This window comes from Collinsella sp. 4_8_47FAA, from assembly GCF_000763055.1.
GTDB lineage: Bacteria > Actinomycetota > Coriobacteriia > Coriobacteriales > Coriobacteriaceae > Collinsella.
This window is the reverse complement of the sequence record NZ_KN214135.1, coordinates 417,946-465,136: the sequence shown is the minus strand read 5'-3', so window position 1 is coordinate 465,136 and position 47,191 is coordinate 417,946. Positions and strand designations below refer to the sequence as shown.

Annotated in this window: 37 protein-coding genes; 23 read left to right on the top strand and 14 right to left on the bottom strand. The window is 60.7% G+C overall.

Annotated features, from left to right (window positions below; all coding sequences use genetic code 11):
• A partial coding sequence (locus HMPREF9463_RS05410; RefSeq protein WP_035137638.1) for a helix-turn-helix domain-containing protein occupies positions 1-366 on the bottom strand: 366 nt, incomplete at its 3' end.
• A 334-nt stretch (positions 367-700) separates the two neighbouring features.
• On the opposite strand from HMPREF9463_RS05410, the gene HMPREF9463_RS05405 reads away from it, so the two are divergent.
• The 4 genes from HMPREF9463_RS05405 to yihA all read left to right on the top strand — a co-directional run bounded on the left by HMPREF9463_RS05405 (position 701) and on the right by yihA (position 4,041).
• Positions 701-1,555, top strand: coding sequence for a DegV family protein (locus tag HMPREF9463_RS05405; protein ID WP_035137636.1), 855 nt, complete (start codon positions 701-703; stop codon positions 1,553-1,555).
• A 174-nt stretch (positions 1,556-1,729) separates the two neighbouring features.
• Entirely contained in the window at positions 1,730-2,548 is an 819-nt protein-coding gene (gene pflA / locus HMPREF9463_RS05400) for a pyruvate formate-lyase-activating protein (protein ID WP_035137634.1), read from the top strand.
• A 122-nt stretch (positions 2,549-2,670) separates the two neighbouring features.
• Positions 2,671-3,411, top strand: a complete 741-nt coding sequence (gene mtnN / locus HMPREF9463_RS05395) for a 5'-methylthioadenosine/S-adenosylhomocysteine nucleosidase (protein WP_035137633.1) — start codon at positions 2,671-2,673, stop codon at positions 3,409-3,411.
• A 39-nt stretch (positions 3,412-3,450) separates the two neighbouring features.
• Entirely contained in the window at positions 3,451-4,041 is a 591-nt protein-coding gene (gene yihA, locus HMPREF9463_RS05390) for a ribosome biogenesis GTP-binding protein YihA/YsxC (protein WP_035137632.1), read from the top strand.
• A gap of 236 nt (positions 4,042-4,277) precedes the next feature.
• Here the strand turns inward: yihA and thrB are convergent, their stop codons facing one another.
• Both thrB and thrC read right to left on the bottom strand, forming a co-directional pair.
• Complete coding sequence (thrB, locus tag HMPREF9463_RS05385; RefSeq protein WP_035137631.1) at positions 4,278-5,159, bottom strand: homoserine kinase; 882 nt, start codon at positions 5,157-5,159, stop codon at positions 4,278-4,280.
• A 202-nt stretch (positions 5,160-5,361) separates the two neighbouring features.
• Positions 5,362-6,879, bottom strand: coding sequence for a threonine synthase (gene thrC / locus HMPREF9463_RS05380; RefSeq protein WP_035137630.1), 1,518 nt, complete (start codon positions 6,877-6,879; stop codon positions 5,362-5,364).
• A 104-nt stretch (positions 6,880-6,983) separates the two neighbouring features.
• Between thrC and HMPREF9463_RS05375 the strand changes: the two genes are divergently transcribed.
• The 7 genes from HMPREF9463_RS05375 (at position 6,984) to HMPREF9463_RS05340 (ending at position 16,387) form a co-directional block, all read left to right on the top strand.
• Positions 6,984-8,372: an aspartate kinase gene (locus HMPREF9463_RS05375; protein WP_035137628.1), complete on the top strand. Its 1,389-nt coding sequence runs from the start codon at positions 6,984-6,986 to the stop codon at positions 8,370-8,372.
• A 174-nt stretch (positions 8,373-8,546) separates the two neighbouring features.
• Positions 8,547-9,572, top strand: a complete 1,026-nt coding sequence (locus HMPREF9463_RS05370; RefSeq protein ID WP_035137626.1) for an aspartate-semialdehyde dehydrogenase — start codon at positions 8,547-8,549, stop codon at positions 9,570-9,572.
• A gap of 402 nt (positions 9,573-9,974) precedes the next feature.
• Positions 9,975-10,553, top strand: a complete 579-nt coding sequence (locus tag HMPREF9463_RS05360; RefSeq protein ID WP_232219759.1) for a methylated-DNA--[protein]-cysteine S-methyltransferase — start codon at positions 9,975-9,977, stop codon at positions 10,551-10,553.
• 228 nt (positions 10,554-10,781) lie between these two features.
• Entirely contained in the window at positions 10,782-11,465 is a 684-nt protein-coding gene (locus tag HMPREF9463_RS05355) for a response regulator transcription factor (protein ID WP_035137623.1), read from the top strand.
• Positions 11,466-11,467: 2 nt separating this feature from the next.
• A complete protein-coding gene (locus HMPREF9463_RS05350) occupies positions 11,468-12,829 on the top strand; it encodes a sensor histidine kinase (RefSeq protein WP_084591789.1) in 1,362 nt (453 codons plus the stop codon).
• An 85-nt stretch (positions 12,830-12,914) separates the two neighbouring features.
• On the top strand, positions 12,915-13,616 hold the full coding sequence (locus HMPREF9463_RS05345) for an ABC transporter ATP-binding protein (RefSeq protein WP_035137622.1): 702 nt from the start codon (positions 12,915-12,917) through the stop codon (positions 13,614-13,616).
• A gap of 5 nt (positions 13,617-13,621) precedes the next feature.
• Positions 13,622-16,387, top strand: a complete 2,766-nt coding sequence (locus HMPREF9463_RS05340) for an FtsX-like permease family protein (RefSeq protein ID WP_052044093.1) — start codon at positions 13,622-13,624, stop codon at positions 16,385-16,387.
• A gap of 541 nt (positions 16,388-16,928) precedes the next feature.
• Here the strand turns inward: HMPREF9463_RS05340 and HMPREF9463_RS05335 are convergent.
• Positions 16,929-18,008 carry a 6-phosphofructokinase gene (locus HMPREF9463_RS05335; protein ID WP_035137621.1) on the bottom strand — a complete coding sequence of 360 codons (1,080 nt, stop codon included), beginning with the start codon at positions 18,006-18,008 and terminating at the stop codon, positions 16,929-16,931.
• A 140-nt stretch (positions 18,009-18,148) separates the two neighbouring features.
• Complete coding sequence (locus HMPREF9463_RS05330) at positions 18,149-19,234, bottom strand: carcinine hydrolase/isopenicillin-N N-acyltransferase family protein (RefSeq protein ID WP_035137620.1); 1,086 nt, start codon at positions 19,232-19,234, stop codon at positions 18,149-18,151.
• Between the two features lie 161 nt (positions 19,235-19,395).
• Here HMPREF9463_RS05330 and HMPREF9463_RS05325 point away from each other — a divergent pair, with 161 nt between their 5' ends.
• A complete protein-coding gene (locus HMPREF9463_RS05325) occupies positions 19,396-20,781 on the top strand; it encodes a M18 family aminopeptidase (RefSeq protein ID WP_232219758.1) in 1,386 nt (461 codons plus the stop codon).
• 282 nt (positions 20,782-21,063) lie between these two features.
• On the opposite strand, the gene HMPREF9463_RS05320 is transcribed toward HMPREF9463_RS05325, so the two are convergent.
• The 3 genes from HMPREF9463_RS05320 to HMPREF9463_RS05310 form a co-directional block, all read right to left on the bottom strand.
• The gene (locus HMPREF9463_RS05320) at positions 21,064-21,999 is read right to left on the bottom strand and encodes a D-2-hydroxyacid dehydrogenase (protein ID WP_035137619.1); all 936 of its coding nucleotides are present in this window, start codon (positions 21,997-21,999) and stop codon (positions 21,064-21,066) included.
• 129 nt (positions 22,000-22,128) lie between these two features.
• Positions 22,129-23,016, bottom strand: a complete 888-nt coding sequence (map, locus tag HMPREF9463_RS05315) for a type I methionyl aminopeptidase (protein WP_035137617.1) — start codon at positions 23,014-23,016, stop codon at positions 22,129-22,131.
• Positions 23,017-23,176: 160 nt separating this feature from the next.
• Positions 23,177-23,953, bottom strand: a complete 777-nt coding sequence (locus HMPREF9463_RS05310; RefSeq protein ID WP_035137616.1) for a radical SAM protein — start codon at positions 23,951-23,953, stop codon at positions 23,177-23,179.
• Between the two features lie 225 nt (positions 23,954-24,178).
• Between HMPREF9463_RS05310 and HMPREF9463_RS10445 the strand changes: the two genes are divergently transcribed.
• The 3 genes from HMPREF9463_RS10445 to HMPREF9463_RS05295 all read left to right on the top strand — a co-directional run bounded on the left by HMPREF9463_RS10445 (position 24,179) and on the right by HMPREF9463_RS05295 (position 27,448).
• A complete protein-coding gene (locus HMPREF9463_RS10445) occupies positions 24,179-24,976 on the top strand; it encodes an alpha/beta fold hydrolase (RefSeq protein WP_052044092.1) in 798 nt (265 codons plus the stop codon).
• A gap of 211 nt (positions 24,977-25,187) precedes the next feature.
• Positions 25,188-27,068: a diguanylate cyclase gene (locus HMPREF9463_RS05300; RefSeq protein WP_052044091.1), complete on the top strand. Its 1,881-nt coding sequence runs from the start codon at positions 25,188-25,190 to the stop codon at positions 27,066-27,068.
• Positions 27,069-27,091: 23 nt separating this feature from the next.
• Positions 27,092-27,448 (top strand): Hpt domain-containing protein, encoded by a 357-nt coding sequence (locus HMPREF9463_RS05295; RefSeq protein WP_198019930.1) that lies wholly within the window; start codon positions 27,092-27,094, stop codon positions 27,446-27,448.
• Between the two features lie 105 nt (positions 27,449-27,553).
• On the opposite strand, the gene HMPREF9463_RS05290 is transcribed toward HMPREF9463_RS05295, so the two are convergent.
• The 6 genes from HMPREF9463_RS05290 to HMPREF9463_RS05265 all read right to left on the bottom strand — a co-directional run bounded on the left by HMPREF9463_RS05290 (position 27,554) and on the right by HMPREF9463_RS05265 (position 34,078).
• Entirely contained in the window at positions 27,554-28,363 is an 810-nt protein-coding gene (locus HMPREF9463_RS05290; RefSeq protein WP_035137614.1) for a gamma-glutamyl-gamma-aminobutyrate hydrolase family protein, read from the bottom strand.
• A 51-nt stretch (positions 28,364-28,414) separates the two neighbouring features.
• Positions 28,415-29,179 (bottom strand): amino acid ABC transporter ATP-binding protein, encoded by a 765-nt coding sequence (locus HMPREF9463_RS05285; protein WP_035137613.1) that lies wholly within the window; start codon positions 29,177-29,179, stop codon positions 28,415-28,417.
• A 36-nt stretch (positions 29,180-29,215) separates the two neighbouring features.
• A complete protein-coding gene (locus tag HMPREF9463_RS05280; RefSeq protein WP_035137612.1) occupies positions 29,216-30,049 on the bottom strand; it encodes an amino acid ABC transporter permease in 834 nt (277 codons plus the stop codon).
• Positions 30,046-30,705 carry an amino acid ABC transporter permease gene (locus tag HMPREF9463_RS05275; protein ID WP_035137611.1) on the bottom strand — a complete coding sequence of 220 codons (660 nt, stop codon included), beginning with the start codon at positions 30,703-30,705 and terminating at the stop codon, positions 30,046-30,048. Before HMPREF9463_RS05275 ends, HMPREF9463_RS05280 begins: the two co-directional genes overlap by 4 nt.
• Before the next feature lie 138 nt (positions 30,706-30,843).
• Positions 30,844-31,839, bottom strand: coding sequence for a glutamate ABC transporter substrate-binding protein (locus HMPREF9463_RS05270; protein WP_035137610.1), 996 nt, complete (start codon positions 31,837-31,839; stop codon positions 30,844-30,846).
• Positions 31,840-32,296: 457 nt separating this feature from the next.
• Complete coding sequence (locus HMPREF9463_RS05265) at positions 32,297-34,078, bottom strand: 1-deoxy-D-xylulose-5-phosphate synthase (RefSeq protein ID WP_035137609.1); 1,782 nt, start codon at positions 34,076-34,078, stop codon at positions 32,297-32,299.
• A 228-nt stretch (positions 34,079-34,306) separates the two neighbouring features.
• Between HMPREF9463_RS05265 and HMPREF9463_RS11575 the strand changes: the two genes are divergently transcribed.
• The 8 genes from HMPREF9463_RS11575 to HMPREF9463_RS05220 all read left to right on the top strand — a co-directional run bounded on the left by HMPREF9463_RS11575 (position 34,307) and on the right by HMPREF9463_RS05220 (position 46,528).
• A complete protein-coding gene (locus tag HMPREF9463_RS11575; RefSeq protein WP_369796791.1) occupies positions 34,307-35,866 on the top strand; it encodes a putative ABC transporter permease in 1,560 nt (519 codons plus the stop codon).
• Positions 35,867-36,064: 198 nt separating this feature from the next.
• Complete coding sequence (locus tag HMPREF9463_RS05250; protein ID WP_035137608.1) at positions 36,065-37,342, top strand: ammonium transporter; 1,278 nt, start codon at positions 36,065-36,067, stop codon at positions 37,340-37,342.
• Between the two features lie 150 nt (positions 37,343-37,492).
• Positions 37,493-37,831, top strand: coding sequence for a P-II family nitrogen regulator (locus tag HMPREF9463_RS05245; RefSeq protein ID WP_035137607.1), 339 nt, complete (start codon positions 37,493-37,495; stop codon positions 37,829-37,831).
• 74 nt (positions 37,832-37,905) lie between these two features.
• Positions 37,906-38,568: a TetR/AcrR family transcriptional regulator gene (locus HMPREF9463_RS05240; protein ID WP_035137606.1), complete on the top strand. Its 663-nt coding sequence runs from the start codon at positions 37,906-37,908 to the stop codon at positions 38,566-38,568.
• Between the two features lie 130 nt (positions 38,569-38,698).
• The gene (locus tag HMPREF9463_RS05235) at positions 38,699-39,931 is read left to right on the top strand and encodes an MFS transporter (protein ID WP_198019928.1); all 1,233 of its coding nucleotides are present in this window, start codon (positions 38,699-38,701) and stop codon (positions 39,929-39,931) included.
• Between the two features lie 113 nt (positions 39,932-40,044).
• A complete protein-coding gene (locus HMPREF9463_RS05230; RefSeq protein ID WP_035137603.1) occupies positions 40,045-40,902 on the top strand; it encodes an HAD-IIB family hydrolase in 858 nt (285 codons plus the stop codon).
• Positions 40,903-41,023: 121 nt separating this feature from the next.
• Positions 41,024-41,734, top strand: a complete 711-nt coding sequence (locus tag HMPREF9463_RS05225) for a TetR/AcrR family transcriptional regulator (RefSeq protein WP_035137602.1) — start codon at positions 41,024-41,026, stop codon at positions 41,732-41,734.
• A 12-nt stretch (positions 41,735-41,746) separates the two neighbouring features.
• Positions 41,747-46,528, top strand: a complete 4,782-nt coding sequence (locus HMPREF9463_RS05220; RefSeq protein ID WP_035137599.1) for a 2-hydroxyacyl-CoA dehydratase — start codon at positions 41,747-41,749, stop codon at positions 46,526-46,528.
• Positions 46,529-47,191 lie beyond the last annotated feature (663 nt).

Sequence of the window (47,191 nt, the reverse complement as noted above, 5' to 3'; positions counted from 1 at the left end):
GTCGGCGCACAGCTGCGCGGCCCGGGCCTCGTAGAAGACGTGGGGGCGGCGCTTGCAGCCGATCGCGCGGTACCGGCCGCAGCCGTTGCAGCATCGCGGCCACGCGGCCAGGCGCGGGCAGGCCGCCGACAGGTCGGCGGAGGCGTCCACGCGCTCGCCGCGCCTGGGCTTCGGCGCCGTCACGAACCTGTGCGACGCCACCTCGGCGCTCACCGTCGAGGGCGACCTGCCCAGCTCCCTCGCGATCTCCCTGCACGAGGCCCCGCGCTCCAGCATCCTCTGGACCGTGTCCCGCTCGTGCCTCGTGAGCCTTCCGTAGGCCCTCGGGACCGCCCTCGCGGAGCCCCTATTCTTCTTTCCGGACATGCCGTCCTCCGATCTCCCGGGGCCGGCCGGTCCGGCCCTCAGGGTATCGGGTTCCCACATTCATCCGCACATGTGCGGATGAATGTGGGAAGTGTTCGGATGAAGTTGATAATCAAGGACCGCTTACCGCATATAGTGACCGTTTGCGGAATAAGTAACACTCCTTAATAAACCGTGTAGAATCTCAGATAAGCACGGAGTTTTCCAGGGAGACGCTGTCCTTTGTTATGTGCAAAGGGCGGCGTCTCTTTGGCGCTTGGGGGTCGTTCTGTAGCAGGACGGCGGGCGTGTGTCACATATTAAAAAGCCAACGTCGAGATGGGTCGTGATAATAATGGGCAAGTACATAATCGTGGTTGAATCTGGTTCGGATGTGACGCCAGAGCTCTGCGAGCGCTACGGCATCGTGCGCGTGCCTATGCATGTCACGATTGGTGACGAGACCGTCGAGGACGGCTCGATCGATCCGCTCGAGATTTATTCGCGCTGCAACGAGTTTGGCGTGATGCCCAAGACCAGCGGCTGTGCGCCGGCAGATTTTGCGCATGTGTACGACCGCATCCATGCCGAGCAACCCGACGCGACCATTCTGCATCTTGCATATTCCGAGGCCACGACCTGCTCGCATCAATCATCGAAGATCGCCGCCAAGGGTCGCGACTACGTCTACTCCATGGACACGCGTTTTGTCTCGGTGGGCCAGTCGCTTGTTGTCGTCGAGACCGCCAAATACATCGAGGCTCACCCCGATGCCACCGTCGACGAGATCTTCGCCTTCGCGAACTCCGTCATGGACCGCGTGCTGCTGGGCTTTGTTCCTACGGACCTTGCCTTCCTTAAGGCGGGCGGTCGCTTGTCCAACGTCGCGTTCCTGGGCGCCCATCTGCTCAAGATTAAGCCCTGCATTGAGGTGACGGGCGGTAAGTTCGTGGCGACCAAGAAGTTCCGCGGTTCTATGCTCAAGTGCGCCCGCGCCTTCATTGACCACATGGTTGCGAAGGGCGAGATTGACTACTCGCACATTGGCCTGGCGTATTCGGTGGGCCTTTCCCAGGAGCTGCGCGATGACATGGAAGTCTATGCGCATGACCTGGGCTTTAAGGACGTTACCTGGACTCAAGTCGGCGGCGTCATCTCGAGCCATTGCGGCCCGACCGCCTTCGGTGCGGTGCTCACGCTTAAGGCGTAAAGGCCTCAGGCGAGCGTTCTTCAGCCTGACATCTCGACGTAGACCCCAACCATGGTGATGGGGAATAGATTAAAACGTGCCATTCTAGCCCGAGACGTTTAAACGCAAACGCATGGGCTAGAATGGCTCTGGCATTTTAATTGGTTACATCCAAGGAGAGGCAAGGTAGCGCGAATGGCAGAAATGACGCTTGAGGGTGTGGACGCTCGTCCCGAGGACTCTGCGTTTGCCCTTGGCCGCGTGCATTCGATCGAGACGATGGGAACGGTCGACGGACCCGGCATCCGCTTTGTGGTGTTTGTTCAGGGCTGTCCCATGCGCTGCGCGTATTGCCACAATCCCGATACCTGGTCGGTCAACGGCGGCACCATGGTGACCGTCGAACACCTGATGGATGAGTTCCAGAGTAACCATGAGTTTTACCGCAGCGGCGGCATTACCGTTTCGGGCGGCGAGCCGCTCCTGCAGCCCGAGTTTTTGGCCGACCTGTTCCGTGCAATGCACAACAACCCCGATGGCCGTGTACATACCTGCCTAGATAGCTGTGGCTATGTATTTGACCCCAACCACCCCGAGAAGTTCGATGCCGTGCTCAACGAGACCGACATGGTACTGCTCGATATTAAGCATGCCGACCCAGTCGAGCATAAAAAGCTGACCGGTTGCGATCCCGCACGCATTCTGGCGTTTGGTGATGAGCTCGCGCGTCGCAAGATTAAGGTCGTTATCCGCCACGTGGTGGTGCCGGGCATTACCGACACGGTGGAGGAGTGCGAGAAGCTCGGTCGCCTCATCGCTCCATGGCACAACGTGGTGGGCCTGGAAATGCTGCCGTATCACACGATGGGTGTCGTCAAGTACGAGCAACTGGGCATTCCCTATAAGCTCGAGGGCGTGCCCCAGATGGATACCGCGCGCATGCCCGAGTTGCGTAATGCCGTTATGACCGGCATGAAAAAGCGCCGCGCGGAGCTAAAAAACGCCATCGGCTAGCAAGTCTTTTGCTCCTCTACGATACCCGCGCTGCGGTGGTCTAGCGACTTCGTATTGCGCGGTTGAGTCAAAATGCTGGTACCATACCGTGGATAGCAGTTTTCACGGGTTTGGGGGATGGTATGCCTACCATCGCAATCATCGGTGCACTCGAAAAAGAGGTTGCGCAGATTAAAGAAGAACTGAACGGCGCTCGTGTGGCACAAGAGGCGGGCTTGACCGTTGTCAACGGCGAGCTCGACGGTTTGTCCGTTGTTGCTACGACCGCTGGCATGGGAACCGTAAACGCCGCGGCGGCAACGCAGCATCTCATCAGCAAATATGCCCCGCAGGCCGTTGTGTTTTCGGGCATTGCGGGTGGCCTAAACCCTAAGCTCCATATTAACGACGTGGTTATAGGCAAGTGCCTGCGCTATCTCGATACTGACACGGCGCTCATCGCCGAGTCGGCGCCGGGACTCGAGGAGTTTGTCTCGACGCCGGCGTTGGCTGATGTTGCCGCCGCCGTGCTTGCCGAGCATGGATTTGTGGATGCCTCGGCGGATGAGAATTCTGCGGAGAAGGACCCCAAGCAGTTCCTGTGTGGCACTATCGCCACGGGTGACCGCTTTGTTACGGGTGACGCCATGCGTAACGCTGCGATTGAGGCCACGCATGCCGATTGCGTCGAGATGGAGGGCGCGGCAATTGCGCACATCGCGGCCAAGAATGGTGTCGATTGCCTGGTGCTGCGCGCTATCAGCGATAATTGTGACGAGGCATATGACGCGTTTTGCGAGCGCGAGTTCGATCTGGATGAGTACGCTCGCACCGCGAGCGGCATCACGCTTGACATCGTTCGTCGTATCGCCGCCGCGCAATAGCACACCCGTTTTGTAAAAATCTACGACCAAGGAGTATCCATGGCCGATTCCATTAACTATCAGCTTGCCAAGTTTGTTGCCAGCTACGGCAAGGTTTCGCAGATCCCCGAGTCCACCTGTCCCGAGGTGAGCTTTGTGGGCCGCTCCAATGTGGGCAAGTCGTCTATCATGAACAAACTCTTCGGCCGCAAGAACCTGGTCAAGGTTTCGAGCACGCCGGGCAAGACGAGCAACATCAATTTCTTCGAGGCCGACGACGTGCACTTTGTGGACCTGCCGGGCTACGGTTTCGCCCGTCGTTCCAAGGCCGAGCGCGACCGCTGGGCCGAGCTTATCGGCGACTTCTTCGACTCAGAGCGCAGCTTTAACCTGGTTGTGCCGCTGGTGGACATTCGCCACGACCCCAGTAAACTCGACCATGACATGATCGACTACCTGCAGGGCAACGAGTTCAACTTTATCGTCTGCCTCACCAAAGCCGACAAGCTCAGCCGCACCCAGCAGGCCCGCCAGGCAGCAGCCATCAAAAAGCAGCTCAACGTCCCGGCCGAGAACGTAATCATTACGAGCTCCCAGACCGGCACTGGCATCGACGAACTCAAAAAGCGCATCGCCGAGGCTTGCCTCTAGTAAGGGCCCCTATCAATAAAATGCAGAACATCAGCCCGGCGACTTTCCAGAGTGTAGGTCCCTGTAGCCGCCGCCGGCGAAGTTAACATAGGGGAGGCCAGGGGCTTTGCCCCCAAATCTTTCCGCAGGACGGCAGGACCCCCGCCGCACGAAGTGCACAGCGGGGGTCCTGCCATGTCCGAGGACGATTTGGGGGCAAAGCCCCTGGCCTCCCCGGCGAGTATACGGGACGGCGACTACAGGTATTCGATCTGGGCGCCCTCGGTGTCGCACGTCAGAATGTGCGTGTCACACTTGGGGAACTGCTCGCGCAGCTTGACCTGCAGGAACTTCGCCACGATGGTGTCGTCAGTCACGGCCATGAGGGTCGAGCCGGAGCCACTGATCCAGATGGTCTTGGCGCCTCCGTTAAGGCAGGTGTCGCGCACGGCGTTGTAGTCGGGGATGAGGCGGCGGCGATAGGGCTCCTGGATGCGGTCGTCGTTGGCGGCGGCAATCAGGTCAAGGCCGCCGGTCTCCAGGCCGCGCGTCATGCCGGCGATGCGGCCCATTTGCCATACGGCGGTGGAGAGTGGAATCTCCTGCGGCACGACCTTGCGCGCCTCGCTCGTATGTACCTCGTAGGGCGGAATCACGGTAATAAAACGCAAGCGATCGCTCACCTCGTAGCGCAGACATTGGGGGAGCGAATTGGTCGGCGTAAAGGAGCAGACGGCGCCGCCAAGGATGGCGGGAGCGACGTTATCAGGATGCCCCTCGACTTCGGTGGCAATGCGAACAAGCTCGGCACGGTCGACGGTGTGGCCCGTCAGTGCGGCGGCTGCCATGATGCCGGCGACGACGCAGGTGGAGCTGGAGCCCAGGCCGCGGGCGACGGGCACGTCGGTTTGAATGTCGATGGCAACGGGGAAAGCTGTCTCGCCCCACGCGGCCAGAGCATCGACAAAGCTCACATAGACCAGGTTATTCTCGTTTTGGAACTCCTCGGGGCAGCCCGTGATGGTGAGCTTGTCGGCGCGCTCGAAGGTGAAGTGCGAGTAGAGGCTGACGGCCATGCCGAGGGTGTCGTAGCCGATGCCTAGGTTGGCGCTGGTTGCTGGGACGGTGATTTTGATCATGTGGGTCCTCCTGGGCGGGTCTGGCCGTTTAGTTCGCTGCTCGGGCAGTCCTGGCTCGCTCGGAAAGCACATTAAGTGCTTTCCGGCTCGTGCGGAACTCGCGACGAACTAAACGGCCAGACCCGCTCGCATGCTCGTCATTATCCCGAAAGCTAAATAAAAAGAAGGTGCGCCGGCTTTCGCCGGCGCCTTATAAGGGGTTTTAGTTGGTAGTCATCTTTTTTGCTGCAGACTCGACGTAGTTGGCCATGTCGGCTACGTCGCAGACGTCTTCGAAGCGGACGGGTTTGGATTCGAGTTCGGCGAGCTGGGCCGGTGCAACCGTGTTGGTCGCCTGCTCGAGCACGCGCATGGCCTCAAAGTCGTCCTCGGGAACGTCGAGCCCCAGGGCGTCGCAGCAAGCGCGCGGGAACTTGTAGGGGCTAGCGGTCGAAAGCAGCACGCGGGCCTTGGCGCCCTCGGCGGGGGCGACCTGCTCAAAGACGTGATAACCGCAAGCGGTGTGCGGGTCGATCACGTAGCCGTTCGCATCCCAGCAACTCTTGATGGCAGCGCGGACCTCGTCCTCGCTGGCCCAGCCGCAACCAAAGACGCTCTGGATCTTGGCCAGCAGCTCGGCGGGTACCTCGTAGCGACCGGTCTGTGCCAACTGCTCCATAAGGCCGGCAACGAGTTTGCAGTCGCCATCGGACAGGAAGTACAGCATGCGCTCCAGGTTAGAGCTGATGAGGATGTCCATCGACGGCGAGATGGTCGTGAAGAACGGGCGGTTACGGTCGTAAACGCCGGTGGTCAGGAAGTCAGCGAGCACGTTGTTCTTGTCGCTCGCGACGATGAGCTTGGCGACGGGCAGGCCCATGCGCTTGGCATAGTAGCCGGCCAGGATATCGCCAAAGTTGCCGGTCGGTACGCAGAACTCCACGGCGTCGCCGGCCTCGATGGCGCCGGCGCGCAGCAACTGCGCATAGGCGGCAAAGTAGTAGACGACCTGCGGTACCAGACGGCCGACATTGATGGAGTTGGCGCTCGAAAGCACCGTGCCGGCGGCCTCAAGACGCTCAGCTAGCTCCTTATCGGCAAAGATACGCTTGACGGCACTCTGGGCGTCGTCAAAGTTGCCGCGGATGCCGCAGACGGCGACGTTGCTGCCCTCCTGCGTGGACATCTGCAGGTTCTGGACGCGGCTGACCTTGCCCTCGGGATAAAAGACGGTGATGCCCGTGCCCGGAGCGTCGGCAAAACCGGCGAGCGCGGCCTTGCCGGTGTCGCCTGACGTGGCGGTGACGATCATGATGCGCTCGGCGCCGCCGTCCTTGGCGGAAGTGCGGGCCATCAGGCGGGGGAGCATCTGCAGGGCGACGTCCTTGAAGGCGCTTGTGGGGCCGCCAAAGAGCTCCATCACATAGGTCTGAGGGGCGTCAGCGCCCGGCGCTGCGTCGAGTTTGACGAGCGGCGTAACCTCTTCACTCGCGAACGTGCCGCGGTATGCCTCGTCGACACACGCCGAAATTTCTTCGGCCGTGTAATCATTCAGTAACATTCCCAACACATCTTGAGCGATTTCAAAGTACGATTTATCTGCAAGCGAGCTGATATCGACCTGCTGGGTGCCAAGCTCGTCCGAGACAAACAGACCCCCGTCGGGAGCGATGCCGGTACGGATTGCCACCTTACTTGAGCACGATAAAGTGCGTCCTCGTGTACTATGATAAGTTCCCATATAACACTGCTCCTCGGATGCCTTGGTCCCAATCGGTGAAACCATGGTATCAGAGCGCGCAAAACAGGTTCGCAGAGGCTTTTTAGAAAGGTAACCTCCAGCCCATGATTAAGATTGCCAAGTTTGGCGGCTCGTCGGTCGCCGACGCCGAACACTTCAAGAAGATCAAGGCCATCGTCGATGCCGACCCTGCCCGCCGTTTTGTGGTGGTTTCCGCCTGCGGTCGCCGCTTTAAAGGCGACACCAAGGTGACCGACCTGCTCTACCTGGTTAACGCGCACGTTAAGTATCACGTGTCGTGTGAGGAGCTGCTCGAGGACATTGGCCAGCGCTACTTTGATATTGCTGACGAGCTAGGACTTACCTATCCCATCCGCGAGGAGTTTGCGGCCTTTGCCGAGCGTGCCCGCTCGGGCGGCTACTCTACCGAGGAGCTCGTGAGCCGCGGCGAGTACTTCACCGCTCGCCTGATGGCCGAGTACCTGGACCTGCCGTTCCTGGACGCCGCGACGGTTGTGGCGTTCCATCACGACGGTACGCTCAGCATGAATCGCACCTCCGAGCTGGTGCAGGAGTACGGTCAGCAGGGCGGCTTTGTTATGCCCGGTTTCTACGGCGCGACGCGTGAGGGCCAGATTAAGCTGCTCGACCGTGGCGGCGGCGATATTTCCGGCTCGATTCTGGCCAAGTGCCTGGGTGCCGATCTGTACGAGAACTGGACCGACGTCTCGGGCTTCTATTCTGCTGATCCGCGTATTGTTCCCGAGGCTCAGCCCATTGCGCGCGTTACCTACGAGGAGCTGCGCGAGCTTTCGTACATGGGTGCGAGCGTCCTGCACGAGGAGGCCGTGTTCCCCGTGCGCGAGGCCGGCATTCCGCTGGTCATCAAGAACACCAATGCGCCGCAGGACCCCGGCACCATCATTAGCGAGACGGCTGATGAGGGCGAGGCGGAGCCCATCATTACCGGTGTGACCGGCAAGCGCGGTTTTGTCGCCATCAACGTTGCCCGCGACCGCACCAAACCCCGTGTCGGTTTTATGCGCCGCGCGCTTTCGGTCTTCGAGCGCTATGACGTTTCCGTCGAGCACATGCCCACCGGTGTCGACCGCTTTGGCGCCGTGGTGCAGGAGCAGGATGTGCACGACTCGCTGTACTCGCTCGTGGGCGACATTCAACAGGAGGTCGAGCCGCTCGAGATCGAGGTTGTCGAGGGCCTGGCACTTATCGCGACCGTCGGCCGTAACCTGCGCGGGCGCGCAGGTATCTCGGGTCACCTGTTTGGCATGCTTGGCCAGGCCGGCGTGAGCGTGCGTATGATTTCGCAGAGCTGTGACGAGATCAACATCATTATCGGTGTCGAGGAGAAGGACTTCGACCTAGCGATTCAGACCATCTACCGTGCCTTCTCCGACGAGAACGGCATTGTGAAGGTCTCCGATCTGGAGGCTCCCGCGCCGGTCGATCCCGCCCTGGCCACGCTCCACAAGTAGCTGCCATCCCGGTGAATTTTTGGGACAAGTGCCAGAAATCTACGGCGGGGCGTTTCGTTTCGGTTTCGTTTCGACGGGGCGGGTTTCGTGCCCGCCCCGTTCTTGTATACACTGGCAACAATAATCGGCCTGCTCGGCGTGCGGGCAAAAGCCACAACCTTTAAAGGGGGAAGCATGAAACAGTACACGGTTGCTATTTTGGGCGCGACGGGAGCCGTGGGCACCCAGATGCTCGAGTGCCTCAACGAGCAGGAGTTTCCGGTCGGTAAGCTCAAGCTGCTGGCGAGCGCGCGCTCTGCGGGCAAGACCGTTGAGTTCCGCGGCGAGCAGGTTGTGATTGAAGAGGCTTGCCCCGAGGCCTTTGAGGGCTGCGACATCGTGCTCGGCGCTGCCGGCGACGATATCGCCAAGGAGCTGCTGCCCGAGGCCGTCAAGCGCGGCGCCGTCGTGGTCGACAACAGCCACGCCTTCCGCATGGATCCCGAGGTGCCGCTGGTCGTGCCCGAGATCAATGCCGACGATATCAAATGGCATCACGGCCTTATCGCCAATCCCAACTGCGCGACCATCATCGGCCTGGTTCCCACGTGGCCGCTGCATCAGCTTGCCGGCGTGAAGCGCATGATCGTCTCGACGTATCAGGCGGCTTCTGGTGCCGGTGCTCCCGGTATGGCCGAGCTCGAAGCGCAGCTTGCCGCCCTGGGCCGTGGCGAGGAGATTCCCGAGCCGCGTGCTTTTGCCGCCCAGCTGGCGAGCAACCTGATTCCGCAGATTGGCGGCGTCAAGGAGGAGGGCTTTACCTCCGAGGAGATGAAGCTGCAAAACGAGGGCCGCAAGATTATGCACCTGCCCGAGCTGCGCGTGAACTGCACCTGCGTGCGCGTGCCCGTGCTGCGTTCGCACTCCGAGAGCATTACGCTCGAGTTTGAGCGCGATATTACGGTCGAGGAGGCCCGTGCTGCGCTGGCTGCCGCTCCCGGCGTCAAGCTGGTTGACGATATGGCTGCCGAGGATGCGCACGATCGCTTCCCCATGCCGATGGACACCTCCGACCAGGACCTGATTTGGGTCGGCCGCGTGCGTCGCGACATCTCGAACCCCGAGGCCGCGCGCGGTATCACCTTCTGGTGCTGCGGCGACCAAATCCGTAAGGGCGCGGCAACCAACGCCGTCCAGATCGCTAAGCTGCTCTGCGAGTAGTGTGGCCTGTCCGGCGGGGGCCGGGCTTAGTTTTCAGAACGTCCTCGACCATGTGTGGCGCCTTGTCCTGCTCCTTCGGAGCCGCGGACAAGGCGCCACACTGGTCTGCGGAGTGTTCTGAAAGCTAAGCCCGGCCCCCGCCTGCGGTGACGCTGCTGCGAGCGGCCTGCGATGGGGCCGTTGTTGGTTGAGGCCGCTGGGCTGATGTGGGGGCACGTGGCCGTTGCGGGCCCTGGTCCCGGCGGCGCCCTCGGCGCTTTGCGCCTGCCGCCTTTGGGGACTTTGGGGTCGTGCGGCAGCTGCGGCGCTGCACGCCTGCTGCTTTGGGTGACTTTGGGGTCGATTGGGGTTGTCTGCACAGTTCGCGGTATTATGTTTGCGGAGTTTTGAAAGGAGCCGCTGGTGGTCACGACGACGTTTGCTTCGCCTTTGGGCGAGATCCTGCTTGCCGCTGATGGCCGCGGTTTGACGGGGCTTTGGTTTGAGGGGCAGGAGCACTTTGGCTCCACGCTTCTCAAAGAAGATCCCGAACATGTTGAAGGCGCCGATGCGGTTTCTGGTGCTGGCGGCATGTCTTCGGTGAATCCGACAAACGGTGCTGCCTCGTCGGTACTTGAGCGTTCTTGGGCTTGGCTGAATGCTTATTTTGCGGGGCAGGAGCCTCAGTTTACGCCGCCGTTGCATATGATTGGTACGGCGTTTCAGCGCGAGGTTTGGTTTGAGCTGCTTTCTATCCCGCGTGGCGAGGTCGCTACGTATGGTGAGATCGCCCAGCGTGTTGCGGCTCGACATCGTGTACCGGGAAACGAAGCACCCGTTGCGTCTCCCCGTGCCGTGGGGGCCGCGGTCGCGCGTAATCCCATTTCGATTATTGTGCCGTGCCATCGCGTGGTTGCCGCCGATGGTTCGCTTAACGGGTATGCCGGCGGGCTTGACCGCAAGGAGTGGCTGCTGCGGCTTGAGGGCGCGTACGAGGAGTAACGCTCGAGCACTTTGCATAACTAGGACGCCGTGAAAGGACGAGTCACTGTCCCTTCGCGCTCGGCATGCGTCAAAGCGCTCGACACGTGCGCCTTAAGTTTGGCTAAGCCATATCCTGCGTATTTAAAAACGCGCAGGTTGAGCAGCTAAGGCTGCGCTAAGGCGGTTGACGGTACGCTATTATCGGCAGTATCAAAACCTGTATAGCCATGCGCCAAAGGAGCAACTATGAAGTTGATGCTTGCCGAGGACGAACCCGGCCTCTCCCGCGCTCTTACCGCGATTCTTCAACATAGCGACTACGAGGTCGACACCGCCCTCGACGGTCTGACGGCGCTCGAATATCTGCTCGCCAACGACTATGACGCCGCAATCCTGGACATCATGATGCCCGGCATGGATGGCATCGAGGTGCTCAAGCGCACACGCGCCGCCGGTAAGCGATTGCCCATCATTATGCTCACGGCAAAAAGCGAGGTGTCCGATAAGGTCGAGGGCCTGGATGCCGGCGCCAACGATTACCTGACCAAGCCGTTTGCCGCCAAGGAGCTGCTTGCGCGTATTCGTGCCATGACGCGTGCCGCGACGGCAATTGACGCCACGACGCTCAGTGTGGGCAACGTACGTCTCGACACGGCATCGTGCACGCTCGTTGGCCCTTTGGGCGAGGAACACCTGGCCAATCGTGAGTTTCAGCTTATGGAGCTCTTTATGCGCAACGCCGGCACGCGCATGCCCACCGAGCGTCTGATGCTCGGGGTTTGGGGTGAGGACGCGCCCGAAGGCGCCAACGTGGTGTGGGTCTACATCTCGTACCTGCGCAAAAAGCTGACGGCGCTTGGTGCCAATGTGGCCATCCGCGCGTCGCGCAATCAGGGATATTCGCTTGAGGTTGTCGAGGAGGGCGAATAAGCGTGAGCGCGAGCGCGTGGTGGGAGCGCATGACGGAGCGGTTTCACGCTGCCTCGAGTGGTACAGGGCGGACAAATTCTGCTGACGCATTGGGCCGCCGTCTGCGTCGCAAATTCATCCTGGTTGCCATGGGTGCTGTGACCGTGGTGCTCACGCTCATCATCGCCGCCATCAACATCGTCAATTATTCGCATGTCTGCAAGATGGCCGATGCGCGTCTGGGCTATATCCTGGCGGACAAGGGCAGCATCGATTGGGGGGATGAGTCTAAAGACGATCCCGCTAATGGCAAGGATACCGGCGATAGCCAAGCGGGCGTTCGCATCAGGCATTTCGAAGGTATGACGGCGGAGTCTCCCTTCGACACGCGTTACTTTACGGTGTCGATTGCCGGTGGACAGGTGACCGATGTCAATACGGCCCGCATTGCCGCGGTGGGCGCCAAGCGTGCTGCCAGTATTGCCGCAAAGCTGCATTCCAAGGGGTGGGTCTCGGGTTTTTCTGGCAATTATCGCTATACGACTGACGTTCAAGACGATGAGACCACCTATGTGTTCGTGGACTGTTCACGCGAGCTCACAAGCTTCCATTCGTTTTTAAGCGCGAGCGTGGCCATCAGCTGCATTGGCTGGCTGGCGGTATTGGCGATTGTGACGGTGGCCTCGGGCGCGGTGATTCGACCGATGGTCGAGAGCTACAGCAAGCAAAAGCGCTTTATTACCGATGCGAGCCACGAGATCAAGACGCCGCTGGCCGTGATCGACGCCGCTAACGAGGTACAGGAGATTGAGGGCGGCGAAAGCGAGTGGACGCAGAGCATTCACGAGCAGGTCGCGCGGCTGACGGCACTTACGGAGCGTCTGGTATTTTTGGCTCGCATGGACGAGGGCTCGGCGGGCTTTGCCATGACATCGTTTGATCTTTCGGAGGCGGTGGACAAGGCGGCGGCGCCGTTTGAATCGGTGGCGGTTTCGCGCGGCAAGCGGCTGTCGACGTCGATCGCGAGCGGTGTGCGGGCCCATGCCGATGCCGCGGCAGTGGCGCAGGTTGTTGAACTACTGCTGGACAACGCCACACGCTACGCAAGCGAAGACAGCGTTATCGAGCTGAGCCTGCGTGCTGTTTCGCGCGGTGCGGGCAAAGGCTCGGCCGAGCTTGTCGTTTCGAACGCCGTGGACGAGCTGCCCGAAGGCGATCTAGATCGATTGTTCGACCGCTTCTATCGTGCGGACGTGTCGCGCAGCTCCAAGACGGGCGGCTCGGGCGTGGGCCTATCCGTGGTGCGTGCCATCGCCGAAGCCCATGGTGGGAGCGCTTCTGTCTGCGGCCACGGCAACCAGATCACCTTCACCGTCCGCCTCTAAAACCTGCCAAAATGAACCTGTCCCTTTTTGGTCGGTGTGAAATGGGTAATACTAAGGAGTTATCCGACCAGATGGGAATTAATCGATGGCTTATATCGAATTCAAAGACGTCATCAAGGCGTACGGCGAGGGCGATGCCCGCATTCACGCGCTCGACGGCGCGAGCTTTACCGTTGAGCGCGGCGAGCTCGCCATTATCCTGGGCGCCTCGGGTGCCGGCAAGACTACGGCGCTCAACATCCTGGGTGGCATGGATACGGTAACCTCCGGCACTGTGACGGTGGACGGGCGCGACGTGAGCTCCGCCAACGAGGCGCAGCTCGTGGAATACCGCCGTGCCGACGTCGGCTTTGTCTTCCAGTTCTACAATCTGGTCCCCAACCTGACGGCGCTCGAAAATGTCGAGCTTGCGGCGCAGATTTGCCCCGATTCGCTCGATGCCGAGCAAACGCTTCGTCAGGTTGGCCTGGGCGACCGTCTTGCTAACTTTCCGGCGCAGCTTTCGGGCGGCGAGCAGCAGCGTGTGTCCATCGCCCGCGCGCTGGCCAAGAACCCCAAGCTGCTCCTGTGCGACGAGCCCACGGGCGCACTCGACTACAAAACCGGCAAGCAGATCTTGCAGCTGCTACAGGACACCTGTCGCAAGCAGGGCATCACGGTCATCATCATCACCCATAACTCCGCGCTGGCGCCCATGGCCGATCGCCTGATCCGCTTTAAGAGCGGCCGCGTGGAGAGCGAGACGGTCCAGCAAAATCCCGTGCCTATCGAGACGATCGAGTGGTAGCGCCCATGGACCAAGATCGCCAAAACAGCCAAAACCACGATACGGAGCACGCAGACCGCGACTGGGAGTTCGCGACCTACCGCACTGCTCAAAGCTCAAACGATATGGTCCCGACGATTTTTCGCCGTGGCATTTACCGCACAATCCGAGGCAGTCTTAAGCGCTTCTTGTCAATCGTGGTCATCACCGCGCTTGGCGTGAGCGTGATGTGCGGCCTTAAGGCGGGTTGCGAGGACCTGTGCGATTCGGTTGACGCCTACTTCGACCAGCAAAATGTCTATGACATTAACGTGCAGTCGACCTATGGCCTGACTGACGATGATCTCGACGCCATCCAAGAGGTCGATGGCGTCGAAACGGCCGAGGGCATCTACACCGAGACCGCCTACACCGCCGTGGGCACAACGCGCGAGCGCGTGGTCGTGCAAAGTCTCTCCAAGGAGAATATCGATCAGCCAGTGCTCGTGAACGGCGATTTGCCCGAGAGCGCCGATGAGGTCGCGGTGACTTCGAAGTTCCTGAAGGCTTCGGGCAAAAAGCTCGGCGATACGGTGAGCTTTGCTGCCAACGATGCGAGCTCGTCGAACCAAAGCGCCAAGGATCAGTTTGCCGATGGCGATTACACCATCACGGCCGAGGTTCTCGATCCCACTGATGTGAGCTCCGACTCGACGGTCAACGCCTTCCGTGCCGCCTCGGCGGCGGACTATAAGTTCTATGTGAGCGAGGACGCCGCGACATCTTCTTCCTACTCCGCGGTCCACGTGGTCGTCGAGGGAGCCAAGGATCTCAACTCATATTCGGATGCCTACGCGGCAAAGATCAATGAGGTCAAGGGCAATATAGAGAAGATCCGCGAGGAGCGTGAGAAGGCGCGCGCTCAGGAGCTGACGGTCGACACGCCGACAAGCTTGGATGCGGCCGAGCGTCAGGCCGCCATGCTCTTTGGGATCGAGCAGGACAACATCAATCGCATGGCCGAGGGCAGCGACGAGCGTGCGCAGGCGCAAGCCGACCTGGACCAGCGCCGTGCCGCCGCCGACCAACAGTTTGCCGACGCCCGCGCCGAGCTTTCCGATCTGGGAGAATGCACCTGGTACATCCAGGACCGCGGCAATATCGCAAGCTACTCGAGCGTGGAGAGCGATAGCTCGTCAATTGAAGCCATCGCCACGGTGTTCCCGTTCATCTTCTTTATCGTCGCCGTGCTCATCAGCCTTACCACCGCCACGCGTATGGTCGAGGAGGAGCGCACGCTCATCGGCCTGTATAAGGCGCTCGGCTATTCGCGCGGACGCATCCTGTCCAAATACGTGGACTATGCGCTGTGGGCTTGTCTGATCGGCGGCGTGCTCGGCAACATCATCGGATTTGTGGGCCTGCCGCTGTTCTTGTTTACGGTGTTCGACGACATGTACTCGCTGCCCCAGATGTTGCTTTCGTACGACATCGTGTCCTCGATCGTCTCGGTGGCGCTGTTTGCCGTGGGCGTGGTGGGCGCCACGATTATCGCCTGCCGCCACGAGATGGCCGAGACTCCGGCCTCGCTCATGCGCCCCAAGGCCCCGCGCGCCGGCTCGCGTATCTTGCTCGAGCGCATCGGCTTTATCTGGCGCCGCATGGGCTTTTTGAACAAGGTGGCAGCACGTAACCTGTTTCGCTACAAAAAGCGCGCCTTTATGACCATCTTCGGTATCGCGGGTTGCACCGCGCTTGTGATCTGCGGTATGGGTATTCGCGACACGTCGGTCGCGCTTTCGCCCAAGCAGTATGGGCATATCACGCGCTATGACTTGCTGGCGGTTGCCAATCCCGACGATTTTTCGCAGACGTGCGCGGCATTGGATGAGCGCAGCGCGGCTAAGGATTCTAACGTGACGGTGTCTTCGACGCTGCCGATTATGACCGACAACGTCACCTTTACATTTGGCGGCAAGAGCGAGACCGTGCAGCTGATCGTGGTGCCCGATGACCGCACGAACGACCTGGACGACTACGCGCGTCTCGAGGATGAGTCCAAAGAGCCACTGTCTTTGCGTGACGGAGACGTGTATCTGAGCAAGAGTTCACAGCTGGTTCTTGGGATTCAGCCGGGCGACACGGCGCAGGTCCAGGATTCGTCGCTCAACGTCGCCAAGGTCAAAGTCAGCGACATCTCGCTCAACTATTTGGGCAACACGCTCTATATGACGCAGGGCACCTATGAGCGCGCGTTCGGCCGAAGCGCGCGTCTTAACGGCATCTTTGTGCTGCTTAAGGGCTCGTCGGCCGACCAGATTGCGTTTAGCAAGAATCTTAAGAGTGACGGTTGGCTCACCATCTCGAGCACGGCCGAACATTGGCAGAACTACGAGGCGAACTTCACTATCATCAATTCCGTCGTGGTGCTCGTGACCTTTATGGCGGCGTGCCTGTCGTTTGTGGTGGTGTTTACGTTGTCCAACACGAATATCTCCGAGCGCGAGCGCGAGCTGGCGACCATCAAGGTGCTGGGCTTCCGCCGTGGCGAGGTACACCATTACGTCAACAAGGAGACGTTGATCCTCACGGCGATTGGCACCGCACTGGGCGTGCCGCTGGGTGGCCTGCTTGCCGAGAGCTTTACGTACATCCTGCAGATGCCGTCGCTGTACTTTGACGTCGAAGTCGAGCCGCTGAGCTACGTGCTTGCCGTGGTGCTTTCCTTCGGCTTTACGATCATCGTCAACCTCGCCACCAACCGAACTCTCAATAAGATCGACATGGTCGGCGCCCTCAAGAGCGCCGAGTAACCTGTCCTGGGATTCAAGTTCTAGCGAGCTGCCGACGCGCCCGCAGCAGTATTTTTGCATAAACCGCTCCGCCAAATGCATACTTTGACGGGGCGGTTGCTTTTTGCCCACAGGTACCCCAGGGGGCGCCGTGCAAATTCCGGAGTATTCAGCATCCCGGGGTCCGCGGGCGCGGGGGCGGGTGCACAAAACCGCGCTGAAAGCCCCGATTCTGAGTCCCAACGCCTCTAGAGCCGCTCGTTTTTTTACAGGATGCGGCCCATGGTGCCTGCCTTTCGCCCAAAATCCAGTATGCAGGCACCCTCGGCTGCTGAATACTCCCAAAAATGCACGCCGCATCCTACCCCAGGCACCCGCAGCAAGAAGACGAATAGCCACGGCCTCCCTAGTTACCGCAGGAGGCCCCAGGGCTTACCTCCCAAATCTTTCCGCAGGACGGAAGGATCCCGCCGCGCGAAGCACACGGCGGGATCCTGACATGTCCGAGGACGATTTGGGAGGTAAGCCCTGGGGCCTCCGATGAGAGCAGTTTCGGCCGAGGCTATTCGTCGCCGAAGCTGATGCCCAACGCCTTGGCCTCGCGCACCAGATCGCTCTGGGGATCGACATACTTGAGCTTGCCGGCGACATCCTCGAGCGGCATGTGGCACATCTTGCCGTCGCGCAGGGCAATCATGTAGCCAAACTCGCCGCGTAGGCAGCCGAGAGCCGCCTCGACGCCGCACTGGGTCGCAAAGATGCGGTCCTGGGCGTCGGGCTGACCGCCGCGCTGCGTGTGACCGGGGATGGCGACGCGGGTCTCGCGACCGGTCTTGGCTTCGATCTCCTTGGCGATGTCGTAGACAATCGACGGGCTCGTGCGCTCGGCGAGCTTCTTCTTGTACTCTTTCTTGGACAGAGCCGCGTCCTCCTTGGAGATAGCGCCCTCGGCGACGGCCACGATGGTAAAGCGGCTGCCGGTCTCCATGCGATGTTCGATGGTCTTGATGACGTTTTCCATGTCGTAAGGGATCTCTGGAATCAGGATGACGTCCGCGCCGCCCGCGACGCCGGCGTACAGTGGAATCCAGCCAACCTTGTGGCCCATGATCTCGATAACGAACACGCGGCCGTGGCTCGAAGCGGTGGTGTGAATGTCGTCGATGCACTTGGTGGCGACGTCGATGGCGCTCGTAAAGCCAAACGTCAGCTCGGTGCCCCAGGTGTCGTTATCGATGGTCTTGGGCAGCGCGATAACGTTGAGGCCCTCTTCGCGCAGGCGGTTGGCGGTCTTGGTGGAGCCGTTACCGCCCAGCATAAACAGGCAGTCGAGCTGCAGCTTATGATAGGTGTGGACCATCGCCGGCACCTTCTCGACACCATCGGCCTCGGGGGTATCCAGACGCTTGAACGGTGTGCGGCTCGTGCCCAGGATGGTGCCGCCGCGGGTGAGGATGCCGCTAAAATCGGCGGGCGTCATGACGCGGAACCTGCTGTAGATAAGGCCCTGATAGCCGTCCTCAAAGCCATAAATCTCGATAGGTTCTTCGCTATTGGTCATAAGCGTTTTGACAATGCCGCGCATGGTGGCGTTGAGCGCCTGGCAGTCGCCGCCACTAGTAAGAAGACCGATCCTAAGCATGGTGAATCCTTCCGGGCAAGTTATAACATGCGCATAAGTTTACCCCCGCACACTGTTGATGCGGGGGTAAAACGTGTTGGCTCAAGCGTATAGAAATGTAAACAACGTCAGGCGGGCGTAAGGACGACGGTGCCAGCTCCTTACAGTGCGAAGGCGTCGACGTCGCTCCAGTGACGGCGCAGCGTGATGGCGGCAGCGGGCTCGGTATTGTCAAAGATGACCGACCATTGCGTATTGCTGGTGATGTCTTTCGGATTGGGTTCTTGCGCTGCAGCGCGTAGGGCCTTCCAAGCGACTGCCTCGTCTTGGGCACCGACATGGGCGTCAAGGACATCGGCGATTGCGATGGCGCGCTCTTTACCATGGCCCAGCTCGCCATTCTTTTGGTTGGGCAGCACTTCGTCACCATAGCAGGCGTAGAAGTTCGTGACCTGGCGCACGGGCGTCGCCTTGCATGCGCGGTCCGGATCGTGTGGATCCCACTCTACTACGCGCGCGTCACCGGCGGCGTCGTTGATAAAGAAGTGGTAATCGCGTCCGGCCATGGCGTGCATGTCGTGGGCGGAAAGTAGGTCGACGGCCTCTTGCGTGGTAGCCGCGCGGTCGAGCACCAGACGGATGGCGAGCGAAGTGTTGATGACGGGGCGCTGCGTGTCCTGGTCACAGGGCTTGGAGTCCAGGGTGAGTACGGCAATGGACACGCCGCATTCGTTAACACCGTCGAGCTGGGCAAATGGGCCCATGAGTGCGGCGGCGCGTCCGGCGAAGGAGTCAAGTGGAGTGTTAACGCCCAGGTTGTTAAGGGCGGCAAAGCCGATGGAGGCATAGCCGCCGCGTGGGTGATTGCGTACCAGCAGCGCCGAAGTGTCGTCTTTAAAGTCGTAATTGCGACCGGTGCGCACGCGGCCTTCGGCATCTACGGCGACAAAAGCGCTGCAGGCAAACTGGGGCGCCTGGACATGTACCGGCACACCGGGCAGCACCTGCGCCACCACGGCATCGATGTAGGCCTGGTCGTCGCGCACGCCAGCGGCGATGATGCGATCAAGATCGTAGTCGTAGGCGATGTCGATTGCGTACAGGTCATAGCCATCCGCGTAGCCGGTCAAGCGTTTGAGCGACGCGGCGGACTTGATTTGCTTGTGATAAACGATACCGGTGGCAGCGGCAAGGCCGACGGCGACTCCCGCGACGCCGCAGGCGATGGCAATGTTACGTGGCTTCATGGCGGCTCCTCTCGTCCTGTTAGCGTAATTGTCGCAAAAGGTGCACGGGCATGATGGCTCAACTTGGTGAGCGGTGCGGGATTAAACACGGAATGAAGAGTGCAGCGCTGGCGCGGCGGGGTATGCTGGAAGGGACCATCAACCCAGCGAAAGGGGAGAGCATGACGGATCAGGAAACGCCCGAGCGCGCGCATGTGACGGCCGATGATATCGAGGCCGCCAACGACCTTATCGACTTTATCGAGGCATGCCCCAGCATGTTCCATACGGCGGCGACCATTATGGCCGAGCTCGACGAGGCGGGCTTTACCTACCTGTCCGAGAACGCGGCGTGGGACATCGAGCCGGGCGGGCGTTATTACACGCAGCGCAACACCTCGAGCGTTATCGCCTTTAAGGTGGGCGAGGACCTGGCTGCTACGTGGGGCGAGGACGGCGTTGCCGGCGACTACCATTTTCAGCTGACGGCGTCGCACAGCGACTCGCCGACGTTTAAGGTTAAGGCCGTGCCCGAGCTTGACGGCGCGGGCGAGACGCTGCGCCTGAACACCGAGGCCTACGGCGGCATGATCGACTACACCTGGTTCGATCGCCCGTTGGCGCTGGCTGGACGCGTGCTGGTGCGCGAGGGCGACCGTATTGAGAGCCGCCTGCTTGCCACCGAGCGCGAGGTCGCTATCATTCCGAGCCTTGCTATCCATATGAACCGTGGCGTCAATGAGGGCTTTGCACCCAACCGCGCTGTCGACCTGTGCCCGCTCATCAGCGCCGGCGAGCTTAAGCAGGGCGACTTTGATGCTCTGATCGCCGACGAACTGGACGTCGAGCCCGAGCAGATTTTGGGCCGCGATCTGTTTCTGGTCAATCGTCAGGACGCGCGCATTTGGGGCTGGGCCGACGAGTTTATCTCGACGCCCAAGCTCGACGACCTAGCCTGCGCCTACACCTCGCTGCAGGCATTTTTGGGCGCCGAGAATGCGCACGACATCTCGGTCTTTTGCTGTTTCGACAACGAGGAGGTTGGCTCCGAGACCAAGCAGGGCGCCATGTCGACGTTCTTGGCCGATGCGTTGCGTCGCATTAACGGGTCGCTGGGCTTTGATGACGAGTCGTACCACCGTGCGCTTGCCGCCTCGATGCTCGTGAGCTGCGACAACGCGCACGCCGTGCATCCCAACCACGCCGAGAAGTGCGATGCCCACAACCAGGTCGTGCTCAACGGCGGTATCGTCATCAAGGAAGCCGCCAACCAGCACTACTGCACCGATGCCTTTAGCCGCGCAGTGTTCCAGGCCATCTGCGATGACGCAGACGTGCCCACGCAAGCCTTTGCCAACAAGAGCGATATGGCGGGTGGCTCCACGCTCGGCAATCTGTCCAATATGCAGGCGAGTATGCACGCCGTGGACGTGGGCCTGCCGCAGCTGGCCATGCACTCGAGCTACGAGACCGGTGGCGTGCGCGACGTGATGTACGCGATCCGTGCCCTCACGGCTTTCTACGAGCGCGACCTAAACATCAACGGTGCCGAAAGCGTGGAGCTCTAAAATCTGCCAAAAAGGGACAGGTTTACTTTGGCAGGTTTTATTTGGGCAAATGCTTCAACGCCAACGACAAGACGGAACTGCTAGGGCCTGCAAATAAAGCCGGCGCCAGCGGAACGCCGCAGGTAGAGCAAAAGTCAGCGAGAGCCCGCCAGAGCGAGCAAGGTGACGTGAAAGAGGAGGGCATAGGCCTTTTGGCCATGCCCGACGATTGAACGTCAGATTGCCGCTCTGGCGGGCTCGCAGCGTCGAGGGGTTCCGGCGTTTGGCAAAACGCCGGAACAATTAGTGTTCAATCCAGCAGCGCAGGGTTTCGCCGGCTTGCAGATGGCGAAGATTTTCCGCGGCGATGTCGACCACGTTGTTGAGCGTGGCTGCCAGATGGAACCAGCCCGAGACGTGCGGTGTGATGAGCATGTTGGGCGCATCCCACAGCGGGCTTGCGGCAGGCAGCGGCTCGGGGTCGGTGACGTCGACCGCGGCACCGGCGAGATGCCCCGACTCCAGAGCGACAACCAAGTCGTCGGCGACCACAAGATCGCCGCGGCCGCCGTTGGCAAAGAAGGCGCCCGGCTTCATCGCGGCGAAGAACTTGGCATTCGCCAGACCGCGGGTCTCGGGCGTGCTCGGCATAAAGGATGCGACGACATCGGCCTCGGCCAGGCGCTCAGACAGGGCATCCATGCCGTCCATGTCCTCAAATACAATGGGGTAGACGAGCGGATGGCGCTTGATGCCGCGGACGTGCGCGCCCATGCTGCGGCAGAGCGTGGCGAAGTGGCCGCCGATATCGCCCGCGCCCAGCACCAGCACGTTGGCGTTTTTGAGCGAGGTAACCGGGCCCAAATCCTCCCAGCGATGCTCGCGCTGCAAGTCGTGATAGCCGGGCAGGCGCTTCATCATAGACAGCACCATGGCAAACATGTGCTCGCTCACGGCCTGACCGTAGGCGCCGATCGAGCAAGATAGCTTGGCTTCAGCCGGCACGGTGCCGGCGGCCAAGTAATCGTCATAGCCGGCGGTCTGCAATTGCAACAGCTGGAGGTGCTTGCACGCGGTAAGCAGGGCAGGGTCAATGTTGCCCAAGATCACGTCGGCATCGGCGACCTGCTCGCGCGTGGCGGCGTCGGCGCTCGTGTAGATAAAGTCCTCGCCCGGAGCGCTCGACTCGAGGATCGCGCGATGACGGTCGTTGACAGGCAACAAAACCAGGATGTTCACAAGCAGTCCTCTCCGCTCGACCTGCCAAAAAGGGACAGGTTAATTTTGGCAGGTTTTATCAGGCAAAACGCTCAAATAAAACGCCGGATGCAAGACGGGCGTGCCCGTCGGCATCCGGCGCATCCACAGCTACCAGCTGAGCAGCTCGTAACCGTCCTCGGTCACCACGAGCTGTACCTCGCACTGGGCCGAATCGCTGCCGTCCTTGGTGCGCACACACCAGCCGTCACCCTTGCTAATCTTGATGTCGGGCGCTCCGGCATTGACCATGGGCTCGATGGTAAAGACCATGCCCGGAGCCATGATGGTGTCCACATCGGGCGCCTCGGTGGTAAAGCCCACAAACGGGTCCTCGTGGAACTCCTTACCGATGCCGTGTCCGCCGTACTCGCGCACCACACTAAAACCGGCGTCCTCGACCGTCTTTTGCACGGCCTCGGCCATTACGGACAGCGGCAGCCATGGCTTGACGGCCGCCAGACCCGCCTCCACGCTGGCGCGGGTGACGTCGACCAGGCGCTGGCGCTCGGCAGATACCTCGCCGATGCAGAACATACGGCTCGAATCACTAAAGTAACCGTCCAGGATCGTGGAGCAGTCCACGTTGATGATATCGCCCTCGTGCAGCACATCCGCATCGCAGGGGATACCGTGGCAGACGACGTCGTTGATCGAGGTGCACACGCTCTTGGGGTAACCCTCGTAGTTGAGGTCTGCCGGCGTGCCGCCGTGCTCGACGGTGTAGTCGTAGATCATCTGGTCGATCTGGTTGGTGGTCATGCCTGCGGCGATATGCTCGCCCACATAATCGAGCACGCCCACGTTGATGGCGGCCGAGCGCTTGATGCCCTCGATATCGGCGGGAGTCTTGTAGAGCGTGCGAGGCAGAACCTCCCAGCCCTCTTCCCACAAGCGCTCGAGGCGCTCATCAAAGGCGCTATGGCATTTCTTGTATTTCTTGCCGCTGCCGCACCAGCAAGCGTCGTTGCGGCCAGGCACGGGTCCTTTGTCATACATGGCTAACTTCCTTTCATCCGCAGCTAGTATAGCCCACCCACGCGTCCATAAAAGTTGCGGTGATATAGTTCCGATTTAAGCGGTTTAACAGCATAAATAGGAACTATATCACCGCAACTGATGGAGCGGGATGGCGGACACTGGCTGCTGCGTGGTTTTGCTAGTAGCTCACCTGGCAGGGAATGCCGAGGGCTTGGACGCGCGCGGCAATGGCGTCGAGCACCTCGGGCGCCGCTTTGGCAAGGCCGGCGATCGGTGTCTCGCGCGCCACCGTGTAGATGGTCGCTTCTTGTGGGCGAATGCGCTCAAGCGCCGCGAGCCAGGGGCCGACGTACTCCTCGCCGGTGTTATCGATAGACTTGCCCCGGTACTCGCCGGTCAAAAAGATCGTCTGGATAATAACGTGACCGTCAAAGCTTGCGAACGTCTCGATCTGGTGCTCGACGTCGTAGGGGCCAACGGGCTGGTCGAGCAGCTGGATAAACGCCGGGTCGACGGTATCGAGCTTGAGGATGTTGTCGTCGACCATCATGAGCGCGTCGTGCACCTGGGGACGGTCGGCGCGCGTGCCGTTGGAGAGCACGGCGATCTTGGAGTTTGGGGCAAGCTCGTCGTGCAGCGCGATGGCGCCGGCGATGGCCTGCGGAAACTCCGGTGCGGCGGTGGGTTCGCCGTTGCCTGCGAAGGTGATCACATCGGGGAGCTCGCCCTCGGCTGCCATCTCGCGCAGCTTTGCCTCGAGCGCGTCGAGTACCACGGCGGCCGTGTTGTACGGTTCATGGCAGGGGCGCTCGGCGTTGAGGCCGTTTTCGCAGTAAATGCAGTCGAACGTGCAGATTTTGCCGCTGGCCGGCATCATGTTGACGCCGAGCGAGAGACCAAGGCGACGGCTGCGAACGGGCCCAAAGATGGGGCTGGCATTCAAAAACGTAGACATAGGCATATGCTCCTCAAGACAATTGTGCCTAAGCATAGCATCGGCTCCAAAGCAAGGTGCGGGCTCTTGCTTTACAAGTTTCGTTTTTTCACGTCGCTCATGATGCCGTGCCATGAAAAGCCTCGGGTCGGGTACAGTTAATCTGTTAACAAGGCGTAAGGCAATGCGGGTCCATCCAACCGTACTGACGTGCAATTGGATGGGCATTGATGATGGGGGCACAACATGGATTTTACGGTCGAGAATGCGGGCACCACGATCGCCTGCCGCGAATATGCCGGCCCGGATGTGTTGCCTGATACTCCTGCCTTGGTGTGCGTGCACGGCGCCTGTGTCGACGGCACATTTTTCGACGGCATCGCTTGTGAGCTCAGCCGCAACTACCGCGTAATTGCCTACGACCGCCGTGGCTGTGGTGGCAGCAGCAAAGCGGCAGACGGCAGCTATGATCTTGCCGCTCAGGCCGCCGACCTGCAGGCCGTGATCGAACACGTTGGCGCTCCGACAAATGTGCTTGCGCACAGCGCCGGTACGTTGGTGGCGCTGGAGCTTCTTCGCACCGAACCCCATCTCGTCGCCCGTGCGATTCTGCACGAGCCAGCTGTGTCGGCCGAAGGCGTCGGCATGGGCGCAGCTCCGGTTTTGCTCGATATGATTGCGGCTGGAAAGGTTTCAAGGGCGCTCCGGCTTTTCTTGGGAGCCCTCGGCGACTTGGACCCCGAGGCTCCTGGGACGACCGAAGCGGAAGCCAAACATGCCCTGCGCAATGGTCGTTGCTTCATGGCCAATGAATACGGAACAAATATGACTTACGTTCCCATTTGGGATAGTGTCCGCGCATCGAAGTCCGTTGCTGCTGTGCTTCTCGGCGAGCTTTCGGTCGGTACGCCCCGCGAGGCTGGTACGCGAGCGGCTGCCGAATATCTCGATTGCCCCCTCGTGACGATCCCGGGCGCGCATAACGGTCTGCGCGATCGTCCCGTTACAGCGGCAAACGCCGTTCGCGATGTCTTGGAGCGTTAGCGCGCTCGATGACCTGCGGGGAGGGGGACTGTTGGCGTTTCGTCATTGTTAACGAATGCGCCCATAACCGCGCGCCCGCGGCTCCATTACCACTGTTTGCCAGGTCATAAAAATGCAACGATAATCGCGCGTTTGCCTGCAGCTGTTAGATGTTACCCTTGTATCATTTGATATGTGCCGTTGCCGTGCGTGACGATAGAAAGGCCCCCATATGCTCAATAATCACGAGGCAAATCTAACCGACGAGGAGGCTGCCGCTGAGGTCGCCCGCGTCGCGAAGACCTACCCCGTGGTGCGTTTGCTGTCGGCCGATCAGATTAAGAGCGAGCCTAACTGCCTACTCGCCGGCAATCGCTGCCCTTGTCTGCGTCAGTCGAGTCTTGAGGCCTTGGAAGGTTCCGATGATGTATCGGAGCAACTACTCAACGATGGTGTTGAGTACCGCGCCCGTCTGCGCCCTCTAAAGGTCGAGGGCGAGCCTCACGTCTTGCTGATGGTGCGTCCGATTGATGAGCAAGAGGCCACAGAAGAGGACCTTGTCTACACCGACGTGCTGACGGGCGTGCGCAATCGCCGATATTACGAGGAAAAGCTCCGTAGCGCCCGCATGAATGCCGGCATTGCGATGATCGACCTTGATGATTTTAGGGTCTTCAACGATACGTGTGGCCGTCATGCCGGCGACCTTGCGCTCGGTGCTGTGGCGACAGCCATGCGCAGCGGAATCCGTTCGACTGACGAGCTTGTGCGCTATGGCTGCGACAAGTTTGTGGTTGTCATGCCCAATATTCCCTCCGATGACTTCACCCGTCGCCTGCATCAGGTATCCGATGCCGTTCGTTCCACGATTATTCCGGGCCATGAGTACGTGAGCTTGACGGCATGTGTTGGTGGCGTTCTCATTCATGGCGAGACGGTCGATGAGGGCGTTGGCCGCGCTGTCCAGTTATTGAGCCGCGCTAAGGCAAAAGCCGGTACGGTCGTGACCGATGCCGATTCCATCGAGGTCTTCCAAAGCGAAAAGCCTTTGGTGCTTATTGTCGATGACTCCGAGATGAACCGAGCCATTCTCAGCGAGATGCTCAAGGACGAGTATTGCATCCTCGAGGCCGACCACGGTCGTGCGGCGCTCGACATGGTCGACCGCTATGGCGATGAGTTGTCGCTCGTGCTGCTGGATATTGTCATGCCGGGCGTAAGCGGCTTTGAGGTGCTGGCCGATCTGTCGCGCCGATCGGTTAGTGACAATCTGCCTGTCATCATGATTTCGAGCGAAGATTCCGATGATATGGTTCTGCGCGCGTACGAGCTGGGCGCCTCGGACTATATCAACCGCCCGTTTGACTCCCGTGTCGTGCGCCGCCGTGTAAGCAACACCATCCGCCTATACGCCAAACAGCGCCGCCTGACGAACCTGCTGTCCCAGCAGTACAATGAGCGCGTCAAGAACAGTCGCATGCTCATCGACATCATGGCCGGCGTCATGGAGCTTCGCAACGGCGAGAGCGGCAGGCACGTTACGAACATCGAGAAGCTGACCGAGCTGCTGCTTGGCTGTCTGGTCCGGCGTAGCGGCGCGATCTCCCTCGACAATGAGGAACGCTCCACGATCGCCCTGGCTTCGGCGCTACACGATATCGGCAAGATGTCGATAGACGATGCGATTCTCAACAAGCCCGGACGCCTTACGCCCGAGGAGTTCGAGATTATGAAGACGCATACCACGATTGGCGCCGACATGCTGCGTGAGCTGGGTAGCCATCACGCCGGCAATGCGCTTATGGAATATGCGTACCAGATCGTGCGTTGGCACCACGAGCGCTGGGACGGCAAGGGTTATCCCGATGGCCTTAAGGGCGACGAAATTCCCATTGCCGCACAGGTGGTTTCGGTGGCCGACGTGTACGATGCGCTGACGAGCGTGCGCGTGTACAAGGACGCTATCCCGCACAAGGAGGCGATCCAGATGATCTTGGACGGTAAGTGCGGCACCTTTAACCCGCTGTTGCTCGACTGCCTGCTCGAGGTGCAAGACCGTATTGCCGAGACGTTGGCACGCCCCGCCGACGTTGTCGCGTTTCCCACGATTTAGTTTGACCAAAGGAGTTTTAATCCATGATTTCCATGCGTGAGGCGTATGAGAAGATTGGCGCCAATTATGATGACGCGTGCGCTCGGCTGATGGGCGAGGAAATGCTTAGCCGCTTTGCCCTCAAGTTTTTGGATGACGAGAGCATGGACAAGCTGGAGGCCGCCATGGCGGCAGGAGACGCCGAAGGTGCGTTTATGGCAGCGCACACGCTCAAAGGCGTGAGCCAGAACCTGGGATTCGATAATCTGTACGAGCCGGCGGTCGTGGTGACCGAGGCGCTGCGCGGTGCCGATACCGTTGACGGCGCTCGCGAGGGAATGCATGCGCTGCAGCAGCAATATGCGGCGACGATGTCGGCCCTGCGCGAGGCGGCTGAATAAGGGCTTGCGAGCCTTGGGCTGTGTGCCGGCTACATATAGGTAAAAGGGCTCCCCGTCGGACCATGTGGCCGGCGGGGAGCCCTTGTCTGTTGTGCGGTCCGCGAACTAACGGGCCTGCTTAACCTTTGCCGCTGCCTCGACAAACGACTTCCACAGGTTAAAGTCGGTCTCGAGCGTCTGCCAGGTGTACTCGGGATGCCATTGCACACCCAAGCAGAACGGCTGGCCTTCGACCTCGATGCACTCAGGAACGCCGTCGGTTGCCTTGGCGACCAAGCGCGTGCTTTTACCCAGACGATCGACGCAGCAGTGGTGTGCGGAGTTGGTCTGGATCAGCCTGTGCCCGCCAACCGCGCGTTCAAGCAGCGAGCCCGGCACGACTTCGACGGGATGTACGGGGTCGTTGAGCACGTGGGTATGGCGCCACTGCGTGCGGCCCTCGCGAGCGCCCAGACTTGGCACGTCCATGCACAGGGTGCCGCCGGTGGCGACATTGAGCAACTGCGTGCCGCGGCAGGTGGTAAAGAGCGGCTTTTTGGCACGGAGCACCTCGCCGACCAGCTTAAACTCAAAGCTATCGCGGATCTCGCAGCAGAGGGTGGGATCGTAGGGTCGATCATCGCCCCAACGTTTGGGATTGACGTCGGGGCCGCCGGGGATGGCGATGCCGTCGGCGATATCAACGTAATGACGGATGACCTCAATGTCCTCGGTGATGGACATCTGCAGCGGCAGGCCGCCAGCGGCAAGGATGGCATCGACAAAGACACTTGCGATTTCCTCGTTGGGGGAGAGCATCTCGGTTAAAAACGGCTCTGCCTCTTCCCAGCGCGGCGCGACGAGGATGAGCGGACGGTCGGCGGGGGCAACGTCGACATGCGGGGTGTAGGACGATGAAGTGCGAGTTCCGATCATAGGTGTAGCTTTCGAGTTTGGATGGGCATGGCTGGCGGGCGGGCGGTCTGGTTAGTGGCCCTTGATGGAGTTGAGGAAGTCCTGGGCGCGCTTGGTCTGGGGGTGGTCGAAGAACTCGTCGGGCGTGCCGGTTTCTACGATCTGGCCGTCGGCCATAAACACGACGCGGTCGGCCACGCGACGGGCAAAGTTCATCTCGTGCGTGATGACGATCATCGTCATGCCCTGCTGGGCCAGACGGACCATGACCTCGAGCACCTCGTTGATCATCTCGGGATCGAGGGCGCTTGTGGGCTCGTCAAAGAGCATGGCCTTGGGCTGCATGGCGAGTGAACGGGCGATGGCTACGCGCTGTTGCTGGCCGCCCGAGAGCTGTGCGGGCACCTTATCGGCCTGCTCGGCCACGCCCACGCGGCTCAGCAGGTCCATGGCGCGCTCACGAGCCTCGTCCTTGGAGACGCCCAGCACGTCGACCGGTCCCAGCATGACGTTCTGCAGCACCGTCATATGTGCAAACAGGTTGAACTGCTGAAACACCATGCCCAGTTCGGCACGCATGCGGGCAAGATCCTTGCCTTCTTGCGGCAGGGGCTCGCCCTCGATGAGGATCTCGCCCGAGTCGATGGTTTCCAGGCGGTTGATGGTGCGGCACATGGTCGACTTGCCCGAGCCCGAGGGGCCAATTACAACGACGACCTCGCCGCGGTCGACCGACAGATTGATGTCGTTGAGGACGTGCAGGTCGCCATAGTGCTTATCGACGTGCTTGAGCTCGATCAGCGGCTGATTGCCGGTGGAAGAGGTGCTCTGTGCCATGGTGCTCGGCTCCTTATGACTCGAAATGGTAAAGCGTTAGCGGATGATGGTCGCGCCGGTCTTGTGCGAAACATAGACAGCGGCCTTGTTGATCGCGACGTTGATGAGGATGTAGATGACCGCGATTACCAGGTAGACCGACACGAGGGCGTCGTAGTTGGTAATGAGCACGCGGGCATTTTGCATCAGGTCGGGGTAGCTCACCACGTAGGCGACGGTGGTGTCTTTGACAACGACCACAAGCTGTGAAATCAACGACGGAATGATAAACCGAATAGCCTGCGGCAACACGATTTTAAAGGTGATTTTAGCCTTGGAGAGACCGAGTGCCTGGGCCGCCTCGACCTGGCCGCGCGGCACGGCGTTGACGCCGGCACGGAAGATCTCGGCGAGTACGCCGGCGGCAGCGAGCGCGACGGGAAGCGTGAGCATCCAAAACGACGGCAGCGCAATTTTGTACTGGGGCAGCACCAAAAAGAAGAAGTAGATGAACAGCAGGCTCGGCACGCCGCGGAAGAAATCGGTGAGCACGCGGCAGGCCAGCTGCAGCGGCTTAATGTCGCTGGTGCGGCCGAGCATAAGGGCTAAGCCCAGCACCAGCGCGATGGCGCCAGCGGTGAGTGCGACTTTAACGGTGCCCTCAAAGCCGGCAAGCAAGAACTTCCAGGTGGTGAGGTGCGTAAAGAAATACCAATAGTGGACCGAAAGCTGGCCGGTCACATAAAAGCGCTGCAGTACCAGGACGACGAGCGCGGCGACGGCAACAAGCGAGATGGCGGTGCCGATGCGAATCTTGGTGCGCATCTTGGGGCCGGGAGCCTCGTAGAGCGCATCGCGCATGGTAAGCGCAGGGGAGGAGTGCTTGCTCATCGGAGGATCCTCACCTTCTTATCGATGTAGTTGCCAATGTGGCTCACCACAAAGGCCGTGCCCAGGTAGCCGAGCGCCGAGATAAAGAACGCGGCGACGCCGCCGAGCGAGCGCGTGTTGATGTAGCTCACCACGCCGGTGAGCTCCTGCGGTTGCAACGGCACCTGACTGCCGAGCGCGGTGGTGAGCATGACGGCGATAAAGAGGTTGGTCATGGGCAGCACGCTCGAGCGCAGTGCCTGCGGAATCACGATCTTGGCGAGGATACGGCTGAAGCTCATGCCCAGCGAGCGGGCGGCTTCCACCTGGCCGACGCCGACGGTGTTGATGCCGCTCATAAAGTTCTCGGAGCCAAAGGCCGAGCCCAAAAGGACCGTGGCGACGATAACGCAGGTGCGGTAGGGCAGGACGACCTTGAGCGGTGGCAGCGCGTAGACGACGATGATGAGCAGCGCGATGCCGGGGATGTTACGGAAGACCTGGACATACAGGTCGCCAAAGACGCGCAGCGGCTTGAGCGGCGACACGCGCATCACGGTGACGGCGACGGCCAGCACCATGGCGATGGCAAACGACTCAAGCGTCATGCCCCAGGTTGCTAGCAGCGCGTCGATATAGTTCTGGCCATAGAGCGACCAGAGCTCGGAAAGACTCATGCGGACCTCCCGCCGATAAGGAAAGGGGCTCCCGTGTATACGGAAGCCCCGACAACTCAGTGAGGAAACAGTTTACCGCAATAAAGCGCATCATGCGTTTCCATATGGTTTCGTTGCGGCCGTTACCAGGCTCGCTGCCTAGGCGCCGATCTCGGGCAGCTCGGGAACATTGGTGTCGCCCGTACGGTCGCCGATGCAGATCTGCCACAGCTCGGTCCAGGTGCCGTCGTCCTCGATCTTCTTAAGGAAGTCATTGACAAAGGCGACGCCGTCGGAATCGAGCGGCAGACCGATGCCGTAGGGCTCCTTGCTGCCGAAGGGCTTGCCGGCGATCTTGTACTTGCCGGGCTCGCGGACCAGGGCGCTCTGCTGCATGTTGTTATCGATGACGTAGGCGTCAACACGACCCTGCTGGAGTGCCTGGCGGGCCTCCTCGTCGGTCTTGAACTCCTGCTGGCTGGCCTTGGGAGCGAGCTCCTCCAGGATGGCGGGGCCGTTGGAGCCGGACTGGACGGCGACGTTCTTGTCGGCCAGGTCGTCGACGCTCTTGATGTCGTCGTTATCGGCGAGCACCAGGATAGCCTGCTGCGTGTAGTAATAGGGACCGGCAAAGGAGACGAGCTTCTTGCGCTCGTCAGTGATGGTGTAGGTGGCAAAGACAGCGTCGACCTGGCCGTTCTGCAGGACGGACTCGCGCGTGTCCGAGGTCACCTGGGTGATCTCGACCTTGTTCTCGCCCAGAATGTAGTTGGACAGGAGCTGTGCGATACCGGCATCGAAGCCGCGGGTCTGACCGTCTTTCTCGTTGAGGAGGGAGAAGAGCGTGGAGGTCTGAACGCCACCGATCTTAAAGACGCCGGCGTCCTTGACGGCCGTGGCCCAGGTGCTGGCGGTGATGGCGTCGTCATCGGCCTTGGGGCCGTCGTTGACGAGCTTGTCGAATGCCTTGGCATCGAGCGTGGCGGAAACCTCGGTATCCTCGGAGCTCTTGGAGGAACCGGCGGCGGAACCCTTGTCGGCCTCGGCGCTGGTGTCGGAGCAGCCGGCAAGACCAAGGCCGGCGACGGTTGCGAAGGTGGCGGCAACGAAGCCGCGACGGTCGAGAACGACCTGCTGGGAGAGGTTCTTGCTCATGGTAGAACACCTTTCTCAATAAAATCCCTAGCGGTTGAGTAGAGTTATACCCTATCGCGCTCAAATGGGTCAACACGAAATAACTCAGAAACATACTGACCTTATGGGTTATTCTACCTACCAAAAAGGGACAGGCACCTTTGTGGTGGTTCTTGCAGATGTGACGGCCTGCCTCGCTGCTTTGTCTCAATCTGTAACAGGTAGACGAGGAAATGGGTTCTAACTGTTACAGATCGAGATTTTCTCTTCAGGGGAATTCGAATGTCTCAATCTGTAACATCTGGACGGCCAAAAGGTCTCTATCTGTTACAGATTGAGACAAAGGTCTGGGACTAAGACGTCTTATCTAGATCTGTAACAGTTGGACGGGAATTCGGGCTCTAGATGTTACAGATTGAGATAATCGCGTCGCGAAAATTAAAACCTCCGCAGGGATGCTTCCCTTGCGGAGGTTTTCTTACTCGTTGAGTAGCCTTACGGCTTCGGCAGCCATGTTCTCGACCGTCATGCCGTTCTGAGCGAGCAGCTCGTTGGGGTCATAGCGGTCGGGGAAGCCCTTGGCGATGCCGAAGGTGCGCGTGCGCACGGGCGTGCAGGCCAGGTAGCACGCCACGCGCTCGCCCCAGCCGCCGTCCAAGATGCCGTCCTCGAGGGTGACGACGACGCGATGCTCGGCGGCAAGGCTGTCGAGGAACTCGCGGTCGAGCTCGGTTGCGAAGCGCGGGTTGACGAGCGTGGCTTCGATACCGTACTCGGCGGCCAAGCGGTTTGCCACACGCTCGCCTAGCTCAAAGAAATCGCCGAGCGCGAGCACGGCAACGTCGCGGCCCTGGCGCACCACGTTGTAGCGAACGGCGCTGTAGTCGGTGTCCTCGGCGGGCGCCAAATCGGGGCGGCTAACCAGGCCAATGCCCGGTACGCGGATCGCCACGGGATGCTCGCGGTGGTCGAGCGACCAGCTCAGCATGGACAGGTATTCCTCCATGCAGGCCGGCGCCAAGTAGCGCATGTTGGGAAGAGCGCCCAGCATGGAAATATCAAAGAACGAGAGGTGCGTCTCGGATGTGGTGCCAAAGATCGACGCGCCAAACACCAAGATGGTTGCGGGGGCATCGTTGAGGCACAGGTCGTGCCACAGCTCGTCGTAGGCGCGCTGCAAAAACGTGCCGTACACACCAAAGACTGGCTTGGCGCCCGAGCGCGCAAGCGCGGTGGCAAAGGTCACAGCGTGCTCCTCGGCAATGCCCACGTCGACAAACTGCTTGCCGGCCGCAGCGCGAAGCTCGGGTGTAAAGCCCATGATGTAGGGCGTGGCGGCCGTGATGCCCACGACCTGCGAATCGCGCTCGATGGCGGTGCTGAGCGCCTCGCCCGTAATATCGGCATAGGTGCGCGGTGCGGGCTCGCTCGGATGGCCCGGGCAGAGCTTGCGCCCAGTCGCCATGTCAAACGGACCCACGTGGTGCCAGCGTTCGGGGTCGCTCTGGGCCGGCTCAAAGCCCTTGCCCTTGGCGGTGGAGACGTGCAGCACGATGGGATGATCGATATTGCGCAGTTCCTGCAGCGCGTCGACCAGGGCCAAAACGTCGTTGCCGGCGTCCAAATAACGGTAGTCGAGTCCCATCGCGCGGAAAACGTTGCGCTCACAGGTGCCGTTGCTGGTGCGCAGCTCGGCCAGATTGCGATAGAGGCCACCGTGGTTCTCGGCGATGGACTGGTCGTTATCGTTGACGATGATGATCAGGTTGCTGTCGAGTTCGGCGGCATTGTTGAAGCCCTCAAACGCCAAGCCGCCCGAAAGCGAGCCGTCGCCAATGATGGTGATGACGTTATACGTGTCGCCCGCCAGGTCGCGAGCGTGCGCCAGGCCACAGCCCAGGCTCACCGACGTGGAGGTGTGGCCCATGGCGAACAGGTCGTGCTCGGACTCGTTGGGATTGGCAAAGCCAGAAGCCTCACCATAACGTTCCGGATTGATATAGGTGTACGCGCGCCCGGTTAGCGCCTTGTGGGCGTAGGTCTGGTGCGACACGTCAAAGACAATTTTGTCGGTGGGGGAGTTAAACACGCGATGGAGCGCGACCGTGAGCTCAACGACGCCCAAGTTGGGGGCAACGTGCCCGCCGACGGCGGCGGAGCTTTCGAGGATGGCGTGGCGAATCTCGCCGCAGAGCAGCGGAAGCTCGGCGCGGTCGAGAGCCTTGACGTCCTCGGGCGTTGTCGTTTGCGTAAGCAGCATCGTTGTGGGTTACTCCATGCGAATCGTGCGCCGGCACTCCCTCGGCCGGCACAATTGCACAAAACAGTCTCGCACATTTTGGCGTTTGATATGTGACGGCGGCGCGGTAATTCGCCAACTGGCGGGGCAAAACGTTTTGTCCGATGCCATACTGATAGATTCGATGATGATTTTATTTCATGCGTGTAAGCCGTGGCTTGCCGCCGTGAGCCGCTGGAAGGAGGCAGCATGTCCGATGCCGTCCGTGCCGAGAAAATCGCGCACGAGGTCGACGATGCCGCCCGCCAGCTGGCCCAGGCGGGTCGCTTGGACCTGACGCGCGAGTTTATCCAGCATGGTGACGTGACGGTCTATGCACATGTGACTTCGGTAGCGCGGACGAGCCTGTCCTTTGCCGAGCGCCTGGGCCGCGTCGGTGTTTCGATCGACCGTGCCTCGCTGCTGCGCGGAGCCTTGTTACACGATTACTTTCTCTACGATTGGCACGATCCCGACCCAAGCCATCGGCTGCATGGCTTTCGCCACCCGTTTTTTGCCCTAGCGCGCGCGGAGGAAGATTTTGAGCTGACGTCGCGCGAACGGAATATTATCGTGCGGCATATGTTTCCGCTGGTGCCGGTGCCGCCGACGTGTCGTGAGGCTTGGATTGTGTGCCTGGCGGATAAATGGTGTGCTCTGCGCGAGACGGTCGCCGGCCGCCTGCCGCGCAAGGACGGGGCGGACGATAGCGTGAGTAAAGCATCGAGTGAAAAGAGGAGAGGGCAGACGGTGGAAACCGCGATTGATATGGCGCTTGGCGGCGCGACGCTTGCCGCCTGCCCGCTCTCGGCACTGGTGCTCTCATTTGCCTTTTACGGGTTTTGCGGCTGGGCATGGGAGTCGACGGTCTGCGCCATGCTCAATCACGGACGATTTGCCAACAGTGGATTTTTGCTGGGGCCGTGTTGTCCTATCTATGGTGTGGGCGGCATAGCCTGCTGGCTTTTGCTGCGTGGGATTCCGGATGCCTCGAGCCAGTTTGTCGCCGCGGCGCTCGTATGCAGCGTGATCGAGTACAGCGTAGGCGCGCTGCTGGAAAAAACAACAGGCGCGCGCTTTTGGGACTACTCGCACCTGCCGTTTAACTTGCACGGACGCATCTGTCTGTACTGGGCCTGCGCGTTTGGCTTGGGTGCGCTGTGCATTTGCCGTTTAGTAGAGCCGGCATTGCTGGGGCTGCTTGGCCATCTGCCGGTGCTGATTGTGCGGCTGTCCGCCTTTATCGCCGCGGTTGCGATGATGGTCGACGCGGCGTGCTCGTTGGCCAGCTGGCGTCGCCTGTCCGATCAGCTGGAGCGTGTGCGTGCTGACCTTGCCGACCGCATCAATGAGTCGCTTGCCGATGCGTCCGACTCCATGCTCGAACGTATTCCCGATTCGGCGATCGACTCGGTGGCACAGACGCATGTCCGCAGCCGTGCGGTTAACGCGTGGCTGGCCGAGCTAGGCGACGCGGCGCTCGATGCTCTTCGTGAGAAGGCTTCGATGCCGACGTTTATCGCGGATGGTGCTCGCGGCCTGGCACTCGCTGCCCGCCGCGTGGCCGATGCCGCGCCGAGCATGCCGCGTCCGTCGCTCAGTCGTCGCCTTGCCGGCAAGCGCATGAGCCGTCCGGTGCCGAGCGTGTCACTCAGCCGCCGCGACCTACGCTTCTTTAACGCCTTCCCGCGTCTGCGCATCAATCGCTACGAAGGTGTCATTCGAGCAACCAATCTCCGCGACCGCGCTCACGAGCTGTTTCGGCGCTAGCCGGGACGGGCGCGCCCACGGCTCCCTTGCCCGCGTATTTCCCGTTCGTTTCGCGCCCGTTGCTGCGCCGTTTCCAAGATTGCGGCACCGTTTCCATTCGACAACGCAGCGTTTAACAACGCCGTATCTGGTCTACACCAGTTGCCCCTCGGCCCCATTATGGGCGCCGACAACGTTCATGCGACCAAGGGGGAGCGAATGTACGATACGGGATCGACAACGTTTATGCTCATCTGCACCATGCTCGTGTTTTTAATGACACCGGGTCTGGCGTTTTTCTATGGCGGCCTGTCCAGGCGCAAAAATGTCATCAACACTATGCTCATGTGCTTTGGCGCCATTGGTCTGGTTGGTGTGCTGTGGATTGTTGCCGGCTGGTCGCTGGCCTACGGCGGCGACGGCTCGAGCCCGTTTATTGGAGGCCTTGACCAGCTGCTGTGCCTGCCGGTGCTCGGCCAGGTGCTGCAGGCGGCCGAGGGCAATGCTGCGGATGGTGCCGTCTACCCTCAGATCATCAACATCGCCTTCCAGATGGCGTTTGCCATGATCACTGCCGCCATCGTCACGGGCAGCCTGGCCGGCCGCGTTAAGTTTGGTGCCATGACGGCCTTCCTGGGCATTTGGCTGCTCGTGGTCTATGCGCCGCTCGCCCACATGGTCTGGGGCGGCGATGGCTCCTTTATCGGCGACATCATCGGCGCACTCGACTTTGCCGGCGGCGACGTGGTACACATTTCGTCCGGTCTGACGGGCCTGATTCTCTGCTTAATGCTCGGCCGTCGTCGTGGTTTTGGCATGGTGAGCTACCGTCCGCATAACGTGCCGTTTGTGGCGCTGGGCGCCGGCCTGCTTTGGTTTGGCTGGTTTGGCTTTAACGGCGGCAGCGAGTTTAATGCCGACGCCGTTGCGGCACTCGCCATCCTCAATACCGTGACGGCCAGCGCGGCGGGCATGGTCTCGTGGCTCGCCGTTGAGCGCGTGCACACCGGTCGTCCCACGCTGGTGGGCGCCAGCACCGGTTTGGTTGCGGGCCTTGTGGTGGTCACGCCGGGCGCGGGCTTTGTCGAACCGTGGGCAGCGCTGGTCATGGGCCTGATTGTATCGCCCGTCTGCTACCTGGCCATCAGCCATCTTAAGACCAAGTTTGGCTACGACGATGCGCTCGACGCGTTCGGTTGCCACGGTATCGGCGGCATCTTGGGCGGCGTGCTCACGGGCCTGTTCTGTGTGCCGGAGCTCTCGTGGACCGGTAAGGGTGGCCTGTTCTACACGGGTGACGTGTCGCTGCTCGTCTCGCAGGTCCTGGGCATTGTGGTGACGGTCGTTATTGTGCTGGTGCTCGACTTGGTGATCGCCGCGGTGGTCAAGGCGCTGTTCCATGGCAGCCTGCGTGTGGACGAGGCCGACGAGGCGCTGGGCCTGGATGCGAGTCAGCACGGCGAGAGCGCGTATCCTTCGTTCTCCGGGCTCGATTAGCGGCTTCCCCAGGCACCGCACCTTGGGTTTCAAACCGTCGCTTGCGTACAAAAGTACGCGGCGCTCCTCTTTCAACCCAATCTGCGGCACCTGGGAAACCCGCGTCATTGAATGGCAATTCATTTCTTTTATTGAAGAGAGGAATTCACTATGAAGAAGATTACGGCGATCGTTCGTGCTGAGAAACTTGAGGTTCTTAAAGACGCGCTGTTTGCTGCCGATGTTCGCGGCATGACTATCAACCAGGTGCAGGGCTGCGGCGCACAGCATGGCTGGAAGGAATACGTGCGCGGCAACGAGTTGCTTGTCAACACGATTCCCAAGGTACAGTTCACCCTTATCTGTGCCGATGAACATGTTGATGGCATTGTCGAGATTATCTGCAACGCCGCTCGCACCGGTGCCGTTGGAGACGGTAAGATTTGGGTCGAGCCGGTCGAGGAAGTCATCCGCATCCGTACCGGCGAACGCGGCCCCGCCGCGGTGTAGAATCGACCGCCTGCCATCCGCAACGTTAAAATGCTGCAATGAGGCACAAGACTTGCGTTGTGGATGGACGGATTATGGGTCGTAATAAATATCCCGAGGAGACTGTCGCGAAGATTCTCGACGCGGCGTTGGAGCTATTCTGCGTACAGGGTTATGAGGGGACGAGCATTCAAGACATCGTCGACCGCCTCGATGGCATGACCAAGGGTGCTGTCTATCATCACTTTAAGAGCAAAGAGGAGATTTTCAACGCCGCATTTGATCGGGCAACGGCTCCGATTGCTGAGCACCGTCGCGCGACACTCGGTGCTGGCAATATGACGGGAGCTCAAAAGCTCAAACGACTTTATGCGCCCGAGTCCGTCGTTCCGCAAATCGAGCTATGGGCTCGCATGCATCCTGCGGCAGATCCGGTAAAAAGCTCGCGGCTGCTGGCGATGCAGTACCAAGGTTCGTTTGACGAGTCGGCCGATGGCAATCTCTTGCCAGTAATCGAGGAGGGCATCGCCGACGGCTCCATTGCGTGCGAATGCCCGCGCGAAGCAGCGGAGGCCGTATCGTTGTTAGCGAATCTTTGGCTGCTGCCATTGTTCCGTCCGCTCGAGCCCAAGGAGCGAATGCTTGCTCGCGCACAATGTTTGGCGCAGATGGCGGCCGCGGTGGGGCTTGATTTGGGTAATGAAGTGCTCCAGACAACGGCCCAGATTTGGGACGTATGGAACCGTGCCGGGTGGTAATATAGATACTGACGGTATGTAATTGATTTGTAAGGGTAGCCACGGCTGCCCTTTTCAAGTCATTAAATACATACTAATGGTATGTATAGGGGGCAGGCTTATGGCTGGAATGCGGAGGAGCAATGTCTCGTTGGCGCAAAAAACAGTGCGATCTATCAGGCTTTTCGGTCTTCTTGTTGCACAGCTGTGCGCGTATTCGATGTTGTCGGCACTGTGCTTTGTGTGCCCGCTTTACTTGTTCGATTGCAGCGGCTCGTCAACGTTATATGGCGCCGTCGCGGCGATAGCGTTCATACCGGGCGTGCTCGCGACTCCGGTTGGCGGGATTTTGGCGGATCGGGGAAGACATCGCGGGGTTCTTGTGGTGCTCGGCATTGTTCTGATGACTGCATCACTGCTGTTTATCCCCATGAAGCGTTCGCTGCCTCTTGCCGTTGTCGTGGTAGCAATACTTTGCGTCCAATATGGCATCCAATCGCTGCTGAAACCGATGCTTCAAATTGAGACGGTGCACATGATGGGCCAAGAAAAGGTTGAGCGTGCCACAGCGTTGGTCTCGCAGGTAACCATGGCGAGCAATATCTTGGGGCCTGTAGTCGGGACGGCAGTCTATGGGTGCTTTGGTATCGATGCTCTATGCGAAACCGCGGCGTTGACGTTTGCGATGTCAGCCCTACTGTTCGGGGGCACACTCAAGCGATATGCCTCATTTGGAATGACAGGGGACATTACGACTTGCTCGACATGCCGAAGCGATTTCCGGGAGTCGATTCGGTACCTGGTTCAAAACACATCATTGCTCGTTGTGTTTTTGCTTGCGGCTATTTTGAACCTTGCGTTAGTTGGGTTAACGATTGGTGCTCCCATTGTTGTTTCAAAGCATTTCGGAATACAGTCATCCTTTGTTGGGATTATTGAGGTGGCTATGGGCTTGGGTGGTCTTGTCGGCAGTGGTTTGGTCGGTATTTGGCCGCATCGTTTTTCCTTCAAGGGCATATGTCGATATGTTGCGATGGTCTGTTTTGGAGTCGTACCGATTATTGTCACGCTACTGAGCGGTCCTGATGAATTTGCGTTTGCCGCGCTTGCGGCCGGCTCGGCATGGGTCATGGCGTGGGCAAGCATTACATCGGTTGAAATCGTTTCATTCGTTCAGCGGTCAGCGCCAAAGGAACTCTGCGGAAAAGTGCTGGCACTCGTTTATATGATGCTTTCCTGTGCAACGCCTATTGGCCAATTGGTTTATGGGCTCGCATATGATCGATGGACACCGGCGATTGTATTCGCAGGCATGTTGGCGGTGCTGACGTTGACGACGGCGCTGTTTTATCGGCTGAAAAGTCGCTTGTGGCGATTGTCTTAGCGCTGAGGCACCGTGAATTTGTGGAGGCAGTGGCGCACCGCGCCGGGACGCCGTTGTCTGGGCATGCCTCTCCTTCGTCTACAATATCGTGCAGACGAAGGAAAGGCACGCCCATGATCAAGATGTTTGCGAGTGACTTAGACGGAACACTGCTGAACGCCCTGCATGAGGCGGATGGGACCATCCGCCGCGCCATTCGCGAGCTGACCGAGGCTGGCCTGCATGTGGTTCCCGCGACCGGACGCTCGACGCTGCCGATCGGCGAGCATGGCTTTACGGGCCTGGCGCTTGACGCCTGCTGCTCCAATGGGTCCATCGTGCGCGACAGCCATGGCGAGGTGCTCAGGACCTGGACCATCGACCCGCAGATTACCGAGGAGCTGCTCAAGGAGTTTCCGGATATCTGTTTTGACTGCTCCACGCCCGATGGCATGTTCTCGAGTGGATCGTTCGAGATGCACCAGGCAGGCTTTAAAAAGGACAGTCCTATCAAGCGCATCGTGATGCGCGGCATGCGCGCGCGTGGCGGCTATCACGAGGAACAGTATTTCGATCAGTCGATCGGCGACATCCTGCGCCACGATGTGTGCAAGATCAACTGCCGCGTGACCTCGCCCGAGCTGGAGCGTGACCTTAAGGCGTATCTGGCCGAGCGATCGGACCGCGTGGTCAACGCGCCGTTCGATCCGGTGATGTTCGAGATCACGGACGTGGCGTGCAACAAGGGTGAGAGCGTGGCCTGGCTGGCGGGCTACTACGGTATTGCCGAGGACGAGGTCGCGGTTTACGGCGACGGCGGCAATGACATTGCAATGCTCAAACGCTTCCGTCACAGCTACGCGACCAAAAACGCTAGCGATGCAGCCAAGGCCGCTGCGAGCGCGACCATCGGCAGCTGCATGGTCCACGCCGTCCCCAAACACATGCTTGCCACCATGCATAAGCAAAACTCCCGCACCGTCATCGAATAATGCGACAAAAGGACTGCCCCTTCGTCACATCCCAAATATTGCCTTTACGTGTTGATGCACACGGTGTGCAATAATACTCGCACTGTGCAATAGCGCACAGGCAGAGTAACAAGGAGGACGCTTGTCCCAGCTCGAGAAATGCGATCGCCGGTCCCTTCGCTCGCAGCGTGCCCTTCGCCAGGCACTTGCCAGCGAACTTGCCGAAAGCGGCGACCTTTCGCGCATTAGCGTCGCGTCGCTCACCGAGCGTGCCGGTCTTACACGCCGCACGTTCTATTCGCACTACCGTGATATCCCCGACTTTATCAATCAAATCGAGGACGGCTTGCTGGCCGAGATCCGTGAGCGCATTGAGCTCATCACCGCAGCTCAGCTACCCGATCTCTATCACAACATCGATGAGCTCGAGCCGGCACCCGGTTCGGTTGAGTTGCTGCGCTACCTTGCGGCCAACCGCGATTTAATCGGATCGCTGCTGGGCCCGGGCGGCGACCAGGCTTTCATTAAAAAGATTATCGACACCGCGCGTGAGGCCGTGGTGCCTCGTGCGCAGACGGGCATTTTGGGCCTGGCGCTGGGCACGTTCTTTGACTACTACGTCACCTACGTCGTGAGTGCCGAGGTCGGTCTGATTCAGCGCTGGTTTGAGCGTGGGCTCACCGAATCGCCCGAAGCCATGGCGCGCATTATGACGGTTATCGCCTTTGTGCGCCCCGGCGACCTGTATGGCCAACCCATCGATATCAACGTGCCGGAATACGGCATGAAGCTATTGAACTTGCAGCTCGAGGACGCGGTCGACACCGCCGCAACCGTCGAGTCCAACAACTAAGAGGAGAGACAGATGAGCAAACTCGTCGAGGGCATTAAGGACCGTATGGTCGCTGCCGCGCGTGAGGCTGCACCCGCCGTGGTGGATGCCGCGCAGAAGGCCGCGACCGCAGCTGCCGAGAAAGTTGCCGAGGCAGTTGCCGATGCCAAGAACGCGGCAGGGGAGACGTCCGTCGCTAGCGAGCTCGCCACCGCCGCTGAGCCCGTAGCCGCCGCCCAGGCCCCCGAAGGCGCGATCTTCAACCCCGAGGCCGCCCGCGGCAACCTGCACCTGGGCATTGACGTGGGCTCCACCACCGTTAAGCTCGCCGTGCTCAACGACGATAACCAGATTGTCTACGCCAAGTACCAGCGCCACCACACCGACGTCCGCGCTTGCGCCCGCGACCTGTTCGAGGGTGCTGCGACCGTGCTGCCGACGGCCCAGATGACCTGTGCCATTACCGGTTCGGGCGGTCTGCTGCTGTCCCAGTGGCTCGACCTGGAGTTTGTTCAGGAGGTCATCGCCAGCAAGCGTGCCGTCGAGACCCTCATCCCGGCCACCGATGTTGCCATCGAGCTGGGCGGCGAGGACGCCAAAATCATCTACTTCGACAACGGCATCGAGCAGCGCATGAACGGCACCTGCGCCGGCGGCACGGGCGCGTTCATCGATCAGATGGCAACCCTGCTGCACACCGACGCGAGCGGCCTCAACGAGCTCGCTGCCAACGCCACCACCATCTATCCCATCGCCAGCCGCTGCGGCGTTTTTGCCAAGACCGACGTCCAGCCGCTGCTCAACGAGGGCGCCCGCCCCGAGGACGTGGCTGCCTCCATCTTCCAGGCCGTCGTGACCCAGACCATCTCGGGCCTGGCGTGCGGCCGTCCCATCCGCGGCAACGTTGCCTTCCTGGGCGGCCCGCTGCAGTATCTCTCCGAGCTGCGCCACCGCTTCTACCTCACGCTCAACCTGGACGAGGAGCACCGTATCGTGCCCCAAAACGCTCACCTGTTTGTGGCGAGCGGTGCCGCCATGGCGCATGAGTCCAACAAGCTCAGCACGTTCCCGCAGCTCATCGAGGCCATCGATGCCCTGGGCGACACACAGGGTGCCGAGGTCGAGCGTCTGGATCCGCTCTTTGCCACCGACGATGATTTTGCCGAGTTCAAGGGTCGCCACGACACCGAGGTCGTCCCCAAGGGCAAACTCGACGGCTACACCGGCCGCGTGTTCATCGGCATCGACGCCGGCTCCACCACCATGAAGGCCGCACTCGTGGGCGAGGACGGCCAGCTGCTGCACACCTGGTACGGCAACAACAACGGCGACATCCTGGGCACGGCCAAGGTCATCATGGCCGATTTCTACAACCACATTCCCGCCGGCTGCACCATTGGCCACGTGACCACCACGGGCTACGGCGAGGCATTGCTCATCGAGGCCCTCAAGGCCGACTCCGGCGAGATCGAGACCGTCGCGCACCTGCGCGGCGCCAAGGCGTTCCTGCCCGGCGTCGAGTTCATTCTGGACATCGGCGGCCAGGACATGAAGTGCCTGCGCGTCAAGGACGGCGTCATCGAGCACATCATGCTCAACGAGGCCTGCTCGTCGGGTTGCGGTAGCTTTATCGAGAGCTTCGCCGTCTCTATGAACATGGACGTGCGCGCGTTCGCCAACGCCGCCATCCATGCCAAAGCCCCGGTCGACCTGGGAAGTCGCTGCACGGTCTTTATGAACTCGCGCGTCAAGCAGGCGCAAAAGGAAGGCGCCACGGTGGGCGACATCGCCGCCGGCCTGTCCTATTCCGTCATCAAGAATGCCCTGTTCAAGGTCATTAAGCTGCGCGATCCCAAGGAGATCGGCAGCCAGGTAATCGTCCAGGGCGGCACCTTTATGTCCGATGCCACGCTGCGCGCGTTTGAGCAGCTCACCGGCGTTCATGCCGTGCGTCCCGACATCGCCGGCTGCATGGGCGCCTACGGTGCGGCCCTGCTCGCCCGCGATCGCGCCGGCGCCGACGGCACCTCGACCATTCTTTCGGCTGAGGACATCGCGCACCTCACCGTGACGCAAAAGCATGTCCGCTGCGGCCGTTGCTCCAACAACTGCCAGCTTACCGTCAACGACTTTGGCGGTGGCAGGCGCTTCATTACCGGCAACCGCTGCGAGAAGGGCGCCGGCCACAAAAAGCAGAAGACCGAGGCCCCCAACCTCTTCAAAAAGAAAAACGAGCTGCTCTTTAACCGCGAGGTCCTGAGCCCCGACGAGGCCCCGCGCGGCACCGTCGGCATCCCGCGCGCGCTCAACATGTACGAGAACTACCCCTTCTGGCACGCGTTCTTTACGCGCCTGGGCTTTAGCGTGCAGCTGTCCGACCAGTCGAGCAAGAAGACCTACCAGGCGGGCATCGAGTCCATGCCGTCCGAGAGCGTGTGCTACCCGGCAAAAATGAGCCACGGCCATGTGATGAACCTCATCGACCGCGATGTCGACTTCATCTGGATGCCGTGCGTGCGTTGGGAGCGCAAGGAGGATCCGACGGCTGGCAACTGCTATAACTGCCCCATCGTCATGAGCTACCCCACGGCGCTGGCGCTCAATATTGACGAGATCCGCGAGCAGAACATCGAGTTCCTGTATCCGTTTGTGCCGTATCACGACAAGACCGAGCTCAAGCGCCGCCTGTACCAGGTGCTCGCCGTCGACCGTGTGGCCGATGCTGAGGCCGGTCGCGGTCGCGTGCGCGGTCCTAAAATCACGCGCTCCGAGGTTGATGCCGCCGTCAACGCTGCTTTTGAGGCCGACGCGCGCTTCCACGAGGATATCCAGACCATGGGCGAGGAGGCTCTCAAGTGGGTCGAGGACCACGGCGGTCACGGCATCGTGCTCGCCGGTCGTCCCTACCATAACGACCCCGAGATCAACCATGCCCTGCCCGAGCTTATCTCGAGCTTTGGCTTTGCGGTCTTTACCGAGGATTCGCTCGCGCATCTGGTGAAGCCCGAGCGTCCGATTCGCGTCGTCGATCAGTGGATGTATCACAGCCGCCTGTACGCCGTCGCCCGTTTTGTGACGATGCGCAACGACCTGGACCTGATCCAGCTCAATTCCTTCGGCTGCGGCCTGGACGCTCTGACCACTGATCAGGTGCAGGAGATCCTGGAGGCCAGCGGCAAGATTTACACCGTGCTCAAGATTGACGAGGTGTCCAACTTGGGCGCCGCGCGTATCCGTATTCGCTCGCTCATGGCGGCGCTCAAGGACCAGGAGGCCGAGCGCCTGGCCGAGGCTACGGCCGCGGGCGAGACTTACGAGCAGGGCGATGCCGCGCCGGTGGCGCCCTCCACGGATGCCCCCGCGTTCGCGAGCCGTAAGTACACGTTCGAGGCGCAGCGCGAGAGTGCTTCGACCGCGTGGCCCAAGGTGCCCTTTACCGAGCAGATGCGCGAGGAGGGCTACACCATCCTGTGCCCGCAGATGGCGCCGATCCACTTTGACCTGGTCAAAGAGGTGTTCCGCGGTGCCGGCTACAACTTGGAGCTGCTGCCCTCGACCGATCACGATGCCGTCGAGGCCGGCCTGCGCTACGTGAACAACGACATCTGCTATCCGTCGATCCTGGTGACGGGCCAGATTATGGAGGCCATCGAGAGCGGTCGATACGACCTGTCCAAGACAGCCGTGGTTATCAGCCAGACCGGCGGCGGCTGCCGTGCCACCAACTACATCGCACTCATCCGCAAGGCCCTGCGCGAGAGCGGCCACCCCGAGATCCCGGTGATCTCGCTTTCGGCCGTGGCGCTGGGCGAGGACAACCCCGGCTTTAAGATTACGCCGGCGCTGCTTAAGCAGGCAGTCTACGCGGTGCTCTTTGGCGACGTGATGATGCAGATGCTCTATCGCTGCCGCCCGTACGAGGCTACGCCCGGTGCCGCCAACGCGCTCTACGAGGAGTACATGGCGCGCGCTCGCAAGCTGGCGCCCAAGTTTAACCGCCACAACTACACCAAGCTGTGCCGCGAGGCCATCCGCGCGTTCGACACCATGCCGCTCGTGGGCGAGGGTACCAAGCCGCGCGTGGGCGTGGTCGGCGAGATCCTGGTCAAGTTCCATCCCACAGCCAACAACCACGTGGTCGATGTCATCGAGCGCGAGGGCTGCGAGGCCGTGGTGCCGGGTCTGCTCGACTTTTTCCTGTACTCCATGAGCAACGCCGAGCTGCAGAAGGACGAGTTGGGAAGCTCCGCTACCACGCGCGCTGGTATGCAGGCGCTCATCAAGCTCGTGGACTGGATGCGCACGCCGGTGGAGGAGATGCTCGAGAAGTCCCGCCGCTTCGAGGCGCCCGAGCGCATCGGCACCATGGCCGACAAGGCCCGCACGGTGCTTTCGGTGTGCAACAACATGGGCGAGGGCTGGCTGCTCACGGCCGAGATGCTCGACCTGATCGATCATGGCGCACCCAATATCATCTGCACGCAGCCCTTCGCGTGCCTGCCCAATCACGTGGTGGGCAAGGCCGTGATTAAGGAGCTGCGCCGCCAGCATCCCGAGAGCAACATCGTTGCGGTGGACTATGATCCTGGTGCGTCCGAGGTCAACCAGCTCAACCGCATTAAGCTCATGATCAGCGTGGCCAAGGAAAACATGCGCGCCGGCAAGGGCTTTAAGCTCGAGAAGGTGGCGCCGCTCGCGATGGACGAGGTCACCGGCCAGATGCGTGCCCACGACGGCTGCGTGAGCTGCGGTTCGGTCGATGAGAGCGCCGTGGCGTCGGTCGCTGAGCGCCTGGGACGCGGCATTAAGAAGTAGCTGGCCTGCTATGGGCTGGATATGAGACAAACGGGTGGTGGCCGTACCGGCTACCACCCGTTTTTGCTTGGACATATGTTGCGTAAATCGTTTTGTTGCAGCCTTCTGTGCACTCGAATTTCGGAAGTGCGGGGAAAAACGCGAACCTCCTGAGCACACCGCCTTTTTAGACTCTCGCGACCTGCACTGATAATTGTCCTTGGGGGAAGCGGGCACTGCGGGGGCGCGTCAACAGCGCGCGATTTCCGCGTCGCAGCGCTACCCTGATGCTGAACGCCGGGACGATGACCCACTGACCTGCTGACGCCTCTTCGGCCGTCCTCAAATCCGACCTGTCTCGCCCCGGCTTCCGCGACCCGGAGTCCTGCCATGACCTAATAGGAGCATGAGCGCGGACAATCGGATAAGGCAACTTGATTGTAGCGCTCCCGTCAGTGCAATGTCTGGGAGGCTCGGGCGCGGAGCAGGCGGCAGACCGAGGGGAGCGAAAATGGAAGGCGAAACGGTCATCGCGGGCGTCGACACGCACAAGGACGTGCATGTCCTGTGCCTGCTCGACGGCCTCGGGAGGAAGATCTGGAGCGGGAGCTTCAGGGCCGACCCCGAGGGCTACGACAGGCTGGCGGAGGCGATAGGCGACCCGGGGAGCTGTGCGGTCGTCGG

Bases quoted from the DNA above. Each gene is read 5' to 3' on its own strand.
- map (WP_035137617.1), bottom strand. From the start codon at position 23,016: ATGTATGACAAAGGACCCGTGCCTGGCCGCAACGACGCTTGCTGGTGC.
- yihA (WP_035137632.1), top strand. From the start codon at position 3,451: ATGGCCGATTCCATTAACTATCAGCTTGCCAAGTTTGTTGCCAGCTAC.
- HMPREF9463_RS05300 (WP_052044091.1), top strand. From the start codon at position 25,188: ATGCTCAATAATCACGAGGCAAATCTAACCGACGAGGAGGCTGCCGCT.
- mtnN (WP_035137633.1), top strand. From the start codon at position 2,671: ATGCCTACCATCGCAATCATCGGTGCACTCGAAAAAGAGGTTGCGCAG.
- HMPREF9463_RS05280 (WP_035137612.1), bottom strand. From the start codon at position 30,049: ATGAGCAAGCACTCCTCCCCTGCGCTTACCATGCGCGATGCGCTCTAC.
- HMPREF9463_RS05340 (WP_052044093.1), top strand. From the start codon at position 13,622: ATGGACCAAGATCGCCAAAACAGCCAAAACCACGATACGGAGCACGCA.
- HMPREF9463_RS05345 (WP_035137622.1), top strand. From the start codon at position 12,915: ATGGCTTATATCGAATTCAAAGACGTCATCAAGGCGTACGGCGAGGGC.
- HMPREF9463_RS05375 (WP_035137628.1), top strand. From the start codon at position 6,984: ATGATTAAGATTGCCAAGTTTGGCGGCTCGTCGGTCGCCGACGCCGAA.
- HMPREF9463_RS05335 (WP_035137621.1), bottom strand. From the start codon at position 18,008: ATGCTTAGGATCGGTCTTCTTACTAGTGGCGGCGACTGCCAGGCGCTC.
- HMPREF9463_RS05325 (WP_232219758.1), top strand. From the start codon at position 19,396: ATGACGGATCAGGAAACGCCCGAGCGCGCGCATGTGACGGCCGATGAT.
- HMPREF9463_RS05230 (WP_035137603.1), top strand. From the start codon at position 40,045: ATGATCAAGATGTTTGCGAGTGACTTAGACGGAACACTGCTGAACGCC.
- HMPREF9463_RS05285 (WP_035137613.1), bottom strand. From the start codon at position 29,179: ATGGCACAGAGCACCTCTTCCACCGGCAATCAGCCGCTGATCGAGCTC.
- thrC (WP_035137630.1), bottom strand. From the start codon at position 6,879: ATGGGAACTTATCATAGTACACGAGGACGCACTTTATCGTGCTCAAGT.
- HMPREF9463_RS10445 (WP_052044092.1), top strand. From the start codon at position 24,179: ATGGATTTTACGGTCGAGAATGCGGGCACCACGATCGCCTGCCGCGAA.
- HMPREF9463_RS05330 (WP_035137620.1), bottom strand. From the start codon at position 19,234: ATGAAGCCACGTAACATTGCCATCGCCTGCGGCGTCGCGGGAGTCGCC.
- HMPREF9463_RS05355 (WP_035137623.1), top strand. From the start codon at position 10,782: ATGAAGTTGATGCTTGCCGAGGACGAACCCGGCCTCTCCCGCGCTCTT.
- HMPREF9463_RS05405 (WP_035137636.1), top strand. From the start codon at position 701: ATGGGCAAGTACATAATCGTGGTTGAATCTGGTTCGGATGTGACGCCA.
- thrB (WP_035137631.1), bottom strand. From the start codon at position 5,159: ATGATCAAAATCACCGTCCCAGCAACCAGCGCCAACCTAGGCATCGGC.
- HMPREF9463_RS05250 (WP_035137608.1), top strand. From the start codon at position 36,065: ATGTACGATACGGGATCGACAACGTTTATGCTCATCTGCACCATGCTC.
- HMPREF9463_RS05290 (WP_035137614.1), bottom strand. From the start codon at position 28,363: ATGATCGGAACTCGCACTTCATCGTCCTACACCCCGCATGTCGACGTT.
- HMPREF9463_RS11575 (WP_369796791.1), top strand. From the start codon at position 34,307: ATGTCCGATGCCGTCCGTGCCGAGAAAATCGCGCACGAGGTCGACGAT.
- HMPREF9463_RS05295 (WP_198019930.1), top strand. From the start codon at position 27,092: ATGATTTCCATGCGTGAGGCGTATGAGAAGATTGGCGCCAATTATGAT.
- HMPREF9463_RS05275 (WP_035137611.1), bottom strand. From the start codon at position 30,705: ATGAGTCTTTCCGAGCTCTGGTCGCTCTATGGCCAGAACTATATCGAC.
- HMPREF9463_RS05240 (WP_035137606.1), top strand. From the start codon at position 37,906: ATGGGTCGTAATAAATATCCCGAGGAGACTGTCGCGAAGATTCTCGAC.
- pflA (WP_035137634.1), top strand. From the start codon at position 1,730: ATGGCAGAAATGACGCTTGAGGGTGTGGACGCTCGTCCCGAGGACTCT.
- HMPREF9463_RS05370 (WP_035137626.1), top strand. From the start codon at position 8,547: ATGAAACAGTACACGGTTGCTATTTTGGGCGCGACGGGAGCCGTGGGC.
- HMPREF9463_RS05265 (WP_035137609.1), bottom strand. From the start codon at position 34,078: ATGCTGCTTACGCAAACGACAACGCCCGAGGACGTCAAGGCTCTCGAC.
- HMPREF9463_RS05220 (WP_035137599.1), top strand. From the start codon at position 41,747: ATGAGCAAACTCGTCGAGGGCATTAAGGACCGTATGGTCGCTGCCGCG.
- HMPREF9463_RS05270 (WP_035137610.1), bottom strand. From the start codon at position 31,839: ATGAGCAAGAACCTCTCCCAGCAGGTCGTTCTCGACCGTCGCGGCTTC.
- HMPREF9463_RS05310 (WP_035137616.1), bottom strand. From the start codon at position 23,953: ATGTCTACGTTTTTGAATGCCAGCCCCATCTTTGGGCCCGTTCGCAGC.
- HMPREF9463_RS05245 (WP_035137607.1), top strand. From the start codon at position 37,493: ATGAAGAAGATTACGGCGATCGTTCGTGCTGAGAAACTTGAGGTTCTT.